This is a genomic window from Pseudomonas sp. 11/12A, from assembly GCF_000800055.1.
Taxonomy (GTDB): Bacteria; Pseudomonadota; Gammaproteobacteria; order Pseudomonadales; family Pseudomonadaceae; genus Aquipseudomonas; species Aquipseudomonas mohnii.
The window spans coordinates 3,957,501-4,015,171 of sequence record NZ_JUGV01000001.1 but is presented as its reverse complement, the minus strand read 5'-3'; the positions used below and the strand labels follow the sequence as shown (position 1 = coordinate 4,015,171).

The window sequence follows — 57,671 nt, the reverse complement described above, 5'->3', positions numbered from 1 at the left end:
TACACCGTGCGCTTCGACACGCCGGCAGTGGCGGCGATCTTGTCCATGCTGGTGATGTCGAAACCGTTGGCACGGAATTCGGCAATCGCCGCCTGGATGATGGCTTCGCGTTTTCGGTCGGTGAGGCGCTGTGGAGCTGTCATAAGTACGCTTCGGCAGAGAGGGGTGAAAATTACACTTGGCAGTTTACTTGTGATCGGCTTTGATGCAACCTAGAAACTACACCGTGCAGTGTAATGTTTTGTTAATCCTGCCCGGTGAACAATAGAACCATCCGGCTGATGCGTGCATGCCTTGGCCATTTATCGTCCAACCTTGAGAAACCGATTGCTTGCGGTTTTTCCGGAGTCATTCAGTCATGGCCAAAACCACTTCCCCCGCGGACATCGTTGCCGCATCTGAAGCGTCCCGTCAGACAGAAGGGCAATACCTCAATCATTCGCCGTTCAAGCGTGAAGGCTTTCGCAAGACCCTGCGCATCCTGTGGAACATGATTTTCCACAAGCAGCGAGACACCCGTCCGAGCGCGCCGGTCCCGGTGCAAACCCTGACCCAGGCGGCGTTGATTGCCGCGCCGAACCACAGCGTCTATCGACTTGGCCATTCCACGGTGCTGCTCAAGTTGCGGGACAAATTCTGGATCACCGACCCGGTCTTCGCCGAACGGGCTTCGCCTGTGCAATGGGCCGGTCCCAAGCGCTTTCACCAGCCTCCGATCAGCCTCGACCAGTTACCACCGATTGAAGCGGTGATCCTGTCCCACGACCACTACGATCACCTGGACTATCAGGCCGTGCTGCAACTCGCCGACAAGGCCAGGTACTTCCTCACGCCGCTGGGCGTGGGCGACACCCTGATCAAATGGGGCATCGACGCCAGCAAGATCCGGCAACTGGACTGGTGGCAGGACACCGAAGTCGATGGCATCCGCTTCGTCGCCACTCCGTCACAACACTTCTCCGGTCGCGGCCTGTTCGATGGCAACAGCACCCTCTGGGCTTCGTGGGTGATGATTGAAGGCAACACACGGATCTTCTTCAGTGGCGACAGCGGCTACTTCGACGGCTTCAAACACATCGGCGAACAATATGGCCCGTTCGACCTGACCCTCATGGAAACCGGCGCCTACAACGTCGAGTGGCCCCACGTACACATGCAACCGGAACAAACCCTGCAAGCCCACATCGACCTCAAGGGTCGCTGGCTCTTGCCGATTCACAACGGCACCTTCGACCTGTCGATGCACGCCTGGTACGAACCCTTCGATCGCATCCTGGCCCTGGCCTGGGAGCGCAGCGTTTCGATTACCACACCGCAGATGGGCGAGGCGTTCAACCTCATGTACCCGCAGCGCGGTGACGCCTGGTGGTTGGCGCTGGAAGGGGAGAGTGATCGGGTGACTGTGCAGAACGCATGAGCTGCGTTGGCTGGTTGGCGTTTCAGTTAAAGACGACGTCAAGCCGGCCCTCTTTTCGTGATCGGGGGGCCGATTTGACGACGATTTGCACATCGCGCCCAAGTAGCAGTAGACACTCCATCATCTTGGCTTCACTGATCCCTCGAAACTTGCCGCGCAGCATCTCGGAAAGTTTGGGCTGCGACAGCCTTAAAATTTCTGACGCCTGAATCTGGGTTAAATGGCGTGCCTTGATGATTTCACCAATTTTTGCGGCCAGCTGGGATTTGACTCGCATTTCATTGGAGTCGGGAGTCCCCAGGTCTGCGTAGACGTTCCCGCTGCTTTCTTCGATTTCAATCATTTTCTGATCCTTTCGCATGATCCTGCGCGGCTTGAAGTCTCATCCTGATCAGATCGATGTCGCACTGCGCGGTTCTGATGCCAGTAGTCGACTTTTTCTGAAAGCAGTGCAGAACATAAATGGCACTACCGAAGCGAACGGTATAAGCGGCGCGGTAGGTATTCGTATTGAAATCCTCAATCAGCTCAAGGATTCCGGCACCTCCAAAGCCCTTGAGGGGTTTGGCGTCGGGATGTTTCTTACCGCTTTGCGCCAGATCGAGAGCGTGCCCAAAAACATCCTGTACATCTGCGGGAAATTGCTTGAGGTCTTTCTGCTGCTACCAACCCACAGGAGTGGCTTCCTTGTACTCATGCGAAAATATACCTATTTGGGAATAATCGTCAACCGATGCCTTTGATTACTCAACCATCGCAAAATCCGCCCGCTCCATTGGATTTGGGGTACAACCTCTCAGGTTCATTCCGCGCCCCGGTGCAAACCCCGGGAAGAACACCATCCCCTCGGCTTCAAATCGATACGCCAGCGTCAGTCGGGTGACATCCAGCACATCCTGCCCCGCTTCGAAGCGCTGAATGGCCTCCACCGAAACCCCGGATTCGCGAGACAGTTCCTCCACACTCCAGCCCAGCATCGCTCGGGCCTGGGCGCAGTGGGCCGGGGTGAATTGGAAGAGGGCGATACGTTCCAGGGTGATTTTCATCGCTTGAGAGGCCATGGTGTTCTCCGGGCTCGAGAGTGTTGATTCAAAAATTACTGTGTTTTTGTACAGTTGTTTTTGGCCCGGATCAAATTGATTTTTCGATTTCTGCTATTTCGCCCCTTCCAACCAGACGGATGGTGGCTGGCCCAAAATGCGTCGAAACATGGTCGAGAATGCCGCCGGGCTGTCGTAACCGAAATCCAGGGCAATGCGCGTCACCGGTTCACCCGCGACCAGCCGCGCAAGTGCCAGCACCACACAGGCGCGTTGCCGCCATTGGCTGAAACTCAACCCGGTCTGTAGCCGAAACAGGCGATTGAACGTGCGCAAACTGATGTGCAATTGATCGGCCCATTGTTGCGGCGACTGATGGGCGTCGGGTCGCTGTAAAAAGGCCTGGCACAACGCGAGCAGGCGCGCATCGAGCGGCAGCGGGATATGCAGCGGCAGGTGAGTGCTGAGCGCCAGTTCGTGCAGCAGCAAGTCGATCAGGGTGGCGTCGCGACTGTTTTCGGCGTACTCCAGCGGAATCTCCACCGCCTCCATCAACAGGTGTCGCATCAACGGCGACACGCTGATGACCTGACAGCGCTGGCCCAAATCCACCGCGCTCGGCTCGATGTACACACTGCGAGTACTCACCCCCAGCATCAAGACCTCATGCGCCACCCCCGCCGGAATCCACACCGCCCGTTGCGGCGGCACCACCCAATTGCCGTCGTGCGTGGTCACCTGCATCACCCCCGTGGCGCCGTACAACAATTGCGCGCGACGGTGTGTATGACGGGGCAACCATTGGCCGTAGGCATAATCCGTACCGATGGCAACGACCGGACGCGGCGTGGCGTCCAGCCGATCAATCGAAATATTGCGCATCCAGGCAAACCCACAGTTGGCGTAAACGCAAACATTATTGGCCGACTTGCTGAAGCAGGCCAAGGCGCAGCGCTTTATCGTCGACCGCTCTCATCCAACGGACGACGTGCAATGTTCTATCTATGGCTGACTCTCTTCGGTTGCATGAGCGGCGTTACCGCCGTGTTGTTTGGTTTTGGCGGTGGCTTCGTCGTGGTGCCGTTGCTGTACCGCATGCTCATGGCCAGGTACGGCGTCGACGATCCCATCGGCCATGCGGCGATGCACATTGCCGTCGCCACCTCGACCTGCGTGATGATCGTCAATGCCCTGATCGCCACCGGAAAACACCACCGCGCCGGTCATCTCATTCGCCATTACCTGTGGCCGTTGGGCGGCTTCATTGGTGTGGGGGCGGCACTCGGCGCCGTGGCCGCGATTCAGGCCAGTGGCCAACTCATTCGTCTGGCCTTCATCGCCTACTTGGGGCTGACCATTCTGGATTGCCTGTTCAGAGACGGTTTTCTCACTCATACCCATCAGCGAAATCCGCGGCGATTGAGTCGGTCAGAGCAGTCTGGCGGCGGTGTGGGAATCGGCGTCATTGCCACCTTTCTCGGCGTGGGCGGCAGCGTCATGACCGTGCCGTTATTGCGCCGATGCGGACTGAGCATGTCCCAGGCGACGTCCATGGCCAATCCACTGAGCGTGCCCGTGGCGCTGGCGGGGACCTTGACCTACATGGCCATGGCCGGCTTCAGTGCGTTTGATCTGGGACCGTGGTTTGTCGGTTATGTGGATCTGCTGGCGTTTGCGGTGTTGACGGTTGGATCGGTGGTGGGGATTCGCCTGGCCACGCCCTGGATCGGGCGCATACCGGATCAGATTCACGCGCGGGTGTACGTCGGGTTGCTGGTGCTGGTCATGATCAGCATGGGCCTGGGCTGAGCGCGGTCATTTTCCCTCCAGCCCCGGCGCCTCCCGCACAATAAAGTGATCCAGATTCTCAATGTTGGCACTGAACACCCCGAACGTCTGCTCGGGGTTTTTCTTGCTCGGCACCTGCTTCAGCTCCGGCGTCACGCCATAAAAGAAGCAATACAACTCGCGCCCGCTTTCGATGGCGTGCTTGATCTCTTCCAGGAACGCCTTGCGCTTGCGATAGGTGTCGATCAGCTTTTTGCTCAGGTAAACATTGACCGAATAGGGCTTCTTCTCGAACCAGACCTTCTTCTCGAAGTCGATGCGAAAACTCTGGGTGTAATCCTTGATCTGCTTGATCTTGCCCCAGTAAATCAGCCCCTTGTTGTCCTGCAGGTACTCGATCTTCTTGAAAAACGCGGCGTACGTTGCGGTGTGCTCGCCGATCTTCAACGGCATGCGCTTGAGCAGGTCCTTATCATCGAAGTTCGACACGAAACACTCCACCGGGTGGGCGAAGACGCTGGTCTTGTCCGGCGTCGAATCGTGGCTCGGCGGCTCGACGCCATGGGCGGTCGAAGGCGTGGCGGGCTCATCCCTCTGAGTGTCGGACGCCACCGCCGGGTTGGATGGCTGACGCACATACTCACGTCGGGTCAGTAACAGTTCCGACGGGAAATGCTCCTCGCGACTGTCATCCGTTTCCGCCCCGTCCGCCTCCACGCCTGATGCTGGCGTCTTCAGGCTGACATAAGGACAACCCTCGACATGCCGCGTACTCGGCAAGTTCTTGAAGTGCGGCGTACGCACGTAATTCACATTCTTGGCGTTGAACGTCCCCAACTCGTTCGCCACGTCGAACGCCAAACGACAGGCATCGTTGGGGCATTGAAAGTGTTCCTTGGCGGAATCGAACGCCATGGTCTCGTCGAAATTCAAATCGCGCACGTCATAGATCGACAGCTTGGCGTCGAGGCTGAGGCAGTAGGCGAGGTTGAATTTCATGGGGGGGCTCGGGTCCGTGAGGGGGAGGGGTATTAATAGCGGGTAGAGGGTGATGGTGCACCTGTTGATTCGTGTTTGTCGTATCGACCAGAACCCAATAGCCTGTGTATCGAAAATTTCAGGCTTCAGCTAGCTTGGCTAACTCTATGGAGGTGCCTTATGACTGAGCGGGTACAAGTAAGCATGCAAGAAGCCAAATCCCGGTTTTTTCAACTTGCTGAACGAGCATGGCAAGGCGATACGGTGGTGATCATCAAGGACGGCAAGCCTTATCTGGATTTGGTGCCTCATGTCGATACGGCAAGGGCACGCAAGCCGGGACGGTTTAAGGGGAAAATTCGGATATCTGCGGATTTAGACAAGACCCCTGAGGACATCATTGTTGTATTCGAAGGCAGTCTGTAACTCCGTAGTAGAAATCCTGTGCGAGCCTGCTCGCGATTTCCAGCATCAACGCAGCACCCATGCCGAGCACCGACTCTGTGGCGAGGGAGCTTGCTCCCGCTAGGCTGCGAAGCGGCCCCCAAAACACAACAACGAAACATCAGCCAAACCGAAGATACGAATTGGCAGTCTGTGTTTAGAAAAAATCCGCTGCCTGTGTTTCAAACAGCGGATTCTGCAAGGGCGGGCAATCAGCATCCACGCATCATTCGCGCAGCTTTCCGCCACCAGGATTCGCGACGATTGAAAGGATCGTCCGCCAGCAAGCAAGGCATATCCCGCAACCGAATCCATGGCTCATCCTGCCAGTGCAACATGCTGAGCGACATCTGCGGCCAACTCAGCACACTCAACGTAGGGCGCTCAACCGAGCGCAACGGACGGGCATCACGCAATGCGGGCACAACCTGATGCGTCAGCCATTCACGAAGCTGTCGGTATTCCGGGCAATAGTGATAGATCAAAAGCGCGTACACGCCGGACTCGCTCACCATCAGGCGTTCTTCGGCGTCACCATAGGTCTCCACGCACATCGTCTGCCACTGATCAGCATCGAGTTTGCGTAACTGGCGCTCATCAAGATATTTGCCCATCAAGCGCCCCAGCTCGTGGGCGCAGAACCACGCCTGGTTCTCCACCAGAAGGGCATGCAGGTTTGTTTTGTGGCGGGTAAAACGAGTCGGTAAAAGTGGTTCAGACATGGCATGCCTCCGGAATCGGAAGCGAGTGGGGCGTTCTGCGGGTACGGTAAATCACCTTCATCGTGAAGGTCGGATAGACAGGCATTTCCTTTACCTCTGGCTGCTTTCTTAGGGCATTCGTTAAGGGTGTCGGGAGCTAAGAAACCCACCAGAGACGGGCCGGACATATTCCCCTTTCGGGTCTTGTATTCGCCCACTCCCGACATAACGGGGATTTTTCGCAGGCGTAGAGAAACCGCAGACGAAAAAAAGCCGCATGACTGTCGGGTGCGGAGGACCGCTCTGGATTGTAGAGTTTCTTAGGCTCGATGCGGAGGTTAGCCTTAGAAAAAAGTGGGGTCAAGCAAGCGACGTTAAGGCGCTGACAGCTATGTTGAAGTTTTGCAATGATGGCACTTCATGTACATTGTGGGGGCGCGACATTAACAATCGTCGGCTGGCTAAATATTGCTCAGCTTATCTAGTAAGCTCATAAGGAGTGAAAATGGCGAAGCTTAGGCCTAGAGCAAGGATTGTAAGAACGATTGGAGACCAACTAATAAGTGGGCCAGAAGCGGCACTCATTGAGTTGGTAAAAAATGCCTTCGATGCTGACTCCCCGTCAGTTCATATAAAAATTACTCCTCCAGAAGATGGTGTTTGGAGTGAAGGCGCTGGTTCGATTTCTGTTGTTGATGCCGGTCATGGTATGAGTGCAACTGATCTTTTGGATAAGTGGTTTGAACCAGCAACCAGCGACAAGGTTTCGAGGCGGTCGAGTCCTGATAAAAAGCGAACCATGCTCGGAGCGAAGGGAGTTGGTAGGTTTGCAACTGCGCGCTTAGGTAAAGAACTACATCTAAAAACCGTTAGTTTTAATTCAATCGGTGCTGTCGAGGTCAGCGAAATATTAGTGAATTGGGATTTATTCGAAAATACAAAATATCTCGATCAGATTGATATTGAGGTAGAAACCAGGCTCGGAAGAAGTGACGAGTCTCCAGGCGTTACTTTAAAAATTAATGGGCTGCGAGATCACTGGACTAAAAAACAGCTTGGGTTGCTTGTAAGAGAGTTGCGCCGACTGGCCTCTCCGGTCAAGGCGCGGGAAGACGAGTTTAAAATTTATCTAGATATTAGCGCCTTCAAGAAAGAGATTCATGGGTTCGACGGTCAAACTATTGTTGCAGGAGCATTTGAGGGGCTTGAAAACTACGATGATGAGGATTTTGATCCTCGGGAAATTAAGCCTTTTGCAATTAATGCAATTTTTCATTATATGGTGGAAGGGGAGTTTGATCGGGAAGGTCAATTCGTTGGCTTTTTTGTTAATCAAAGAGGCGACGGATTACGTCAGGAAATTAGGGTGTCTGCGACTGAGCCTTCTTCTGAGGAGTCGACTTGTGGGCGGGTATCATTAAGGTTAAATATATATGATAGAGAAGGCGATGCTGTTGTAGAGTTATTTGAGAAGTTAGGGTTGGGGGGGATTGGACGCTTAGATGCAAAAAGGGTGCTAGACGAAAATATCGGAATTGGGATTTACCGTGGAGGTTTTCGAATTAGACCATACGGAGACGCTGAAACGGATTGGTTAGAACTTGAGCGGATGAGGGTTCAAAATCCATCCAAGAAATTGGGTTTGAATCAGGTTTGGGGCTTGGTTGAGATCAAAGACGAAAATGAATCAGGATTAGTTGAAAGAAGTAGTCGTGAAGGGCTAGAGCATAATGGGGCCTTCGTACGTTTGAAAAGACTAGTGACTGATCTATTAACTCACGTTGAAGCAATGAGGCAGGATTTTAGACAGTCGGCCGGGTTGAGTCGGAAGTCAGCTACCGATACTGATTCTGTACGTAGTAAAGCAAATTTGAGTGCAACCACACGTGCTGTAGCCAATCTACCCGTTCAATACAGAAATAAGATTGAACGAGCAATGAAAGCAGATAGTTTGGCGTTGAAAACATCTATAGCTGAGTTGGAGACGTATCAGCAGGCTCTATCGTCCAGGTCAACTTTAGGACTTGTTGTTGCACAAATTCTGCATGATGGCAGACGCTTTTTATCTGACATAGCTACACGATCAAAGCGCTTGTCTGACGGCGCCCCCAGATTAGAGGAACAATCAAAGTTTGGTGATCATTTTCGGTCTGTTTTTGGAAAGGAAGCCACTTCAATACACCATTCTTCTGGGCAGTTGAGTAAACTATTTAAAGCGCTTGATCCAATATCTGGAAAGCGTAGAGGAAGAAGTCAAGTCTTTAAAATTAACTCAGTGTTAGATCGGTGTGTCAGTCTTTTCAGTGACAGCATAGCCGATGCATCAATCATACTGGAGATGCCGGATGAGCAATTGGATGCTCATGTTAATGGGTTTGAATCAGATTTAATGGCGGCACTAATAAATATAATCGATAATGCTATTCATTGGTTGAGTGTCAGTCCTGAGCATCCTAGGACGCTCGGATTTTTTGTTAGTGCTTCAAAAAAATATGTGCGAGTTGCAGTTTCTAATAACGGCCCACTCATAGCGGATCGATTTTACGGAAACTTATTTCACCCAGGCTTTTCCCTCAAAGCTGAAGGGTCGGGTATTGGGCTAGCTATCGCTAGGGAGGCCATGAGGGCAAGCAAAGGAGATGTCGCCTTTGATCCATTGGCAGACCAAACGACTTTTGTGATTGAAATGCAGAGAGCGTCTACATAATGACTTCATCGGCCGTTACTTTAAAGATATTAATTGTTGAAGACGAAGATTCTAAAATGAATGAATGGCGGGATGCGATCGATTCGCACAATGCTGATTCAGAAGCTAAAGGATTTTTCATTGAGTTTGAAACATCAAAAACTGTGAATGGTGCCAAGGAGTTATTGGATTTACATAGGTTCGACGCAGCAGTTGTTGACCTTCGCTTGCAAACGGAAGTTGGAGTTGCGGCCAACAACAGTGATGGGAATATTTTTGTTCGCCATTTAGTCGCAGCTCTCCCTATGGGGGTTGCGGTATACACTGGTCAGCGAGTTGATGCAGATACAAAGAGTTATGGCAGTCCTCAAGTTGAAGTTATGGATAAAGGGGATGGTTTTGATCAGGTATTTAGTTGGCTGACAAGGAATAAAGATATATTTCTTAAGCTGCGAGGAGTTAAGGCTGCGTATAATCGTGAAACGGCAAAAATTTTTTATAAATCTATCTGGCCCCGTTGGCAGCACTGGACATCTGACTTGTCGCAAGATCTGACCGAAGTAGTGGCTAGGCATGTTATTGCGCATGTTCATGATGCCTTGCTGGTGGCTGGAGGAGATGCCACGCATCCAGAGGAAACGTACTTTGTTCCGCCAATGAAAGATCGGCTAGATACTGGAGACTTAGTAGACTACGACGGGAGAAAGTGGATCGTGGTGTCTCCTCGCTGCGATTTGGCGAATCAAGGTAAGGTTAAGACAATTCTCTTGGCCGCTTGTGAAGATATCTCAGCGCAATGGAATACTCTGGTCGCAAGTACATCGAACAGCTCTAAGGAAAAAGTAAAGAAACTTATTCAGCATGACGGCTCATTAAAACAACATTTTTTGCTACCGATGCGTGACGTGTCATCTGCCCCTCAAGGACCGTGGATGGTGCAGTTTGATGATATTTGCGCTCTTCCTGCAGCGCAAGCGCTTACTAATTTAGTTCCTTTACGCTTCGCGTCGCTTTCTCCAATGTTCGTACCTTCTTTGGTAGAGCGCTTTGGCGGCTATTTCAGTAGAATTGGTACACCTGGGTTTTCCAGCGATTAGAGTTTTGTATAAGTATCATGAATGCATTCATTTTTGGATGCATTTTTTATGGTTGTTTATTGCTATAGTGGTTGATTGGGTTAATTCTGAGGCCAAGATACGTAGTATTTATCCATATCAGGTATTGCTTCTATTAGCCATTTTAGGTCCGGTGAGGAGCCTCTTGTTCCGCACTCCCAAATGTCAAATACTCTCCAACCTTTTCTTAGTAGGATGTTTCTATTTTTGATGTCGCGCGTTATATTGTCTAAGAATTTTTTCGACCAGAAGTCATTTCTGTTCTGAGGTGTTGATGCAAGTTTACATCTGGGATGACGGTGCCAAAAGCACCCGTTTACAAAAATGCAAAGGTTATAGCGCCGTAGGACAAGATCTGGTTTGCCAGGGAGATCACGTGGATGGAGCCTGTACCTAAAGCCATAAGAGTGAATAAGCTTTCTTATTTTTTTCTCTGGCGACGTATTTTTACTCTTGATGTTAGCCATGATTTTTGATCTGGTTTCATTGCTAACTATATCCATGATCAGCTCCTAGTTATTTTTTATGAGTAGCAAGCTTCTTGAAGGTTCTATGAAGTCATCCGATCCAATTCAAATTGTAGATCTTTTCGCGGGTCCGGGGGGCTTAGGCGAAGGCTTTTCGTCTTCATTCGATGGAAAGCGATTCAATATCATTGTTTCAGCAGAAGCCGACCCAGTTGCAAGACAAACACTAAGGCTTAGAGCATTTTACCGATTATTAAAAAATAAAAAATCTCCTGCATTACAAGATTATTATGACTTTTGTAATGGATACTCCGATAAGCCATGGTCTATGGCTAGTGAACTGGAGTGGGAGAAAGCTGGTGAGGAGGCTAGATGTATTACCCTAGGTACCAATGATGGGGATATTGAGCTTGATGAAATTCTCGATTCTAAATTGGACAAGAGTCGTCCTTGGGTCCTTATAGGAGGACCTCCTTGTCAAGCTTACTCTTTGGCGGGAAGGTCGAGAAATAGGAGTAAGGCAAATTATACTCCTGAAAGCGATCATCGTCATTTTTTGTATAAGGAGTACTTGCGAATTATTCAAGAACGGCAACCCGCAGTGTTTGTTATGGAAAACGTGAAGGGTATCCTTTCTTCAAGAATCGATGGTGAGAGTATATTTCAGAAAATTCTTCAAGATTTATCTGATCCTGATAAGGCTTTAGGTGTTCCGGGTACCGGAAAAAAATACAGAATTTGTTCTTTTGTGAGCGATAGTGCTGCTGGAGCAGGGGTCAGCGGTGAGATTGACCCTCGAGAATATATAATCAGAGCAGAAAAATATGGGATTCCCCAAGCTCGACATCGAGTTATTTTGCTCGGTATAGCAGTAGATTGTGATGGAAATGTTCCTGAATATACGAAGCTGCAAATTTCAGAAAAGCCTGTAAGCATTCACAAAGTTATTGATGGGTTACCAAAGATTCGAAGTCGTCTCACTAAGCAGGCTGATAGTGATCAGGGTTGGCTAAGTGTAGTGTTAAAAGAGTTAGATCACCTTATTGCTAGTGTAGATATAGAGAAGAATTTTAATTTGGTTTCGGAATTTAATTTTGTTCGCAAGAGTTTGTTGGGTAGCGATTTGGGCGTTGGAGCATTGCGTTTTCCCATCAATAACCGCGTTGATGAACCCGTATTTGATAAGTGGTTTCACGATAGTAAGTTGGAGAAATGGCTTAATCATGATGCTCGAGGGCATATGGTTTCAGATCTTCGGCGCTACATTTTTGCTTCCTGTTTTGCTAAGGCGAAAGGTTATTCTCCCAAGGGACATTTAGATTTTAATTTGCCTGGATTGGCTCCAGCTCATAAGAACTGGGAGTCAGGGAAGTTTAGTGACCGTTTTAGAGTTCAATGTGAAAACTCGCCATCAACTACAATTACTAGTCATATCTCGAAAGATGGTCATTACTTCATCCATTATGATCCAGTACAATGTCGCAGTTTGAGTGCTCGAGAGGCAGCCCGGTTGCAAACGTTTCCAGATAATTATTTTTTTCAAGGTAATCGGTCTCAACAATATCATCAGGTAGGCAACGCGGTTCCACCTTTACTTGCTTATAAGATGGCCTCCGTAGTGTCTGATGTATTGGCCAGTAGAGGGTACTGATAGGAGTGTTGATATTTGGTTATTTGAAAATTTAATTTTTTGAAAATCGCTTTTTCGAATTTGAGTGATTTCTATGAATTACTTTGAGGCTATTAAGGCAGGGGCGGAGGCTAAAACCTCTTATACTGAGATTGCGCGTAAAATATTCTTGACGTATCCGACCCATGCCTTTATAGGTAACGAGGGGCGCCAATACGTTGTCTATAATGAAATTGCGATTTTTTTTGATGTTCCTATTGCAGCAATTCATGTAGCCGGTTCTGCAAAAATAGGAAAAAGTATCCACAAGGGAACGGATTTCATACCGGGAACATCGGATTTGGATATCGCCATAATTGATATGCGTCTCTTCACTCGGTATATGGAGTATGTTTGCAGGATTTCAAAAAACTATACGGATTTAACAAGATTTCCTGTCGTAGGTAATTCTTCGACATGTGAGACATATTTGAAATATTTAGCCAAGGGCATGTTTAGGCCTGACTTGATGGTTATTGGTCAGGAACGTGCGAAAATCAATAATTTTTTTGGCACCCTATCCTCAAAATATAGTGATCTTTTTAGCTCGATTAACGCTTCCATATATTTGTCTGAATCATTTTTTGAGAATAAACAAAGATCTGTAATTACAAATATTGTTAAGAGGGAGATGTTCTAAATGGTTGAGTATCGAGTGCGATCAGTATCGCTATTGAATTTAGTAAATGATATTAAATCTGGGCGTTTGATTCCAGATGCTTATTTTCAAAGAAATTTGGTTTGGCGTGATGTTCATAAAAAGGATTTTATCAGAACAATTCTTTTGGGGTTTCCATTTCCGCAAATATTTATATCCAAAGGAAAGGTTAACGTTGAAACTATGTCCACTGTTTCGTGCATCGTTGATGGGCAGCAGAGGAGTGATGCGATAGTTAGCTTTATTTCAGATAATCTTGAAGTCGAAGGGAAAAAATATAGCGACTTGCCAGAAAGTCAGAAGTCGGAATTTTTGAAATACGAAATTGCGGTTATAGAATTAGATCTAGAAAATGACGATCCCAAAGTTCAAGAAATTTTTCAACGTATTAATCGGACCTCTAATTCGCTAACTTCAATTGAGAAACTGGCCTCTCAATATTCAACATCAGATTATATGTTGGTCGCGAAATTCCTATCTGATCATATATCGTTGGACAGAAAGGATGAAGATGACTTTCGGGAGGATCCCAATGTCCCTCAAGAATTTTACGATTGGGCGAACAAAAAAAACATTAAGCACTTCTCTAAGATCGTAAACGATAAGGGCGTTTTCAATAGCCATGAAATAGCAAGAAAAACAAACTTGATGCATGTGTTGAATATTATGTCTGCGGTGATCGGTGGGTTTTCCAATAGGAACGAAAAAGCAATTCAGCATCTCGATGATTATGCGGTTTTTTTTGCTGAGCGAGATAGAGTTGTTGATGCGTTGGAGAAGGCTGCTGAATTTATACTGAAAATTGGGTTTAGAGGGAAATCCTATTGGCTTAATAAAGCAAACTTCTTTTCGCTGATAATTGCAGTCGTAGTTTTGCAGGAACAGGGTATCGCTTTAGATTCATCCAAAGTTAAGTTGATTCTAGATTCATTTGAGCGCGCGCTTCCAGAAGATTACAAGCTAGCAGCAACAGAAGCTGTTAACAGTACGCGAGCAAGGCAGTTAAGGAATAAGTATTTATTGGATCAGCTAAGTCGTGCGGTGAAGTGACTTGCACCTGATGACGTAACTTCACTTTTATAAAAAAAAGGCCTCGATTATCGAAGCCTTTTTTTTAGCCAGATATTAGGATTGATTAATCCCAGCTAAGCGCTCCACCAGTCTGATACTCAATTACCCGAGTCTCAAAGAAGTTCTTCTCTTTCTTCAAGTCCATGATCTCGCTCATCCATGGGAACGGGTTAGTGGTGCCTGGGTACTCTTCTTTCAAACCGATCTGCGACAGGCGACGGTTGGCGATGAACTTGAGGTAGTCCTCCATCATCGCTGCGTTCATGCCCAGTACGCCGCGAGGCATGGTGTCGCGGGCGTATTCGATTTCCAGTTGAGTGCCTTGCAGGATCATCTGGGTTGCTTCTTCCTTCATTTCGGCATCCCACAGGTGTGGGTTTTCGATTTTGATCTGGTTGATCACGTCGATGCCGAAGTTCAGGTGCATGGATTCGTCGCGCAGGATGTATTGGAACTGCTCGGCGACGCCGGTCATTTTGTTGCGACGGCCCATGGACAGGATCTGGGTGAAGCCGCAGTAGAAGAAGATGCCTTCCAGAACGCAGTAGTAGGCAATCAGGTTGCGCAGCAGCTCTTTGTCGGTTTCGACGGTGCCGGTTTCGAACTTCGGATCGGAGATCGAACGGGTGTATTTCAGGCCCCAGGTGGCTTTTTTCGCGACCGACGGGATCTCGTGGTACATGTTGAAGATTTCGCCTTCATCCATGGCCAGCGATTCGATGCAGTACTGGTAGGCGTGGGTGTGGATCGCCTCTTCGAACGCCTGGCGCAGGATGTACTGGCGGCATTCCGGGTTGGTGATCAGGCGGTAGACGGCCAGGACCAGGTTGTTGGCGACCAGGGAGTCGGCGGTGGAGAAGAAGCCGAGGTTGCGCATCACGATGCGGCGCTCGTCGTCGGTCAGGCCTTCTGGGTCTTTCCAGAGGGCGATGTCGGCGGTCATGTTGACTTCTTGCGGCATCCAGTGGTTTGCGCAGCCGTCCAGGTACTTCTGCCAGGCCCAGTCGTACTTGAATGGCACGAGCTGGTTGAGGTCGGCGCGGCAGTTGATCATGCGTTTTTCGTCAACGGCGACACGGGCGGAGGCGCCTTCGAGTTCGGCCAGACCTTCGGCGACGTCGAGAGCGTCCAGGGCAGCCTTGGCGCGGGCGACGGCGGCGGAGTCAGTGGCGGTTACGGCACGGGCTTCCAGGGCGGCGGCACCGCCAGCGCTGTCGAGACGGTCCATATTGGCTTCGGTGGCGTGGCCAGCGTTGGCGCTCTTGACCGCCACTTCCGTGTCTTCTTTGTCGAATTCGTCCCAGCTCAGCATGACGTGTCGTCTCCTGCGTGAGGGCCAGATTGCCCGTGTGAAATTGAGGTTGGTTTTTCACACGGCCGTACTGGCCGCGATGGATCTTAAGGAATCGTTTTTTGCAGCAGCTAAGGCAGGCAATAAAACAGAATTTTGTACGGGGTTCCGAGAGCCACTGACGGGCGCAGAAAGCATTGAGCGCTTCTGCGGGGCTTCAGACTGGCTTTTCATCCCTGTAAGGGAATATTGCAGGCCCGTTTAAGGCCGCATTATAGGGAAGTTTTCGGTGCCGTGGGGCGGCGAAATGGCTCACGGATCGGTCGACAGGGACCGTTTTTCGGTCGGAGCGAGGGTTTACAGGGCTTTGGCCGGTGCAGATTTTTTTTCGTAAATTTTTGCCCTGGGTTATTTTTGCTCAAGAAATAACCAGAAAAGGCTTTTTTCACTACATCTTGTGTTTCGACGGGGGTTTCTCAGGCTTCAGACACAACTAAGCCCGACCGAAGTCGGGCTGGGAACGACCTTCAGTGATCACCTGAAAGTAGCCGACTCGGTGCGCTCATAACCGTCTGCTGCGACAGTCGCCGAACCGGTGCGATCGTAGCCGTCAGCGGCAACGGCGGCAGAACCGTTGCGATCGTAGCCGTCAGCGGCAACGGCGGCAGAACCGGTGCGATCGTAGCCGTCAGCGGCAACGGCGGCAGAACCGGTGCGATCGTAGCCGTCAGCGGCAACGGTGGCCGAACCGGTGCGATCGTAGCCGTCAGCGGCAACGGTGGCAGAGCCGGTGCGATCGTAACCGTCAGCGGCAAAGGTGGCCGAACCGGTGCGGTCATAGCCGTCGGCGGCGAAGGTGTTAGCAGCCAGTACCGAGAGGGTCAGGGCGAGGATCAGTTTGCTTTTCATGGGGGTGACTCCAAATGGGGTGGCGTTATGTGCCTTGGGTATGGAACACATGCTGCATCTGATAAATTGATTAAAATTCGCTATAAAGCGCTTAAAGAAATCGTATTTATAGATGTATCAGGTTCGACGCTTCATCTGCCCGCAACGTCGGGCGGCTGGGTCGAACCTTGGGGAGACGAGGGGCGGATGAATCAGCCGCTGGAGCAGCCGTTACCCATCACGCTGTAGCGCAGGATATGACGTTGACCCTTGGAGTCGTCATATTCCATTTTCACCGGGACAACTTCGCAAACATTGGGAACTTCGCTCATGGATATAACTTTGGCGATGTCCAGGTGCATTGAGTAAGTGTAATCCTCTACTGCGGGTTGTTGCTGCGCGACATCAGCCGGGACCTCGTCTGCCATGGCGGTAGCGCACAGACTGCTGAGGGCCAGAACCAATAAAGCTTTCATTTAAATTTTACCTTTCATAGGTCGAGTGGGGTCACGCAACCTTTTTGGGGTTGCGTGTGGAGCCGAACAACTTGGTTTTTGGGTTAACTGCCTTCGTGGGGGCTGTAACGTGGTTAACTCAGTTTGCCGGGTTGGCGATGCAGATTTTAGAGGGGAGGGGTTTATTCATATAGCCATGCTTTTGATAAACACCTTTGACAGATTTCGTAACAATCCCATGTATGGGCGAACTTGCTCGCGGCAAATCGTGGGGCGCTCCGGGGTGTCAGGTTTGGCGCGTTATTGTTCAGCAGCATCGCAAGCAAGCTCGCTCCTACAAGGGGCGGCGTGATACCGGAACATTCGTTCCAGCCTTGTTTTGCGCTTACCGGGGCATTTTGTATGGGCTTGTTACTACCATCGTCGAATGGTTCTATAGGGCCGGCCCGGCTACAACGGGGTCATACAAAAACAACTATATTCCCCGAGGTAAGAAAGATGAGTGCGGCTTCCCTGTATCCCGTTCGTCCCGAGGTTCTGGCCAACACGCTGACCGACGAGGCGACCTACAAGGCCATGTACCAGCAGTCAGTCGTCAACCCGGACGGCTTCTGGCGCGAGCAAGCCAAGCGTCTCGACTGGATCAAGCCTTTCACCACGGTAAAACAGACGTCCTTCGACGATCACCACGTCGACATCAAGTGGTTCGCCGACGGCACCCTGAACGTCTCCTACAACTGCCTCGACCGTCATCTGGCCGAGCGCGGCGATCAAGTCGCAATCATCTGGGAAGGCGATGACCCGGCCGAAAGCCGCAACATCACCTACCGCGAACTGCACGAGCAAGTGTGCAAATTCGCCAACGCCCTGCGCGGCCAGGATGTACACCGCGGCGACGTGGTGACGATCTATATGCCGATGATCCCCGAGGCCGTGGTCGCCATGCTGGCCTGTGCCCGGATCGGCGCGATTCACTCGGTGGTGTTCGGTGGATTCTCGCCGGAAGCCCTGGCGGGCCGCATCATCGACTGCAAGTCGAAGGTGGTGATCACTGCCGACGAAGGCATTCGTGCCGGCAAGAAGATCCCGCTCAAGGCCAACGTCGACGACGCCTTGACCAACCCGGAAACCAGCAGCATCCAGAAAGTCATCGTGTGCCAGCGCACCGGCGGTGACATCAAGTGGAACCAGCATCGCGACATCTGGTACGAAGATTTGATGAAAGTGGCGGGCACCGTGTGCGCGCCGAAAGAAATGGGCGCCGAAGAAGCGCTGTTCATCCTCTACACCTCCGGCTCCACCGGCAAGCCGAAGGGCGTGCAGCACACCACCGGCGGCTACCTGTTGTACGCGGCCATGACCCACGAGCGCGTATTCGACTACCGCCCGGGTGAGGTCTACTGGTGCACCGCCGACGTCGGTTGGGTCACTGGTCACTCCTATATTGTCTACGGCCCGCTGGCCAACGGTGCGACCACGCTGCTGTTCGAAGGCGTGCCGAACTACCCGGACATCACCCGGGTGGCGAAGATCGTCGACAAGCACAAGGTCAACATCCTCTACACCGCACCAACCGCCATTCGCGCCATGATGGCTTCGGGCACCGCAGCCGTCGAAGGTGCTGACGGCAGCAGCCTGCGCCTGCTCGGTTCGGTGGGCGAGCCGATCAACCCGGAAGCCTGGGAGTGGTACTACAAGAATGTCGGCAAGTCCCGTTGCCCCATCGTCGACACCTGGTGGCAGACCGAAACCGGCGGCAACATGATGAGCCCGCTGCCGGGCGCGCATGCCCTCAAGCCGGGTTCGGCGGCACGTCCGTTCTTCGGCGTGGTACCAGCGCTGGTGGACAACCTGGGCAACATCATCGAAGGCGAGGCCGAGGGCAACCTGGTGATTCTCGATTCGTGGCCAGGCCAGGCACGCACGCTGTACGGCGACCACGACCGTTTCGTCGACACCTACTTCAAGACCTTCCGTGGCATGTACTTCACCGGTGACGGCGCCCGCCGTGACGCCGACGGTTACTACTGGATCACCGGTCGCGTCGACGACGTGCTCAACGTGTCCGGCCACCGCATGGGCACCGCCGAGATCGAAAGCGCGATGGTCGCTCACCCGAAAGTCGCCGAAGCGGCGGTGGTCGGTGTGCCGCATGACATCAAGGGGCAGGGCATTTATGTCTACGTCACCCTGAAAAACGGCGAGGAGCCGAACGAGCAACTGCGCCTGGAACTGAAAAACTGGGTGCGCAAGGAGATCGGCCCAATCGCTTCGCCGGACGTCATCCAGTGGGCGCCAGGCCTGCCGAAAACCCGTTCGGGCAAGATCATGCGCCGGATTCTGCGCAAGATCGCGACCGGCGAATACGATGGCTTGGGGGATATCTCCACACTGGCCGATCCGGGCGTGGTGCAGCATTTGATTGATACGCACAAGACCATGAATGTTGCGTAAGTAGCGTTCGGCGTCATTCAAAGCCCCGCCAGGTGTTGAGCCTGGTGGGGTTTTTTAATGTCGGGTGATTGTGTGGTGGCTGTGCGGGCCTCTTCGCGGGCAAGCCCGCTCCCACAGGTATCGGTCGTGTGGCGTAAATCGCAGTCACTCCATTGATTCTTGTGGGAGCGAGCTTGCTCGCGAAGGCGGCCTGTCGGTCGCCATCTATGCAACAGCCAATAATTATCGGTTTCCCCTGTAGGCTGTTTCCCGCTGTTACCCCTGATCCTTCAAGTTACTAAATGTGTAACCGCCCGCGCCGATACGGGGCATAGGGAAACGCCAAGCCCCGGATGAGGGCACTCAGAACGCCCCTCAAAAATAAGAACCCACGCTGCGCTTGCCGGATTTGAAGGGTTTGCTAATAATAGGCCCGCAATTTGCAATGTATATCGGTTCACTGTCTTTTGCTCTTGCATGATTTTGCGGGGCTGTCAACGTGCCAAACCGGCTTTCTCAGTGCTTCTGTAACTAGTTGTCGCATTGAAGAAATATCGGCTTCGGGCCTGTCGTTAGAATGCCGATCACTCGCTCGTCGTTGCTCGTGTTGAAATTTCGCACGTGCACTGTAGGACGCAGCAAAACTATCCGGTTCCACTCATTCGCATATTGGGCTGTCGCTCACTCTGCCGTTTTAGCCCTTTACCGATGGAGTCCCAAGATGAAGAAACTCGTGCTGCTTGGCGCCCTGGCACTGTCCGTGCTGTCCCTGCCAACCTTCGCCGATGAAAAGCCTCTGAAAATTGGTATCGAAGCGGCTTACCCTCCGTTCGCTTCCAAGGCCCCGGACGGCAGCATCGTTGGTTTCGACTACGACATCGGCAACGCCCTGTGCGAAGAGATGAAGGTCAAGTGCGTGTGGGTCGAGCAAGAGTTCGACGGTCTGATCCCGGCACTCAAAGTGCGCAAGATCGACGCGATTCTGTCGTCCATGTCGATCACTGAAGATCGCAAGAAGTCCGTGGACTTCACCAACAAGTACTACAACACCCCGGCCCGCCTGGTCATGAAGGAAGGCACTCAGGTCAGCGAAGGCCTGACCGAGCTCAAGGGCAAGAACATCGGCGTGCAACGTGGTTCGATCCACGAGCGTTTCGCCCGCGAAGTTCTGGCTCCGCTGGGTGCCGAGATCAAGCCTTACGGTTCGCAGAACGAAATTTACCTCGACGTGGCCGCCGGCCGCCTCGACGGCACCGTGGCAGACGCTACCCTGTTGAATGACGGTTTCCTGAAGACCGACGCCGGTAAAGGTTTCGCGTTCGTCGGCCCTGCGTTCACTGACGTCAAATACTTCGGCGACGGCGTAGGCATCGCGGTTCGCAAGGGCGACAAGGCTGAGCTGGACAAGCTCAACGCCGCCATCGCCGCCATTCGTGAGAACGGCAAGTACAAGCAAATCCAGGACAAGTACTTCGATTTCGACATTTACGGCAAGTAAGTACGTCGCAACGAAAAGTCCGAAATGGCGCAAGCAACAGGATCTCTGAGGTTTGCGCCATTTTTTCATCCCAACTTTCGAGGACCTGAATCATGTTGAAAGGCTACGGGGCTGTCATCCTCGATGGCGCTTGGCTGACGCTTCAGCTCGCCTTGTCGTCCATGGCGCTGGCCATCGTTCTGGGCCTGATCGGCGTGGCGCTGCGCCTTTCGCCGGTGCGCTGGCTGGCCTGGCTGGGCGACCTGTATTCCACTGTGATCCGCGGCATTCCTGATCTGGTGTTGATCCTGCTGATTTTCTACGGGGGTCAGGACCTGCTGAACCGCGTCGCACCGCTGCTCGGCTTTGACGAGTACATCGACCTGAATCCGTTGGCCGCCGGTATCGGCACCCTGGGCTTCATCTTCGGTGCGTACCTGTCGGAGACCTTCCGTGGCGCGTTCATGGCGATCCCCAAAGGTCAGGCCGAAGCCGGCATGGCGTATGGCATGAGCAGTTTCCAGGTGTTCTTCCGCGTGCTGGTGCCGCAGATGATTCGCCTGGCGATTCCGGGCTTCACCAACAACTGGCTGGTACTGACCAAGGCGACCGCACTGATTTCGGTGGTGGGCCTGCAAGACATGATGTTCAAGGCCAAGCAGGCGGCAGACGCCACCCGTGAGCCTTTCACCTTCTTCCTCGCAGTGGCGGCGATGTACCTGGTGATCACCAGTGTCTCGTTGCTGGCACTGCGTCACCTTGAGAAGCGCTACTCGGTAGGCGTAAGGGCGGCTGATCTATGATCTTCGACTACAACGTCATTTGGGAGGCCTTGCCGCTGTACTTCGGCGGCCTGGTGACCACCCTCAAACTGCTCGCGCTGTCACTGTTCTTCGGCCTGTTGTGTGCATTGCCGCTGGGCTTGATGCGCGTCTCGAAAAACGCTGTCGTCAACATGACGGCCTGGCTCTACACCTACGTGATCCGCGGCACGCCGATGCTGGTGCAGTTGTTCCTGATCTACTACGGTCTGGCGCAGTTTGAAGCCGTACGGGAAAGCTTCCTCTGGCCTTGGCTGTCGAGTGCGACCTTCTGTGCGTGCCTGGCGTTCGCCATCAACACCAGTGCGTACACCGCCGAAATCATCGCCGGCAGCCTGCGCGCCACGCCGAACGGTGAGATCGAGGCGGCCAAGGCCATGGGCATGTCGCGCTTCAAGATGTACAAGCGCATCCTGTTGCCATCGGCCCTGCGCCGGGCCCTGCCGCAGTACAGTAACGAAGTGATCATGATGCTGCAGACCACCAGTCTGGCGTCCATCGTGACCCTGATCGACATCACCGGTGCGGCGCGCACGGTCAACGCCCAGTTCTACTTGCCGTTCGAGGCGTACATCACCGCTGGCGTGTTCTACCTGTGCCTGACCTTCATCCTGGTGAAGCTGTTCAAACTGGCCGAGCGCCGCTGGCTGGGCTATCTGGCCCCGCGGAAGCACTGATATGGAACGCATTGATCATTCATTGCCGTGGAGCCATCTGGGCAGCGAACGCCGGATTTCGGTGTTCCGCTTCGGCACCGGCGAGCGCAAGGCTTACATTCAGGCCAGCCTGCACGCCGATGAACTGCCGGGTATGCGCACGGCCTGGGCACTGAAAAAGCGCTTGGCCGAACTGGAAGCCCAAGGCTTGTTGAACGGCGTGATCGAGCTGGTGCCGGTGGCCAATCCACTGGGCCTCGGTCAACTGCTGCAAGGCAATCACCAAGGACGTTTCGAGGCGGGCAGCGGCAAGAACTTCAACCGCGACTTCGTCGAGCTCAGCGCGCCAGTGGCCGCGGGACTCGCCGGGCACCTGGGCGATGACCCGCACGCCAATATCCGTTTGATTCGCCAGGCCATGAGCGATGCGCTCGCCGCATTGCCACCGGCCAGCAGCCAGTTGCAGGGCATGCAGCGCATTTTGCTCAGCCATGCCTGCACCGCCGATGTGGTGCTGGATCTGCATTGCGACGCCGAAGCCGCGCTGCACATGTATGCCTTGCCGCAGCATTGGCCGCAGTGGCGTTCACTGGCCGCGCACCTGAATGTGAAAGTCGGTCTGCTGGCGGAAGATTCCGGCGGCAGTTCCTTTGACGAGGCCTGTTCGCTGCCGTGGTTGCGCTTGTCGCGCCTGTTCCCGGATGCGCAGATTCCGTTGGCCTGCCTGGCGACTACCGTAGAACTGGGTGGTCAGGCCGATACCGGTCGCGCCGAGTCCGAGGCTCACGCCGAAGGCATTCTGGCGTTCCTCGCCGAGCAGGGATTGATCAGCGGTGAGTGGCCGAAACCTGCGCAGGACGCGTGCGAAGGCATGCCCTTCGAAGGCACTGAATTGCTGTTTGCGCCGCACCCCGGTGTGGTGAGTTTCCTGCGCAAGCCCGGTGAATGGGTGGACGCCGGAGACGAGATTTTTGAAGTGATCGATCCGCTGGCGGATCGGGTCAGCACGGTGTGTGCTGGTACGTCCGGGGTGCTGTTTGCCATTGAGCGGCTGCGTTACGCCCAACCCGGTTTCTGGCTGGCCAAGGTGGCGGGGCGCGAAGCGCTGCGTCACGGGCGCTTGCTCAACGACTGACTGACTGTTTTTGTGAGAACCGACCGCATGTACAAACTTGAAGTCCAAGACCTGCATAAACGCTATGGCAGTCACGAAGTGCTCAAGGGCGTGTCCCTGAAAGCGGCGGCGGGTGATGTGATCAGCATCATCGGCTCCAGTGGCTCCGGCAAAAGTACTTTCCTGCGTTGCATCAACCTGCTGGAGCAGCCGCACGCGGGCAAGATTCTACTCAACAACGAAGAACTGAAACTGGTGGCGAACAAGGACGGCGCACTCAAGGCTGCCGACCCGAAACAGCTGCAACGCATGCGTTCGCGTCTGTCGATGGTGTTCCAGCATTTCAACCTGTGGTCGCACATGACTGCGCTGGAAAACATCATGGAAGCGCCGGTGCATGTACTGGGCGTGTCCAAGGCCGAAGCGCGGGAAAAAGCCGAGCACTATTTGAACAAAGTGGGTGTGGCTCACCGTAAGGATGCTTACCCGGGTCATATGTCCGGCGGCGAACAGCAGCGCGTGGCGATTGCCCGTGCGTTGGCGATGGAACCGGAAGTGATGCTGTTCGACGAACCGACCTCGGCCCTCGACCCGGAGTTGGTCGGCGACGTGCTGAAGGTGATGCAGGCCCTGGCCCAGGAAGGCCGGACCATGGTGGTGGTGACTCATGAAATGGGCTTCGCCCGTGAAGTGTCGAACCAGTTGGTGTTCCTGCACAAAGGTGTCGTCGAAGAAAGTGGCAACCCGCGCGAAGTGCTGGTGAATCCGCAGTCCGAACGTCTGCAGCAATTCCTGTCGGGTAGCCTGAAGTAATCGCTCCCGTTACGCACCAAATTAGGTCATGCTGCGCAGCGCGCCAGATGGTCTAATTTGGTTGCAGCCGCTTTTGGCTTTTAACACTGTTTTCGTTTCGGATTGCCCGCCATGACTGCCCATCGAATTGGTTTCCTTGTTTGGCCCAGCACTAAAGCACTGACGCTTGCGCTGGCTGAGGAGGCCTTGCGTGTTGCCCAGCGTGTGCATCCGGAGGTGGTTTACGAATTGTCGTTCCTGCAGGCCGAGCCACCGGCCGAAGGTGCCTGGCAATTGCCCGGCGAGGCGTGGACCGGCAAGCTCGAAAACTTTCAGAAACTGTTCCTGCTGGCAGATGAGCCACCCACCAGCCTTGCCCCGGCGCTCAGCAGTGCGCTGAAGCAACTGGTGCGTGCCGGTTGCGTAATCGGCGGTCTGTCGGCCGGTGTCTACCCGTTGGCGCAACTCGGTTTGCTCGATGGCTATCGCGCGGCCGTGCATTGGCGCTGGCAGGACGATTTCGCTGAACGCTTCCCGAAAGTCATCGCGACCAGCCATCTGTTCGACTGGGATCGTGATCGCCTGACGGCGTGCGGTGGGCTGTCGGTACTCGACTTGCTGCTGGCGGTGCTGGCCCGCGATCACGGCGCCGAGCTGGCCGGTGCGGTCTCTGAAGAACTGGTGGTCGAACGTATCCGCGAGGGGGGGGAGCGCCAGCGCATTCCGTTGCAAAACCGTCTCGGCTCCAGCCATCCAAAGCTCACCCAGGCGGTGTTGCTGATGGAAGCCAACATCGAAGAGCCGTTGACCACCGACGAAATCGCCCAGCACGTGTGCGTGTCCCGTCGGCAGTTGGAGCGGATTTTCAAGCAATACCTCAACCGTGTGCCGAGCCAGTATTACCTGGAATTGCGCCTGAACAAGGCCCGGCAGATGTTGATGCAAACCAGCAAGTCGATCATTCAGATCGGTTTGTCCTGTGGCTTTTCCTCGGGGCCGCATTTCTCCAGCGCCTACCGCAACTTCTTCGGCGCCACGCCGCGGGAAGATCGCAACCAGCGGCGCAGCAGCAGCCCATTCGAGTTGTCCTCGGTGCCGTCGGAGCGCGGTTGATCCGCGCCTGACAGGGCTATTCGTCCGGGTCTGATCCTCCGGAAGACGACACCTCCAGCTCAGCTCGCTGGATCACTTCCTCGACCCCGAAGTCGACGTTGGTCAACTTGAAATACTCAATCAGGATTTTCAAACTGGCTTCGTTAAACGGATTGTCGCGCAGGTTGATGGGTTCGGCATCCTCCATTGGCATCTCGAGAATATCGGTGGGTATCCGGGTGATCTGGTTACCGCTCAGATCGGCTGTGTCCAGACGCTTGAGTTGCAGCAGACCGGCGGGCAGTTCGGTGAGCTGGCAGTTGTCCAGTTGCAGGGTGGCCAGCTCGGTCAGCTGAGTGACATCCGGTGCGAGCTCCAACGGGTTGTTACTCAAGTCCAGAAAGTCCAGTTGGGTCATCTCGGAAAGGTTCAGGACGCTCTGTGCAGTCAGGGTGATGTGGCAGTCCGGGAGGTTCAACGACGTCAGTTCCCCCATGCGGAAAATCGCCTCCGGGATATCGCCCAGGTGAAAGTCGCGGATGCTGAGGGTCTTGAGTTTCGGGAAGCGTTCCAGGAACCGGCTAACGTCCATGGGCAGGCCGCTTTCACTATTGAGATAAACCATCGTGACATGGCTGAAGTCTGCACTCAGTGCCGGCAAGTCACCGGTGATGTGAGTGTCCAGGCTCAAGTCGTAGCTGGGCTGCAGCAAGTCGCTCATGTCTTCGGCCCCGGTCTCCCGACGCCAGCATCGCAGCACGAACTGTTTGAATTCGTCTCGGGCCCAATGCTCGTTCAGCAGTTGCTGCGCGTTGAAAGGTTGTTGGGTGACGGGATGGAGAGCGGGAATGTCGGCGGTCCAGGCAGCCAGCTCGGTTTCCAGGGTGGCAAGTTCGGCTTCCAGGCGACTCAGTTCGGCTCGCCCCTCGCCCAGTGTTCCAGGCAGCGAATTCACGAATTTGCTCGCTTCTTCCTGGTCCATCATCGGATAAAGCGCTTGCGCACGTCGCAGGTCCGACGCCTCGGCATAGATACCGAAGTCCTGGCGTGTGGCCAGGTAGTGTTGCTTGAGGCGTTCGCGGGTGGCGGACGACAGTGGGTTGTTGCCCAGGTCGAATCCTTCCTGACTGTCGGGTGGCAGTGAGAAAAGGGCTGGTGGCAATTCTTCGATCCGGTTGTCATTGAGCAGTGCTGTGCTCAGGCGCGGGCGGGTCAGTAAGTCCTTGGGCAGCTCGGAAATGCCGGTGTGTGAGAGGTCGATGTAATTCAGTTTGGGCATGCCGCCGACGTCCGGTACCAGGCCCAGCGGATTGTTATACATGTCCAGTATGGTCATTTGATCCTGTGCGGCGAGCGTGGCGTGGGCCTCGGGGCTGAGGCTGATCGCGCAATCGCTGAGAATCAGTTCATCAAGTTGTAGCTGCGCGACAACATCCGGAAGGTGACCCAGGTTGAAGTAACGCAGTTTCAGGGCGCGCAATCCGGTAAAACTGCGCAGAAACGCCTGCGTACCCCGCGCGGCGCCACAACCATCCATTGTCAGCGTTTGGACACGGCTGAAGTCGGCGCTCAGGGCTGGCAGCTCGCCAATTATCGGCTGGAAGAAGTTGAAATCGGTCGTGGCGAAGCCAGTCTGCGTGGGTACCCATTGACGCCGCCAGCACTCCATCAGTTCGCTCATGAAATGCCTTCGAGCTTGCATCTGGGTGGAGAGCTGTTCAGGTGTGAGCCTGGTTTGGGTATCAGGCAGGTACTGCGGGATGTCGTTGCACCAGGGAGACAGGGTGTCGTAGAGCCCCGTATGTTCAACCATGAGTCGATTCAGTTCTGCCCGTGGCCCTGCCGGGTGTTGTTGCAGGCGCTCAACAAACGCATCGAGTTCCTCGGCCGACAGTTGCGGGAACAACGACTGGACGCGGGCTTGCAGGGTAGGCGTACGGGTGGGAAGGAGCCGATAACCATCGCCGCCGCCCAACAGTCGCATGACCTTCGGGTCGTAGGCAGGCTTGAGATTAACCTGCCGGCCCAGCAGCGTGCGCAAGGCCTCGCGGCTCAGTGGGTGTTGGCGAATCAACTGTTTGAGCCGGGCCTCGTCGCCAATCTGGACGTTCAGCGCCGTGCGCTCGCTGTCGGGCAATGCCTGCAGCAGGCTGTTAAAAAACGTGGTCGAACCGCTGAGTTCTTCTCCATCCTGATCAAACGGCTGATAGGCGCCATCCTCGCCGAGCACCAGTATTTTGCGCAGGCTGGCGTCAGTGCTGCCAAGGCTGTCGATCAGGCGCCCGTCGGGGCTGTAGTGGCGCATTTCCAGGCGCAGTTGTCCGCTCCAGCCAGGCAGGTTTTCCAGTGAATGCAGAGCCAGGCAATCGGTGTCGATGTTGTCCTTGGTCGACGGCAACTCAAGGCCTTCGTAGGCGCGAGTCACCCGTACCTGCAACCTGGCCTCCTGGCTCAGTTCCGCCAGCCTGGGGGAAACCTTGCCGCTCTTGAGTTGTGCCAGCTCCAGGTCGTTGGCCGTTGCTGCAATCGCGTCTGCGATGGTGGTCGGTAACCCGGGTTCGGCATCGATGAGGATTTGAGTCGTGGACTGAGCGCCCTGTTCGAGTGTGCGGTAACGCTGTTCGAACAGACTCTGTCGCTTGCGTTGGGCGAGTTGGGCCAGCTTCTGGCGCAGGCTGCGCGTACGACTTTCGAGGCGAGGGGAGGGCAGGCCGAACTCTTCGCCCATCAAGGTTCTCGCTTCTTCGTCCGACAGGGCTAGCAGGAAAGTTTTGAGCAGATCGCCGTCGTTGAGTTGCGTGACATCGATGTGCAGGCGCGGCACATCCGGCGCGGGACTTTGCCAAAGTGTGCGCGCCTCGCCATCCGTCAGTTGCAGCCCTTTGGTTTTCGGCCAGTAACCGTTGGCGTTGAGCAATTCGAGCTGGGTGACGGGGTCTGCCTTCAGGTACAGGTCCGGCCGGTCGCTGCCGATTTGCTCGATGAAGGTTTGTATGTCCTGGTCGATCGTGAAGCGCTTGAGCGTGTCGGCCAGAACCGGCGGCAGCGGTCCCGCATCGGTGTGCATCTTGCGCAGGACGTTTTCGTGGGTGCCGCTGATGGTTAGCATGCCTTCGCGTTCGCGCTCGGAAAAGCGCTGCATATCCGGCCCGATACGTCGAAGCAAGGTGGTCTGGTCCCAGCTCAGAGGTTGGTCGACCTCGGTTTGCCAGGTGCCGGCCCTGTTGTGTTTGAGCGTGGGTTTGTAGGCCTCGGGTCGGGTCGGATGGTCGATGCGATGTTCACCCGTCAGCGGATTTTCGCTGACGGCGTAGCGTTTGTTCTCCAGGGGTAACAGGGTTTTGTCCTGATGACGGTGCAACCCGAGCGTATCCGGTTTTGATTCGTCGGGAAGCACTGCGGGATGTTCGTATGCGGTGAGGTCGGGTTGCCAGTAGCGGGTTTCGCCGTTCGGTCGTTTCACCGAGTTGAAGCGGTCGAAGAACTGCACGATTTCCTTGGGCAGAGCCGCGCGTAATTCTCCCGCCGCGATCACGCCACCGGCGGCAAAAGTGCCCAGCTGGACAGCGGACTCAACGACGCCCATCAAATGCCCAAAAGCCTCGCGACCTTGGCCCTCGGCCCAGTCGATCACGCTTTCGAAGGTTTCGTCGAGCAACTGGTAAGCCATATAAGCGAGCATCAGTTCGCCAAGAAACGGTACGAACGGCAAGGCAATGAAGGCGGCGACATTCAACAGTGCTGAAGCGATTTCGGTGAAGGAGTCCCATAGTGCCCAGCGGGCTCTCTGGTCGACCGTTGCCGTGGATACCGCGATGACCCGGGCATCGTTGAGAATCTTGTTGAGCTTCGACTGATACTGGTGAGTCCACAGGTCGCCCTTGATCGGCGTTGAGGCGATGCGCAAATCGACCCGCTGGTTGGGTTGCTCGCGCCAGGTCGGGCGCGGATCACCCGACTGAACCGGTTGCCAGGTAATGGGGGCCAGTTGGCTGTTCAATTGGGCGAAGAAGTGGCCGCGATCCTCGTGGTCGATGAAGCGGCTGAAGAATTGTTGATAGGCGGGCGCGCGCAGGCGTTTGCTCAGTTCTTCGGCAAAGGCGGCGGACGATGAGTATTCCTTGATCGGATGTTCGGGGTCATCAGGGATATAGGCCACGACCCTGGCCACTTCGCGTGCACTTTCAAGGTCCGGGGCAAATAACAGAACACCGGTCAGGCGCGCGTTCATGATGGTCAACTTATGACAGCCCCATGGCTGGCCGCGCAAACGCAGATAAGGCAGGTCGTCCAGCAGGCCAAGAATCAGTTGGTGGACATCACTGCCCAGCCGTTTTTGCATCTGCGCCATATGCAGTGCGGCGATCAGCGCGGTTTTCTGGCTGTCATGGATTTTCGGTTGCAGCAGTGCCGCCGCCACCGGGTTGCTGATCCCCAGGTTGTCCTCCAGATACTCTTTATAGCGCTGGCCGATATCCAGCTCCCGGCACAGGCGGGTGAACGCCGTGATGGGCATTTTTTCCGCAATCTGCGGCAAGGTCTCGAATCGCCCATCGGCCGAGGGCGTCGTGATGTAAGTCGAGGCGGGTTCGAAGGCGTCAGTTTCGGTTTCGGCGCTTTCGAAGTTGTGCAGCGCCGCGTCCAGCAGCGACACCGTCCAGATGCGTGCAGCCCCGGATTTCAACCGTAGCCAGGGTAGGTGGGTGGGGATGTAAAGGCGCAGGAAGGTTTTGCGGACGTTTGGTTCCAGACCGAACTGGCTCTTGAGCGCCGTTTCCAGCAGTGGTCGGGCGAAGTCGCCGGGGCTTTGCAGATTGGCCATCATCTGATCGACCCGATTCTGGCTGGTCACATGACGGGCGATGAGTTTGCCCAGTTCTGCGTGCCGATGTGGCGGGGCGTCCTTGAGACTGGTCGGCAATCCCGGGGTGATATTGCTCAGTGCTTCACGCCGTTGGGGCGTTGCCTGGCGCAGCCAGGACGGGATGACGTTAATCAGGTGCTGAAAGTGGACGTCCGGCTTTAAGGCATCGGTCGCCAGGAGGGTAACTTGGGTAGTCATGGGGTCTAGAGCGCCATCGAAGTTTGATAAGGCCCTTAGGAAACCGCGCGAAGGCGGACGACGTGCGGTACATATTTACCTCACTCACCCAATCGCTATCGGTTACAACGGAGCAAGCCTGCCGCAAACGCTCGCCGCCAGTTAAACTGCGCCTTTGCGACCCTATATGTCGCATTGCCGTAAACCCGGGGAAATCCGGGGTTTGCGCTATAAGAAGTTGTCGCTTGGCGGCAAGGCCGGGCTGAAAACTGTCCTTACAATCCCCCCCATCGCTCGCCAGTTTCAGGCGAGTGTTCGTCTTCAGGAGACTCCGATGTCCGTTGAGCACGCTGCGGTACAACGCGCCGATTTCGACCAGGTAATGGTTCCCAACTACGCGCCTGCCGCTTTCATTCCAGTGCGTGGCGCCGGTTCCCGCGTATGGGACCAGTCCGGCCGCGAGTTGATCGACTTCGCCGGCGGGATTGCGGTAAACGTATTGGGCCATGCGCATCCGGCGCTGGTCGGTGCGTTGACCGAGCAAGCCAACAAGCTGTGGCATGTGTCCAACGTGTTCACCAATGAGCCGGCCTTGCGCCTGGCCCATAAACTGATCGATGCCACTTTTGCCGAGCGCGTGTTCTTCTGCAACTCCGGTGCTGAAGCCAACGAGGCTGCCTTCAAGCTGGCCCGTCGCGTCGCGTTCGATCGCTTTGGCAGCGAAAAATACGAAATCATTGCCGCGCTGAACAGCTTCCACGGTCGTACCCTGTTCACCGTGAACGTGGGTGGCCAGTCGAAGTACTCCGACGGCTTCGGTCCAAAAATCACCGGTATCACTCACGTCCCTTACAACGATCTGGCTGCTCTGAAAGCCGCCGTTTCCGACAAGACCTGTGCCGTGGTGCTGGAGCCGATCCAGGGTGAGGGCGGCGTACTGCCGGCCGAACTGGCCTACCTGCAAGGCGCCCGCGAGCTGTGCACCGAGCACAACGCGCTGCTGGTGTTCGACGAAGTGCAAACCGGCATGGGCCGCAGCGGCAAGCTGTTCGCCTACCAACACTACGGCGTGACCCCGGACATCCTGACCAGCGCCAAGAGCCTGGGCGGCGGTTTCCCGATCGCGGCGATGTTGACCACCGAAGACCTGGCCAAACACCTGGTCGTCGGCACCCACGGCACCACCTACGGCGGCAACCCGCTGGCGTGCGCAGTCGCGGAAGCCGTGATCGACGTGATCAACACCCCTGAAGTGCTGAACGGCGTCAACGCCAAGCACGACAAGTTCAAGGCCCGCCTGGAGCAAATCGGCGAGAAGTACGGCCTGTTTACCCAGGTGCGTGGCCTGGGGCTGTTGATCGGTTGTGTACTGAGCGATGCCTGGAAAGGCAAGGCCAAGGACATCTTCAACGCTGCTGAAAAAGAAGGCCTGATGATTCTGCAAGCCGGTCCGGACGTGATTCGCTTCGCCCCGAGCCTGGTGGTTGAAGACGCTGATATCGATGCCGGCCTGGACCGCTTCGAACGCGCCGCAGCCAAGCTGACACAAGCCTGATAGACCTTTCGACGCCTGACATTTCAGGCGTCGATCCAAATTTTTGTTTCGGGCTGGATCAAAAGTGTGGGAGCTAGCCTGCTAGCGATGAGGGCCTGATAGCCAGCATCATTGTTGCCTGACAGGACGATATCGCTAGCAGGCTAGCTCCCACAGTTGACTCTGAGTTGTTTCAGGGATGGCCCGGGATTTTTTCTTTTGTAAGTTCTGAGATTAAGGAGTGACACCATGCTGGTGATGCGCCCCGCGCAAATGGCTGATCTGGGCGAGGTACAGCGTCTGGCTGCGGACAGCCCTATTGGTGTCACTTCCCTGCCGGATGACGTTGAACGCCTGAGCGACAAGATCGCGGCAAGCGAAGCCTCATTCGCCGCCGAAGTCAGCTTCAACGGTGAAGAGAGCTATTTCTTCGTCCTCGAAGACACCGCGACCGGCAAACTGGTCGGTTGCTCGGCGATCGTCGCGTCGGCCGGCTATTCCGAGCCGTTCTACAGTTTCCGTAATGAAACCTTCGTGCACGCTTCCCGCGAGCTGAAGATTCATAACAAGATTCACGTGCTTTCTCAGTGCCACGACCTGACCGGCAACAGCTTGCTGACCAGTTTCTACGTACAGCGCGAGCTGGTGGGTTCGCCTTGGGCGGAGCTCAATTCCCGTGGTCGCCTGCTGTTCGTGGCCAGCCATCCGGAGCGCTTTGCCGATTCGGTGGTGACCGAGATCGTCGGTTACAGCGATGAAAATGGTGATTCGCCGTTCTGGGACGCCATCGGTCGCAACTTCTTCGACCTCAACTACGCCGAAGCCGAGCGTCTGTGTGGCCTCAAGAGCCGGACGTTCCTCGCCGAGCTGATGCCGCATTACCCGATCTATGTGCCGTTGCTGCCGGATTCGGCGCAAGAAGCGATGGGGCAGGTGCACCCGCGGGCGCAGATCACGTTCGACATCCTGATGCGCGAAGGCTTCGAGACCGATCACTACATCGATATTTTCGACGGCGGCCCGACCTTGCACGCCCGTGTCTCGGGGATCCGTTCGATTGCCCAGAGCCGTGTGGTGCCGGTGAAAATCGGTGAGCCGGTCAAAGGCGCCGGTCGTCAGTACCTGGTGGCCAACGCCCAGTTGCAGGATTACCGCGCGGTATTGCTCGAGCTTGATTACGCGCCGGGCAAACCCGTCACCCTGGATCTGGAAGCAGCCGAAGCCCTGGGCGTCGGTGAAGGTGCCAGCGTGCGCCTGGTGGCGGTTTAACGCCTGCTTCAAAGAATGCTTAGAAAGCAGCGAGTTTCGCGGGTGGCGCAAGCGACCCGATTGAGGAGATAGCATGATCGTTCGTCCCGTACGCAGCAGCGATTTACCCGCTCTGATCGACCTGGCCCGCAGCACCGGCACCGGCCTGACTACCTTGCCAGCCAACGAAGAGCGCCTGGCCCATCGGGTCGGCTGGGCCGAGAAGACTTTCCGTGGCGAAGCCGGGCGGGGCGATGCGGACTACCTGTTCGTACTCGAAGACGACGACGGTCGCGTGGTGGGCATTTCCGCCATCGCCGGTGCCGTAGGCCTGCGTGAGCCTTGGTACAACTTCCGCGTGGGGCTGACGGTCAGTGCCTCGCAGGAGCTGAAAATCTATCGCGAAATCCCGACGCTGTTCCTGGCCAACGACCTGACCGGTAACTCGGAACTGTGCTCGTTGTTCCTGCACGCCGACTACCGCAGTGGCCTCAATGGCCGCATGCTGTCCAAGGCGCGGATGCTGTTCATCGCCGAATTCCCGCACCTGTTCGGCAACAAGATCATCGCCGAGATGCGCGGCGTGTCCGACGAAGCCGGGCGTTCGCCATTCTGGGAAAGCCTGGGCCGGCACTTCTTCAAAATGGAATTCAGCCAGGCCGACTACCTGACCGGCGTTGGTAACAAGGCGTTCATCGCCGAGCTGATGCCAAAATTCCCGTTGTACACCTGCTTCCTCTCTCCAGAGGCGCGCAACGTGATCGGTCAGGTTCATCCGGACACCGAGCCGGCGCTGTCGATGCTCAAGAGCGAAGGTTTCAGCTATCAAGGCTACGTCGACATCTTCGACGCCGGCCCGGCCATCGAGTGCGAAACCGGCAAGATCCGTGCGGTGCGCGACAGCCAGGCCCTGGTACTGGCCATCGGCACGCCGGGTGACGACGCCACGCCATTCATTATTCACAACCGCAAGCGCGAAGACTGCCGGATCACTGCCGCACCCGCACGCTTCGCCGCCGGTACGCTGGTGGTCGATCCGCTGACTGCCAAACGTCTTCAACTCAACGCCGGCGATCAAGTGCGCGCCGTTCCGTTGTCCGCTGCTCGGGAGTCGAAATAATGAAGTCGCTTTACATCGCAGGTGAATGGCTGGCCGGTCAGGGCGAAGCCTTCGAGTCGCTGAACCCGGTGACCCAACAGGTGGTTTGGTCCGGCGAAGGCGCCACCGCTGCTCAAGTTGAATCGGCCGTACAAGCGGCGCGCCAGGCGTTCCCGGGCTGGGCCCGCCGCACGCTGGAAGAACGTATCTCGGTGCTGGAGGCTTTCGCCGCCGCATTGAAGAACAACGCTGACGAACTGGCCCGCACCATCGGTGAAGAAACCGGCAAACCCCTGTGGGAAGCGGCGACCGAAGTCACCAGCATGGTCAACAAGATTGCGATCTCGGTGCAGAGTTACCGCGAACGTACCGGCGAGAAGAGCGGCCCGCTGGGCGACGCCACCGCCGTTCTGCGTCACAAGCCACATGGCGTGGTGGCCGTGTTCGGTCCCTACAACTTCCCTGGCCACTTGCCAAACGGTCACATCGTGCCGGCGCTGCTGGCCGGTAACACGGTGCTGTTCAAGCCGAGCGAGCTGACGCCGAAAGTCGCCGAGCTGACGGTCAAGTGCTGGATCGAAGCCGGCTTGCCAGCCGGCGTGTTGAACCTGCTGCAAGGCGCTCGCGAAACCGGTATAGCCCTGGCGGCGAACCCTGGCATCGACGGTCTGTTCTTCACCGGTTCCAGCCGTACCGGCAATCATCTGCACCAGCAGTTCGCCGGTCGTCCGGACAAGATCCTGGCGCTGGAAATGGGTGGCAACAACCCGCTGGTGGTCGATCAGGTCGCCGACCTCGATGCCGCTGTGTACACCATCATCCAGTCGGCATTCATTTCTGCCGGTCAGCGTTGCACCTGCGCGCGCCGCCTGCTGGTGCCGCAAGGCGCCTGGGGCGACACCCTGCTGGCGCGTCTGGTGGCGGTCAGCTCGACGCTTTCAGTCGGGGCCTTCGATCAGCAGCCGGCGCCGTTCATGGGCTCGGTGATTTCCCTGGGCGCCGCTAAAGCGCTGATGGGCGCCCAGGCGCATTTGCTGGCCAACGGCGCCGTGTCGTTGCTGGAGATGACTCAGCCTCAGGCGCAATCCGCATTGCTGACCCCTGGCATTCTGGATGTGACCGCCGTGGCGGATCGTCCGGACGAAGAGTTGTTCGGCCCGCTGCTGCAAGTGATCCGCTACGCTGATTTTGAATCGGCGATTGCTGAGGCCAACGACACGGCCTACGGCCTGGCTGCGGGTCTGTTGTCGGATTCCGAAGCGCGTTACCAGCAATTCTGGCTGGAGAGCCGTGCCGGTATCGTCAACTGGAACAAGCAGTTGACCGGTGCTGCCAGCAGCGCGCCATTCGGCGGCGTCGGCGCCTCGGGCAACCACCGCGCCAGCGCCTACTACGCGGCGGATTACTGCGCGTATCCGGTGGCCTCGCTGGAAACCCCGAGCCTGGCCTTGCCGTCGGCCCTGACCCCCGGCGTGAAAATGGCCTGACGCCCATTCGCGAGCAAGCTCGCTCCCACAGGGAAATGCACTCCAATGTGTGAGCGAGCTTGCTCGCGAAGGCCGCGCCCCGGTCTTACTGAATTGTTATCTGATGCCTATAAAAACAGATTCGTGGAGCCTCGCTGATGAAATCCTATGAAGTCAATTTTGACGGTCTAGTGGGGCCTACCCATAACTACGGTGGCCTGTCCTACGGCAACGTGGCGTCCCAGAGCAACAGTCAGCAGTCTTCGAACCCGAAGGAAGCCGCGCTGCAAGGCCTGGCAAAAATGAAAGCGCTGATGGAAATGGGCTTTCAGCAAGGCGTGCTGGCGCCACAAGAGCGCCCGGACGTGGCGGCACTGCGTCGCCTGGGCTTCAGTGGCACCGACGCTCAAGTCATTGAGCGCGCCGCCAAAGACGCCATGCCCCTGCTGGTCGCCAGTTGCTCGGCTTCGAGCATGTGGGTGGCCAACGCCGCTACCGTCAGCCCAAGTGCCGACACGGCGGATGGCCGCGTGCATTTCACCGCCGCCAACCTGAATTGCAAATATCACCGCAGCATCGAACACCCGACCACCAGCCGCGTGCTGGGGGCGATGTTCGCCGACCAGAAGCACTTCGCGCACCACGCGGCCCTGCCGGCCGTGGCGCAGTTCGGTGACGAAGGCGCTGCCAACCACACCCGTTTCTGCCGTGAGTACGGTGAAGCCGGCGTTGAATTCTTCGTCTTCGGTCGCAGCGCGTTCGATACCCGCTACCCGGCACCGCAGAAGTACCCGGCGCGCCAGACCCTCGAAGCGTCACAGGCCGTGGCCCGGTTGCACGGCCTGAGCGATGACGGCGTGGTCTACGGCCAGCAGAACCCGTCGGTGATCGATCAGGGCGTATTCCACAATGACGTGATCGCCGTGGGTAATGGCGAAGTGCTGTTCTATCACGAGGACGCATTCCTCGAGACCGAGCAGATGCTGGCCGAGTTGCAGAGCAAGCTCGCCAGGGTCGGCGGGGCATTTCAGTCGATCTGCGTACCGCGTTCGGCTGTAACCGTTGAGGACGCGGTTCGCTCCTACTTGTTCAATAGCCAGCTGCTGTCCCGTCCGGACGGTTCCATGCTGTTGATCGTGCCGGAAGAGTGCCGTGGCAATGAGCGTGTCTGGCAATACCTGCAGGGTTTGACCAGCTCCGGCGGCCTGATCCGCGAAGTCAAAGTCTTCGATCTCAAGCAGAGCATGCAGAACGGCGGTGGCCCGGCTTGCCTGCGTTTGCGCGTCGCTCTCAACGAAACCGAGCTGGCGGCGGTCAATCCAGGGGTTATCATGACGGCACCGTTGTATGGCACGTTGACCGAATGGGTCGACAAGCACTACCGCGACCGCATGACCGAAAACGATCTGGCGGACCCGCAATTGTTGCTTGAGTGCCGGACGGCACTGGATGAACTGACACAAATCCTTAAACTGGGCTCGGTTTATCCATTCCAGATCAATTGATCGACGGCGCGCGCTCGGGCACGACAGCGCGCCGCTTCATCTCCAATGAGAGCGTAATTACATGAGCGACAAACTGCAGCTGATCCTTGAAGACACTGACGGCACGCAACTGGAAACCTCCTGCACCCGCGTCGCGGTCATGTGGCAAGGCAAGGAGCTGTGGATCCAGCACGATGGCCGTGGTCAGTTGCTGATTGGCGTGGACGTCGAAGAAGGTGACGCCGAATACGCCAACCTGCTGCTGCGCCCATTGGCGACTAATCTGGTAAGTCTGCAACTGGAAATGGAACCGGCTGAAGTCGGCGACGAAGACCACGTTCACGGCCCGGATTGCAATCACGATCACTAAGGAAACCGCTCTATGCTCGCCCTCGGCAAACTGCTTGAACTGACCCTCGCCGGCCGTGAACCGGCGGAGAAGACTCAACTGACTGTCGAAGGCGTGCGCATGCGCTGGTTGAGCGAAGGTGCGCTGGAAGTCCGGCCACCTGAAGCTCGCGACAATGGCCTGGACCTGCTGCTGTCGGCGGGTATCCACGGTAACGAAACAGCGCCGATCGAACTGCTCGATCGCCTGTTGCATGACATCGCCCGCGGTGATCTGAAACCGCGTGCACGTATTCTGTTCCTGTTCGGCAACCCCGAGGCGATTCGCAAAGGCGAGCGTTTCGTCGAACAGGACGTCAATCGGCTGTTCAACGGCCGTCACGAACAAAGCAGCGGCTCCGAAGCGTTGCGCGCTTGTGAGCTGGAGCGACTGGCGGCGAGCTTTTTCAGCCTGCCGGACCGCGACCGCCTGCACTATGACCTGCACACCGCCATTCGCGGCTCGAAAATCGAGCAGTTCGCGTTGTATCCGTGGAAGGAAGGTCGTCAGCATTCACGCCAGGAGCTGGCCCGCCTGCGCGCCGCTGGCATGGAGGCGGTGCTGTTGCAGAACAAGCCGTCCATCGTTTTCAGTTCCTACACCTACGACAAGCTCGGTGCCGAGTCCTTCACGCTGGAGTTGGGCAAGGCGCGGCCATTCGGGCAGAACGACGGGGTGAACGTGTCCAGGCTGGAAACACGCCTCAAACAGATTATCGAAGGCTCCGAGCCGGCGCTGAATGAAGTGGCGCTGGATGGCTTGAAGCTGTTCAGCGTTGCGCGGGAAATCATCAAGCACAGCGACAACTTCCGCCTGAACTTGCCAGCGGACATCGAAAACTTTTCGGAGCTGGAAGTGGGTTATCTGCTGGCCGAAGACATCGCCCAGACCCGTTGGATCATCGAGGAGGAAGGCGCCCGGATCATCTTCCCGAACCCCAAGGTGAAGAATGGCCTGCGTGCCGGCATCCTGATCGTGCCGACCACCGACGAAAATCTGGCCTGACCGGATAACCCCTGTAGGAGCGAGCCTGCTCGCGATGGACTTGAGAACGCAGCGGGGTATCAGATACACAGCGTTTTCGTTGAAGACCATCGCGAGCAGGCTCGCTCCTACGGTCCTGTGTTAAACAGCGACTGCGCGCGGTTCAGTACGACGTAGCGCACGGATCTTGTGCAGCGTATCCGCGCACGTCTTCGCCGCTTCCTGGCCTTTATGCACGAAATGCTCGAAGAAGAACTTCTGGTGTTCTTCACCGGCATGGAAGTGGTGCGGGGTCAGGGACACCGAGAACACCGGCACTTCGGTTTCCAGCTGAACCTGCATCAGACCACTGACCACTGACTGGGCGACGAACTCGTGACGGTAGATGCCGCCGTCCACCACGAGGGCGGCCGCTACGATGCCGGCATACCGGCCGGTCTTGGCCAGCAGCTTGGCGTGCAGGGGCATTTCAAAGGCGCCGCCGACTTCGAAGAAGTCGATGTCGGATTCCTGATAACCCTGGGCAATCATTTCGCTGACGAAGCCTTTACGGCTCTGGTCAACAATATCCTTGTGCCAGCAGGCCTGGATGAACGCAACGCGTTCGCCGTGATGGTTTTTGCTTTTGCTGTCGATTGCGGTGGGTTGCATGTTCTGACTCCTGTTTGTGTGAAAAACAGGGCGTTATGAATCGAATGGGATTTAAGGGTACGCACGCTCACACGAGTGCCTGCGGACGGCCCTTTGGCGCCAATCCCGTTCTCTCTTCATCCGGACTATGACCGTCGGCCCCGGGATCACACCGGGTCTGCTGACCTTGCCGCCAGTCACCGCCGAAGCCGTACTGTCGCCAAGCGCTCGCGGGCTATGCGCGTTGCGCGCAATTACCGCCGGTGGGGAGTTGCACCCCGCCCTGAGAACGTTTTGCCGCCAGATTTTCTGGCGGCGCAGCGTTTTTAACACATATTTCCTACGTACGCATCGATGCTTTCAGATCAATTCCATCGAATTTTTCACTGGGTTACCCCGACTTTTCCTTCATCAAGGGTTGAATATTCATCGGCATGACCGTAGTAATTCTTTTCTGAAAGGGATTTCCCCTGTTTACCGAGGCCAGATTCATGAGTGTTATCGATCTTCGCAGCGACACCGTCACCCAACCCACGGCCGGCATGCTCGATGCGATGACCAGCGCCGCCACCGGCGACGACGTTTTTGGGGAGGATCCGACGGTCAATCGACTGGAAGCCGAATTGGCCCGGCGCCTGGGTTTTGCGGCGGCGCTGTTCGTACCGACCGGCACGATGAGTAATTTGCTGGGGCTGATGGCTCACTGCGAACGCGGTGACGAGTACATCGTCGGTCAGCAAGCGCACACCTATAAATACGAAGGTGGCGGCGCGGCAGTGCTCGGTTCAATCCAGCCGCAGCCACTGGAAGTGCAAGCAGATGGTTCGTTGGACTTGGCGCAGGTCGCTGCCGCGATCAAGCCGGATGACTTCCACTTCGCCCGGACCCGATTGCTGGCGCTGGAAAACACTATGCAGGGCAAGGTCTTGCCGCTGGAGTATCTGGCAAAGGCGCGCCGTTTTACCCGTGAGCATGGTCTGCAACTGCACCTGGACGGCGCGCGGCTGTACAACGCAGCGGTCAAGCTCGGGATCGACGCCTGGGAAATCACCCAGCATTTCGACTCTGTCTCGGTTTGTCTGTCCAAAGGCCTGGGCGCGCCGGTGGGTTCGGTGTTGTGCGGCTCGGTCGAATTGATCGGCAAGGCTCGGCGCCTGCGCAAGATGGTCGGCGGCGGCATGCGGCAGGCCGGGATTCTGGCGGCGGCAGGCCTGTATGCGCTGGACAACAACGTTCAGCGGCTGGCTGATGACCACGCCAATGCACAATTGCTGGCCGAGGGCCTGCGCGCGGCAGGTTTTGAGGTCGAGCCGGTGCAGACCAATATGGTCTACGTGCAGATGGGCGACCAGGCCGAAGCGCTCAAGGCGTTCGCGGACGCGCGCGGGATCAAGTTGAGCGCGGCCGCACGCCTGCGAATGGTCACGCACATGGATGTCAGTGCGGCGCAAATCGAGCAGGTCGTCGCGACATTCGTCGACTTTTCGCGCAAGTGATAGCGTTAGCGTTCCAATTGACTGTTTCTATCGTATAAACACGCTGTACCCCGCGCGCAGGGCCGATATAATGCGGCCCTTTGCCGTCGCTTCGTCTGTTGACGTTTCGAACAGGCCTTTGGCCGCAGCCTCCGTGGAAGAACCTAATGAAAAGCGCAGAAATCCGTGAAGCCTTCCTTCGCTTCTTCGAAGAGCAAGGCCACACCCGTGTAGCCTCCAGCTCTTTGATTCCGGGCAACGACCCAACCCTGCTGTTCACCAACGCGGGGATGAACCAGTTCAAGGACTGTTTCCTGGGCCAGGAAAAGCGCGCGTACACACGCGCCGTCAGCAGCCAGAAATGCGTGCGCGCTGGTGGCAAGCACAACGACCTGGAAAACGTCGGCTATACCGCCCGTCACCATACTTTCTTCGAAATGCTGGGTAACTTCAGCTTCGGTGACTATTTCAAGCGTGATGCCATCACCTACGCCTGGACCTTCCTGACTTCCGACAAATGGCTGAACCTGCCAAAGGAAAAGCTCTGGGTCACGGTCTATGCCAGTGATGACGAGGCGTACGACATCTGGACCAAGGAAATCGGCGTTCCCGCCGAACGCATGGTTCGTATCGGCGACAACAAAGGCGCTCCTTACGCTTCCGACAACTTCTGGACCATGGGCGATACCGGCCCGTGCGGTCCTTGCACCGAGATTTTCTACGATCACGGCGCCGACATCTGGGGTGGCCCACCGGGCTCGCCGGAAGAAGACGGCGACCGCTACATCGAAATCTGGAACAACGTGTTCATGCAGTTCAACCGCACCGCCGATGGCGTGTTGCACCCGCTGCCAGCACCGTCGGTAGACACCGGCATGGGCCTGGAGCGGATCAGTGCCGTGCTGCAGCACGTGCATTCGAACTATGAAATCGACCTGTTCCAGAGCCTGCTGAGCGCATCGGCCAAGGCCATCGGTTGCACCAACGACGCACAGGCTTCCCTGAAAGTCGTGGCTGACCACATCCGTTCTTGCGGTTTCCTGATCGCTGACGGCGTGCTGCCATCCAACGAAGGCCGTGGCTATGTGCTGCGCCGGATCATTCGTCGCGCCTGCCGTCACGGCAACAAGCTCGGGGCCAAGGGCAGCTTCTTCTACCAGATCGTTGCGGCACTGGTTGCCGAGATGGGCGAAGCCTTCCCTGAACTGAAATCCCAACAGGCGCACATCGAACGCGTTCTGAAGGCCGAAGAAGAGCAATTCGCCAAGACCCTGGAGCAGGGCCTGAAAATCCTCGAGCAGGATCTCGCCGAACTCAAGGGCGACGTGGTGCCCGGCGATGTCGTATTCAAGCTCTACGACACCTACGGTTTCCCGATGGACCTGACCGGCGACATCGCTCGCGAACGCAACCTGACCATCGACGAAGAAGGTTTCGAGCGCGAAATGGAAGCCCAGCGCGTCCGTGCCCGTTCGGCCAGCTCTTTCGGCATGGACTACAACAGCCTGGTCAAGGTGGATGTCGATACCGAGTTCACCGGTTACCACGCCACCAGCGGTTCGGCGAAAGTCGTTGCCCTCTATAAGGACGGGCAATCGGTCGATGTATTGAGCGAAGGTGAAGAAGGCGTGGTCGTTCTGAACCAGACCCCGTTCTACGCGGAGTCCGGCGGCCAGGTCGGCGATTGCGGCTACTTGCAGGCCGGTGCTTCGCGCTTCGATGTGCGCGACACCACCAAGACCGGTGGCGCGTTCCTGCATCACGGTGTGCTGGCGTCGGGTAGCCTGTTGATCGGTGCGCCGGTGGAAACCCACGTCGAGGCTGACGTGCGTCACGCCACCTCGCTGAACCACTCGGCCACTCACTTGCTGCACGCCGCCTTGCGCCAGGTGCTGGGCGATCACGTTCAGCAGAAAGGCTCGTTGGTCGACAGTCAGCGCCTGCGTTTCGACTTCAGTCACTTCGAAGCGATCAAGCCGGAACAGCTCAAAGCGCTGGAAGAGATCGTCAACGCCGAAATTCGCAAGAACTCCGCGGTTGAAACCGAAGAGACCGATATCGAAACCGCCAAGAAGAAAGGCGCCATGGCGCTGTTCGGCGAGAAGTATGGCGACAATGTTCGCGTGCTGAGCATGGGCGGTGATTTCTCCGTTGAGCTGTGCGGCGGTATTCACGCCAACCGTACCGGCGACATCGGCCTGCTGAAAATCATCAGTGAGGGTGGTGTGGCGTCTGGTGTGCGTCGTATCGAAGCGGTCACCGGTGCTGCGGCCCTGGCCTACTTGAATGCGGCCGAAGAACAACTCAAGGAAGCGGCCAACCTGGTCAAGGGCAGCCGCGACAACCTGATCGACAAGTTGTCGGCTGTGCTGGAGCGCAACCGTCTGCTGGAGAAACAACTCGAGCAATTGCAAGCCAAGGCTGCCAGCGCCGCGGGCGACGATCTGTCGGCTTCGGCATTGGACGTCAAGGGTGTGAAAGTGCTGGCTGTTCGTCTGGACGGTCAGGATGGCAAGGCGCTGCTGGCGCTGGTCGATCAGCTGAAAAACAAACTCGGCCGCGCAGTGATCCTGCTCGGCAGTGTCCATGAGGAAAAGGTCGTACTGGTTGCAGGCGTAACCAAAGACCTGACTGGCCAACTCAAAGCCGGTGATTTGATGAAGCAAGCCGCTGCGGCAGTGGGCGGGAAGGGCGGTGGTCGTCCAGACATGGCGCAAGGCGGCGGTACCGACGCTGGCGCACTGGATGCAGCACTGGCGCTGACCGTTCCATTTGTAGAGCAGGGTTTATAAGGCAGTGCTCTCGGCCCGCAGTCTAGTGGCGGGCCGGAACGCTGTTTGAGTGATTATTTGGGCGCCCTTCATGGGCAGAGGCGGCTTTGAAATGGCTTTGATCGTACAGAAATTTGGAGGCACCTCGGTCGGCACTGTCGAGAGAATCGAGCAAGTCGCCGACAAGGTTAAGAAATTCCGCGATGCCGGCGATGACCTGGTGGTTGTGCTGTCTGCAATGAGCGGCGAAACCAACCGTCTGATCGATCTGGCCAAGCAAATCAGTGGCGACGGGCAACCGGTTCCGCGTGAACTGGACGTGATCGTTTCCACCGGCGAGCAGGTGACGATTGCCCTGTTGGCCATGGCGCTGATCAAGCGCGGTGTGCCGGCGGTTTCGTACACCGGTAATCAGGTCCGGATTCTGACGGATAGCGCGCACAATAAAGCGCGTATCTTGCAGATTGATGACCAGAAGATTCGCGGCGACCTGAAGGCTGGTCGTGTGGTCGTTGTCGCTGGTTTCCAGGGTGTCGACGAGCACGGCAATATCACGACCCTCGGTCGTGGCGGTTCTGACACCACGGGTGTGGCCCTGGCAGCAGCCCTGAAGGCTGATGAATGCCAGATCTACACCGATGTCGATGGCGTCTACACCACGGACCCGCGCGTCGTGTCCGTGGCCCAGCGCCTGGACAAGATCACCTTCGAAGAGATGCTGGAAATGGCCAGCCTCGGTTCCAAGGTGTTGCAGATCCGTGCGGTCGAGTTCGCCGGCAAGTACAACGTTCCGCTGCGCGTACTGCACAGCTTCAAGGAGGGTCCGGGCACCCTCATTACTATTGATGAAGAGGAAACCATGGAACAGCCGATCATTTCCGGCATCGCTTTCAACCGCGATGAAGCCAAGCTGACCATCCGTGGCGTGCCAGACACCCCGGGCGTGGCGTTCAAGATTCTCGGTCCTATCAGTGCCGCGAACATCGAAGTCGACATGATCGTGCAGAACGTTGCGCACGATAACACCACCGACTTCACCTTTACCGTGCACCGCAACGACTATCAGGCGGCACAATCTGTGCTGGAAAACACCGCTCGCGAGATCGGTGCCCGTGAAGTCGTGGGTGACACCAAGATCGCCAAGGTTTCGATCGTCGGCGTTGGCATGCGCTCCCACGCAGGCGTAGCCAGCCGCATGTTCGAATCCCTGGCCAAGGAAAGCATCAACATCCAGATGATCTCGACATCGGAAATCAAAGTCTCCGTAGTGATCGAAGAGAAGTACCTGGAACTGGCTGTGCGCGCCCTGCACACGGCTTTCGAACTGGACGCACCGGCCCGCCAGGGCGAGTGATGCGTTTGCCAAGGAGCGCGGTCTGACCGCGCTCTTTGTTTTTTGAACGGCGCGACCCGAAGCTGTTCTTTTGCTCGTGCTGGTCAATACTCAGGCATGCAGGCCGCGACCGTTTTGGTTGTAGGTCGAGTGCCTCTTTTTTTGCAGACTGTTGTCCCTGAAATGTAATGCGTGAGGAGAAAGGTATGCTGATTCTGACTCGTCGGTGCGCAGAAAGCCTGATTATTGGTGATGGCGAAATCACCGTGACCGTGCTCGGCGTCAAAGGAAATCAAGTGCGTATTGGTGTGAACGCCCCTAAAGAGGTGGCTGTCCATCGTGAGGAAATCTACCTGCGTATCAAGAAAGAGAAGGACGAAGAACCAAGCCATTAATTTTTATCGTTTTTATGTTTGCAAACGGGGAAGAAGCTGGTTAATATACGCCCCGTGTTGCGGAGAGCTGGCCGAGTGGCCGAAGGCGCTCCCCTGCTAAGGGAGTACACCTCAAAAGGGTGTCGGGGGTTCGAATCCCCCGTTCTCCGCCATTATTTTCGTAGTACGTTGTAATCTGGCTTATTCGGTAAGTTGTTGAAATTACTAGAAAAAAGCGCTTTACAAACAGATTGAACGGCCTATAATGCGCGGCAACAAATGCACTCGTAGCTCAGCTGGATAGAGTACTCGGCTACGAACCGAGCGGTCACAGGTTCGAATCCTGTCGAGTGCACCATTTAAGAGTTGTTTGCAGTGATGTGAATGACTTGGCTTCAACCAGTTGTGATCTGGTATAAAAACACAAAATGCACTCGTAGCTCAGCTGGATAGAGTACTCGGCTACGAACCGAGCGGTCACAGGTTCGAATCCTGTCGAGTGCACCATACAACAGAAAGCCCGCATTTAATGCGGGCTTTTTGCCGTCTGGGATTTGGCTTTTCCTTTCGTACATCCTCTCGCATCGAACTCTACGTTTGCGCTTCGACCTCGCTTGGTGTCGTAGCGATAACTCGTGGTCGAATTCCGAATGTTGATCTTGTCTGGTTTACCCAGGGCGCTTTCGACGTCTTGTTGGCTCATGCCAGCAACAATTCGCTGATTGATGATTGCTTCTCGGCGCTCCCTGGCGCTGATCAGGTTTCCACATTTGTCCTCTGGCTGGCCGACGACAGTCATATCGCGGTTTGTGAATGTCCTTCCCGGTGTTGCTCGAGGGTTGGCGTCCGGCATGAGCGCGACAGCCGTGCCGGGCGAGTAGGCTTGTACTTCGTGGGTCGAAAGGTGCTCGCCGGCTGCGCAGCCCATTGTCGTGAAGGTGATGCGTCCGTCAGGCGCTTCGCAGCGATGGACGGTTGTGGCGCGTACGATGAGTGGCAGGCAAAGAAGGGGGATCAGTAGAAGGCAGGATGATTTTGGTGGCATTCGACGTCCTCCGTGACGGTGCTCGTTCAAAGGTAGCTGCTACATTTTCATTTGTTGGTGTGTTTTCTTTTCGGGATGAGTCGTCGCAGTTTGAAGGATCAGGATGGCGCTCAAGATTGTTTCGCAAGCGCTTGTTTCAGCCACGATTTTTTAACGTTTAAAACCGTCGGGCGGTGTTATCATTGCGCCCGTCAGCCCCGCCGGGGCTTGTGGAATACCTCCATGGACTTACCCAGTAGTTACTTAATTTCCCGTTTTTCCAATCATGAATTGACTGATTGATACTTCCGGCGTGCCCCGCTGCTGGGAGTGGAGTTCGCCTATGTCTGAAGTTGAAGTAAAGAAAACGCAAGAAAGCTTGCAGGACCGCCTCGCTCAAGTTGTTGAGCTGTTGCAGCGCCAGCGAGTAGTAGAAGACCTGACTCATCGCCAGGAAGGCCCGCATCACGATCGGGTTGAGAACCTGGTCCACCGGCAGAATCTCGTCGAGTTGCAGCGCAAGCTCGATGATCTGCACTCCGCCGACGTCGCCTATATCCTTGAAGCCTTGCCACTGGACGATCGTCTAGCGCTTTGGCAATTGGTCAAGGCTGATCGCGACGGCGACATCCTTCTCGAAGTATCCGACTCGGTTCGTGAAACCCTGATCGCCGACATGGACGATCATGAGCTCCTGGCTGCAGCCAAGGACATGGATGCCGACGAACTTGCTGACCTGGCCTCAGAGCTGCCGCGAGATGTTGTCCATGAGCTGATGGAAACTCTCGATGGTCAGCAGCGTGAGCGTGTTCGCTCCGCATTGTCCTATGACGAGGATCAGGTCGGTGCATTGATGGACTTCGAGATGGTGACCATCCGTGAGGATGTCAGTCTCGAAGTGGTTTTGCGCTACCTGCGGCGCCTCAAGGAGCTGCCCGGCCATACCGACAAACTGTTTGTGGTTGATTACGACGGCGTCCTCAAGGGGGTGTTGCCGATCAAGCGTTTGCTGGTTAACGATCCGGACAAGCAGGTTTCTGAAGTGATGGCCAGCGATCCGGTGAGCTTTCATCCGGATGAAGAGGCCTACGACGCAGCTCAGGCGTTTGAGCGATACGATCTTATTTCGGCACCTGTCGTAGACAAAAACGGCAAGTTGATCGGTCGACTGACCATTGATGAAATGGTCGACCTGATTCGTGAAGAGAGCGAGAACGAAGTTCTCAATATGGCGGGTCTGCGCGAAGAAGAAGATATTTTCGCGTCCGTCTGGAAGTCCCTGCGTAACCGTTGGGCCTGGCTGGCGGTGAATCTGATCACTGCATTCGTTGCATCGCGGGTGATTGGTCTTTTCGAGGGCTCAATCGAGAAGCTGGTAGCGCTTGCGGCGCTTATGCCGATCGTGGCGGGTATCGGGGGCAATTCCGGTAATCAGACCATTACTATGATTGTTCGGGCGATGGCGTTGGATCAAGTGAGCACTGGCAATACTTCGCGACTGATGCGCAAAGAGTTGGCAGTTGCACTGATCAATGGCGTGATCTGGGGTGGTGTGATCGGCGTTGTTGCCTATCTTCTATACGGCAGTTGGTCGTTGGGTGTGGTGATGACCGCTGCCATGACACTCAATTTGTTGCTTGCAGCACTGATGGGAGTGCTGATCCCGATGACGCTGGCGCGGCTTGGGCGCGATCCTGCCATGGGGGCCAGTGTCATGATTACGGCCATGACTGATAGCGGAGGGTTCTTTATCTTCCTTGGTCTGGCAACGATCTTCCTGCTCTGAGATGTTTGTCCTAAAGCCCGCCTTCCGGCGGGCTTTTTTATGCGGTGCGTCAGGCATGATGTGTTACGCGCTGGTGTAACCAGCCTGGGGCGGTTCGCTTGCGCGGGGTCACAAAGGCCCGTGGTCGAGCTCTCGAGCGCCAGTTTTGAATCAGGCGTTGCCGAAAAGCAGGCGAAAAAAAGCCAGCGATTAGGCTGGCTTGAGATTTTCTGTGTGAGTCAGGAGGCGTCTGCGGCCATTTCCGCATCATGGGCAATCAACGAAACGAGAGCGTTTTGCTGGCGGTGGGATAGCTGTCGGAAGCGCTGCAGCAATTCACGTTCGTGCAATGAGAGCTCTGGACTGTCCAGGCGCATGCTTAGTTCTTCGCCCAGTGCGCCTTCCTGAATAAGGCTCTGTTCAAGGCGCGCGATGATTTCGGAGTTCATGCTGCGATGATGATTGCGAGCCACTTCGGCAATGCGTTCACGCATTCCGTCTGGCAGACGTACGACGAACTTGTCAGCCGTACGGCTGGAATAAATTGCCTGTTTCAATGGGCGCATATATTTAACCGGTTAGTTCAGGGGAGCGGTTTTCGGGATTGACCGCAGGATGTCTGATAGGACAAGCGCTCTGGTCAAATGTTCAACCTGAATTGATAGAGGCTCGCATCATGCCTCACTGAGCCAGATCATTGGCGTCAATTCTGTGACAAATATTGAACTGGATAAAGGCATTATGCCAGCACCAATTATCAGAAATACGGACGGGTCTGGAAAGTGGTCTGGGTCCGTATTGCTGGCCGCGTCCTTTGCCCGACTGAGAGTGTCGATAATATCTGAAGGGCCTTTCGTGCGAATTCAATCGCTGTTCCTTGCTCCTACAGGATAGTGGCAAATGGCCGATTTACTAGGGCCAAGTGCATACTCAGAGCGATTTAGGATGGATGGCGACCAGATTTGTCTGATGTAGCATCCTCGAGCTGTCTGGGTGAAAGGAGCGTCAAGGGATCTTTTTTGGCTTCCTCAGCAAATTTCGCGATCCTGCGTGGCGTATGCCTACACTTAAAATGCCTAAGGACGACATGACAAAGCCATGCTTGCCCGTTAACATGCACGCCGTCCATTGCTCCGCAAATTCTTGCGGGCAGTTTGTGTCTCAGTAGCTCAATTGGATAGAGCATCCCCCTCCTAAGGGGAAGGTTGGCAGTTCGAACCTGCCCTGGGACACCATATATCCAGCCACTCTCTCATTTTTCAGCTATTGCAGTTGACCGCTCTCGGTGTCTGCTTCGGTCACTACGCCCATCGCACTGCTTATCCCTCCTTATAGCTACCAGTCCTGGATTGACGGATATTTGCATTAATGCGCGTCGACCAGCGCCCCGGTGGTGTGTCTGGACGCCTGAATTGATACCGGATTACCCCATATCAGGACCTGTTGCGGGGGCCGAGGCTGGCTCCGCCAAATCGGCGCCGGTAAAGCGTGACGTTCAGCGCAGGTCGTTCAACGTTGCATCCAGTCGTTCGACCAGCAGGTCCGCATGCTCGCGGGCAAATACCAAGGGTGGGCGAATCTTGAGGATGTTGGCCATGGGGCCGGTCGAGCTGATCAGCACCTGACGGCGGCGCATGCCGTTGACGACCGCCGCCGCGGCAGCTGTTGCCGGGGCTTGCGTCTCGCGGTCTGCAACCAGTTCGACACCAATGAACAGCCCCTCGCCGCGTACATCGCCAATGACTTCATGGCGCTCGGCCAGTTTGCGCAACCCCTCCTTGAGATAGCTGCCGACATCGCGGGCATTGGCTTGCAGGTTTTCTTCGCGCAGTACCCGCAGTACCGCGTGCGCAGCCTTGCAGGACACCGGGTTACCCCCGTACGTATTGAAATAACGTTGTTGGTGACCGAATTGATCGAACAGCGCCGAGCGCCCGACCACCGCGGCAACTGGATGGCCGTTGCCCATGGGTTTGCCCAGCGTGACCAGATCCGGAATCACTGATTCACGGGCAAACCCCCAGCGCTGCCCACCGGTGCGGCCGAACCCAGGCTGCACCTCATCGGCGATATACAGTCCGCCGGCGTCTCGCACGCATTGCGCGGCAGCGGCCAGTTCGCCGTTCGCGGGGCTGAACACACCATCGCTGGAGAAAATGCTGTCGACCAGCAACGCCGCGGGTTTGATGCCTTGCGCCTGCATGTCTTGCACGGCCGCTTTGACGCTGGCAACGAAATCGGCGGTTCGGCGGTAGGAATCCGGGGCCTCCACCAGGCGCACATGGCTGGCGGTGGGGAGGCCCGTGGCCAGCGATGGCGATACCTCGGCCAATGCGCTGGTCACGCCGTGGTAGGCCCAGCGGGTGACAATGATGCCCGTTCCGCCGCTGTGGCATCGTGCGATGCGCAACGCCAGATCGTTGGCCTCGCTGCCGGTGCAGGTCATGGTCATGTTATCGAGCTGCGGGGGAAACTCGCTGAGCAGGTCTTCTGCGTATTCCACGATCGATGGGTGCAGATAGCGCGTGTGGGTATTGAGCAGGGCGCTTTGCTCGGAAATGGCTGCGACCACGGCGGGGTGGCAGTGACCGATGGACGCCACGTTGTTATAGGCATCCAGGTAGGCGGTATTGTTTTTGTCGTACAGCCACACGCCTTCACCCCGCACCGGCGCGAAGGGTTCCTCGTAAAACAATCGATAGCTGGCGCCCAGTGCGCGTTGGCGACGGGCGATCAGTTCAGCGGCGGTGGATGAACTCATGGAGCCTCCGGTGTGCAGGCGTTGATCAGGCTTTGGGTCAGCAACCCCTCGGGCAAGGCGGTGAGGCATTGCAGATTGCGCCAGGTGGTGCGCAGGTTACGCAGGACGTAGGTGCGGTTTTCCGGATACAGGCTGGCGCGCCACTGGGCGATGGTAATGGCCATGGCCATGCGCACGGCGATGAGTTCGCCGAGTACAGCCAGCTCCTCGCGCTGCAACGGGATCTTTGCGTGGTAGGCGGCGACAAAGGCCTTGATCTGCCAGAGTGGGTCGGTGGCGTCGGCGTCGAACTGATATGAGAGAGCCGTTCCCAATTCGTTGATTAGCGGGGCGTGGAGGGCATCGCCGAAGTCGATGATGGCCGCAACGCGGCTGGCGGTTTCGCAGTCGAGCATGACGTTGTGCGGGTTTAGATCGTTATGAATCACCTGCGCACGCAGTTTGGCCAGACGCGGTTTTACCGAAGTTTCGTAGCTGTCCAGCAGGGCGCAAACCAATGGCAGTTGATCGACGTCCAGGTTATCCAGATACGGCCTGATTCGCTCCGCGTGGCCGACATCCCAGAGCAGATCGCGATGAGCGGCAGGGTGCTGGAAGTCATTGAGGGCCAGGTTGATTTCGGCCAGGGAGGTACCGAGTTCGCGCATCAGCGCAACGCTGGGCTTGCCCAGATTCTGCGAAATACCGTCCAGGTAGCTGACGGTGCGCAGTGTCAGTGTTTGCTCGCTCACCAGCACTTTCGGTTCAAACTCCCCACTGAGTGCAGGCAGCACACGCGGAACCGGCAGGTGCGCACCGTGCCGCTCGATGTGCAGCAACGCCTGGGTCTGGAAGCTGATGACGCCGGGATCTTCGGCTGGGTTGATGAATTTCAGGACGAAGGCGCCGCGGTTGGACCGGATGAGAAAGTTGGCATCGCGTTCGCCATTGAGCAGCTTCAGCGTGCCTTTGAGGCCGTATACCCGATCAGCGATTTCCAGTGCTTCGGCAGGCGACACGTTAGGCGCCTGGGTGGTCATCAATTCGGTGCAACACCCCTTGACCATGATGGCATCAGACATGCTGGCCACCATTGACGTGAATTTCCGCTCCGTTCACGTAAGAAGCGCCGCTGGTGCAGAGGAAGTAGATCAGCGAGGCGACTTCCTCCGGTTTGCCCAAGCGATTCATGGGTACCAGTCGCTCGACGATGTCGGTGGTGCCCGGAGACAGGATGGCGGTGTCGATTTCGCCGGGGGCAATGGCGTTGACCCGCACCCCGTGCGGGCCGAAATCATAGGCCATTTCCCGAGTCAGAGCCGAGAGCGCCGCCTTGGAAGTGGCGTAGGCAACGCCAGCAAAAGGGTGCACCTTGGAACCCGCAATGGACGTGACATTGATGATGCTGCCCTGGGCGGCTTTCAGTTCATCGAACAGGCCGCGAGCGAGGAGGGCAGTAGAGAACAGGTTGACGTTGAACACCTTCAACCACGTGGCGTAATCGGTTTCCAGCACGCCAAGTCGACCACCTTCCGGACTTTTTGGTGACACGCCAGCGTTGTCTACCAGCGCATCAAGCCGTCCCCCGAGTTTTTCCTTAATGGTCGCCAGGCTGGCGCTGACACTGTCGATGTCCTCAAGATCCAGATGGATATGGTTGAGCAAGCCTTCCGCCCAAGGGCATTCAGCGACCCAGCTTTGTCGGGAGGCGGTGAATACTTCCCAGCCAGCCGCATTGAAATGCTTGACCGTCGCATGGCCAATGCCGCGGCTGGCGCCGGTTAACAGTAGCTTTTTTTTCTCGCTCATGAGCACGGCTCTTCGTAATTGAAGTTTGATGCATCATGTTTTCAGGCGTGCAAGTAGTCAATAGGGGCATCAGGGATCGTTTCGTCAGGAAGCCGCTTCCTGACTGACGGCTATGAACTCCAGCATTTTTTGATTGCCGTCGAGAATGTCCGCCTGGATTGCGTGTTTGGCGGCTGCCGCATCCTGCTGACGCAGGGCATTGAGTACTTCGATATGGTGTTCAATGGCCATGGTCAGGGAGAAATGCGCATACGCCTGTGCGATCAGCGGTCCTGCGCGCATCCACAGACTGTCCAGATAGCTGCGCAGCAAAGGCATGCGTGCAGCTTCCGCGATCAAAAAGTGAAACTCGCTATTCAGGCGTAACGCTTCAGGAAGGTCTCTATTGTTGATGGCTTCGAGGTTGAGCTGAATGTTGGCGTCGATGCGTTTAAGGTCGTTTGAGGTTGCAAGCCGCGCGGCGGTTTCGGCACCAAGGCCTTCAAGATTCAACCTTAGCGTGCGGATTTCCAGATAGGCCGCACTGTCGAGCACCGGTACTCGAATGTCCTTGGGGGTCTTGAGCACCAGCGCTTTCTCTTTCGCCAGTTGCAGAATGGCGTCTCGCACGGGGGTGACGCTTGTTCCCAGCTGGCTGGCCAGCTCCCGGATGCGCAGTCGATCATCAGGCTTGAGGCTGCCCGTGATCAAGGCGTTGCGCAGTTGGGAGTAAACGTTGCTGCCCAGATAGGTGTGAGTGATCGCGTCGAAGGGGTAAGGCATGAATCACCGGATGCAGTTTGGCCAAAGACTATACAACATGATGCATTAAGTCTTTTGCGGAAACCGGCGTAGCAATATGGATAAGAGGCTGGGCCGGGGGGAGGGCGGTGCTTGGTGGCGGCGATAACGGGGCAGCGATTGATTCAGACCAGCAGAGCTCACTGAACCGTCCGAAAAGAGACTGAGGGCTATTTCTATTGGCGCGCCACGTCTCGGTAGTTCTTGGGTAGCTCGCCGGTCCATTGCCGAAACGCTCGGGTGAACGCGGACGGCTCGGAAAAACCCAGCATTTGGGAAATGAGGCTGATCGACATCGACGTCTGGCTCAGGTAGTGGATCGCCATGTCGCGACGCACTCCGTCCTTGAGTCGTTGAAATTGGCTGCCTTCGGCCGCGAGTTTTCGCCTGAGCGTTCTCTCGGTGAGGTGCAATTCAAGGGCGGCACTCTGAATGGTTGTTTCAGCCAGGTCCTCGGAACGCTCCAGATGATCCAGTACCCGCCGTGTATAAACCGGGTAATAGGCAGGGCGAGTGAACCAGTCGAATGGTGCCCGCTTCAAGTGATGGCCGAGGGTCTCGGGCGTTTGCACCAACGGTGCCGTGAGTATCGCGGCATCGAACACCAGGCAGGTCACGGCCTGGTCAAACTTCGCCGGGCAAGGAAACATCAAGCGGTATTCGGTCAGGTGTTTGGGTGCAGGATGGTCAAACGCGACATGTTTCAGGGGGATTCGCTGGCCAATCAACCAGCTGGGAAATCGATGCCACAGCAGCAACAGGAAACCTCTCAACAAGTAATCCTGGTCTTTGGCCGGGTCCTTGAGCGCCATCGAAAAAAACGCCTCATCGCCAACGATGTCGAGTGACAGATGCAGGGAGTCATTGATCACGTTGTAGAAGTGGCTGAGCTTGTAATACACCGAATGCAGGTTGTGCGAATGAATGACCTGTTTGGCCATGATGGCAAAGACACCCTGTGGACAGCGTTGCGAGCCCATGCCAAGAAACTCGTCGTCAGCCAGGCGCCAGACGGCCCGCATCAGGCGGCTGAATTGGTCAGGCGTGATCCGCAGATGGGCATTTTCCAGCATGCGCTGGTTAAGGCCTGCTTCCTTGAGCAGCACCGCTTCGTCGAGCTGAAGACGGTGGCCGGCATTCATCAGCATTCGGGCGAAATGGATAGAGATTGAATAGCGTTCGATGCCCATCGGAGGCAGATTCCTGCTGTGTGTACGTTCAGTTTATCGCCTAAGTGCTGTCCGATAATGTCTATTTTTAGACTGGTTTCGTTATTGTCGTCGAGGGGCCTCCCGATAGAAGCTAGCCGCCACCTGTAGACGCCTGTCTGACCCGGTCAGAGCGCTGTTATTGCCTCCAAGGAAGCCCGTCCGTGCACGTGCAAGTAGTCGACGCGGTTACCGTCCGCCAGAACGTGACGGCATCCGAAACAGATGCATCCCGCCTGAAAAACCGCACGCTAGACAAGTCGGCGCGCCACCGTTGCAGTGTGTACGTACGCCGCTGCGACGCACAGCCTTCCCGATACGCGCCAATTGCCGCGCCGGTTCCCGGGCCGGGCACGGCACCAATGAACGTCTTTGCATCTGCGACGCCGTGGTCATTACCGGCGCCACCTGGTGCGTAACGTTTGAAGCAAGAGGTCCGTGAACATGGCCAATTTAGTCGATTACCGAGTGCTATCAGCCAAGGCCTGACGTGACTCAGGTCGACACTGAAGCACGCCCGTTATTACCCAGTCGTTTGCCCCGCTGTGGCTGACACAGGCGGTCTGCCTAACGCATCGTTTTAGTGAGGAAACAAAAATGAGTGATTACACCCACCCCTACCGCGACACCACGTTCGTGCTCAAAGAACTGGTCGAGTTTGAAGCCTTGTGCGCGTCGGCCCATCTGGACGACGTCAACGATGAGCTGGTTTCCGCGATTCTGGCCGAAGCCGGTCGACTGGGCTCCGGGGTATTGGCACCACTCAATCGGATTGGCGACACCCAAGGCTCGCGCCTGAATGAGCAAGGCGTGCAGGAAGCTCCCGGGTTCGCCGACGCCTACCACCAATTCCAGGCTGGCGGCTGGCCTTCATTGACCGCCGCTGAAGCCTGGGGCGGCCAAAACCTCCCCAACGTGATTGGCACCGCTGTCAGTGAGATCTGGCACTCGGCCAATATGGCCTTCGCCCTCTGTCCGATGCTGACTCAAGGCTCGATTGAAGCGATCGCGCACCATGGCTCGCCCGCCCTGCGCGAGGCTTACCTGTCCAAACTGGTCAGCGGCGAATGGACTGGCACCATGAACCTCACCGAACCCGATGCCGGTTCGGATTTGGCCGCCATCAAGAGCCGAGCCATTCCTCAGGGTGACCACTACCTCATCAGCGGGCAAAAAATCTTTATCACCTGGGGCGACCACCAGATGACGGACAACGTTGTCCATCTGGTACTGGCCCGGCTGCCGGATGCATCGGCCGGCGTCAAAGGGATTTCCCTGTTCCTGGTGCCTAAATTCTTGCTGGATGCCAAAGGCGAGCCCGGCGCACGTAACGATGCCCGCTGCATCTCCCTGGAACATAAACTGGGCATCCACGGCAGCCCGACCTGCGTCATGAGCTTTGGCGACAACGGCGGAGCCATCGGTTATCTGGTGGGCGAACCGCACCAAGGGTTGGCCTGCATGTTCACCATGATGAACCACGCCCGGCAAAGCGTTGGCCTGCAAGGGCTGGCCATCTCGGAGCGGGCTTATCAGCAGGCGCGTCAGTACGCAAAAGATCGCCTGCAAGGCACTCGCAAGGATGGCAGCCGTTTCTCTATCATCCATTTCCCCGATGTCCGTCGCATGCTGCTTCAGATGAAGTCGTCCATCGAAGCGATGCGGGCCCTGGCGTTGGTGGCCGCTGCCGAAGTGGACCGCACTGCTCACGCGCCTGACGCCGACACGGCGAAGGTCCATCAAGGTCGCGTCGACCTGCTCACACCTATCGTTAAAGGGTGGCTGACAGAAATGGCGCAAGAGGTGACCTCGCTCGGTGTGCAGATTCACGGCGGCATGGGGTTTATCGAAGAAACCGGCGCAGCCCAGCACTACCGTGATGCCCGTATCCTGACCATTTATGAAGGCACCACCGGCATCCAGGCACTGGACTTGGTCGGGCGCAAGACCCTGCTCAACCAAGGCGAACTGCTCACCCGTTTACTGGACGAAATCGGTGAAACCGTCGCCCAGCTACAAGGTTCGGCCACATTGGTCCATCAGGCCAAGGCACTGGACGATGCCTTGTGCGCAGGTCGCGCCGCTCTGCGCGTGCTCCTCGACAATGCCCAAAACGACGCCCACCTGGCGGGCAGCATCAGCGTCAATTTCATGATGCTGTTCGGCTACCTGAGTGGCGGCTGGTTGATGGCCTGCTCGGCACTCAGTGCTCAAGCTCTGCTGGACTCGGGCAATGGTGATCCGCAGTTCCTGGGTGCCAAGCTGATTACTGCCAATTTCTATGCCGAGCAACTGCTGCCTCGCGTACACGCGCTGCTGGCGGCGATTGGCGGTGGCAGTAAAAGCATCATGGCGCTGGACGATGAGCAGTTCTGACCCTGCGCGGACCTGAGCGATCCAGGTGATGGCCTTCGCCACACGCCTTGGCGACGCCTGCCTTAATCGTCTCGGCCTTCGCTTGTGCCCAGGCTAACGAACAATCCGACGAGCAGTGCCTCTCAGTGGCACTGCCCGGAATGGGCGTGATTACCGGTTGAGTGGCAGATGTCCGGTGACCCGCCTGCTATTCCCTACCTTCGAGGTTTTTCCATGCACGCTGCGCGTATCCGGCTGGCTTCCCTGCACGACAAAATCATGAGTGCACCACAGGCCGCCCTGCTCATTAAAGACGGCATGACCATCGGCATCAGTGGTTTTGGCGGTGCCGGAGACGCCACGGCAGTCTCCCTGGCCTTGATCGAACAGGCCAGGCGCGACCCGCTGAAAATCAACCTGATCACCGGCGCCAGCCTTGGCCATGGTCTGGACGGGTTGATGGCCGAAGCGGGTCTGTTAGCCCGGCGCATGCCTTTTCAGGGCGACCCTGTGTTGCGCAAGGCAATCAACGAAGGGAGGGTGATGTTTATCGACCAGCACCTCTCGGAAGTGGTCGAGCAGTTGCGCGGTGGCTACCTGCCGACCCCGGATATCGCGGTTATCGAGGCAGTGTGCATCACTGAGCAGGGGCATATCGTGCCCACCTCGTCGGTGGGCAACTCGGCCAGCCTGGCACTGGCCGCCAAGCAGGTCATCGTTGAACTCAACCTAGCGAGCAGTCCTCATTTTGAAGGGCTGCATGACATCTACCAACCCCAGAACCGTCCACACCGTGGCGCGATTCCTGTTCTCCAGTCAAACAGCCGCATTGGCAGCCATGCCATCGAGATCGACCCGTCACGCATCGCCGCCATCGTTATCAGCAACACAGCTGAGGCGGCCGTTCCCATGTTGCCGCCTGACAACGACACTCAGGCCATTGCCAATCATCTGGTCCGGTTTTTCGAGAATGAGGTGGAAATGGGGCGCCTGCCGAGAAACTTGGCGCCGCTGCAAGTGGGGGTGGGTTCCATCGCCAACGCAGTGATGTGCGGCTTGATCGACGCCCCGTTCAACGACCTGGTTCAGTATTCCGAGGTATTGCAGGAT

Annotated in this window: 49 protein-coding genes, 4 tRNA genes and 1 riboswitch (2 of these 54 cut by a window edge); of the genes, 33 read left to right on the top strand and 20 right to left on the bottom strand. The window is 56.5% G+C overall.

Going from position 1 to position 57,671, the window contains the following annotated elements:
• On the bottom strand, window positions 1-143 hold the 5' end (the start) of the coding sequence (locus GQ39_RS18435) for a TetR/AcrR family transcriptional regulator (RefSeq protein ID WP_047532395.1). The gene continues 469 nt to the left of window position 1, outside the view; only the first 143 of its 612 coding nucleotides appear in the window; it begins with the start codon at window positions 141-143; its stop codon lies off the left edge, out of view.
• Between the two features lie 215 nt (window positions 144-358).
• On the opposite strand from GQ39_RS18435, the gene GQ39_RS18430 reads away from it, so the two are divergent.
• Window positions 359-1,417 (top strand): MBL fold metallo-hydrolase, encoded by a 1,059-nt coding sequence (locus GQ39_RS18430; RefSeq protein WP_047532394.1) that lies wholly within the window; start codon window positions 359-361, stop codon window positions 1,415-1,417.
• Between the two features lie 22 nt (window positions 1,418-1,439).
• Here GQ39_RS18430 and GQ39_RS18425 read toward each other — a convergent pair whose 3' ends face one another.
• The 4 genes from GQ39_RS18425 to GQ39_RS18410 form a co-directional block, all read right to left on the bottom strand.
• Complete coding sequence (locus tag GQ39_RS18425; protein ID WP_047539006.1) at window positions 1,440-1,760, bottom strand: helix-turn-helix domain-containing protein; 321 nt, start codon at window positions 1,758-1,760, stop codon at window positions 1,440-1,442.
• Window positions 1,753-2,016, bottom strand: a complete 264-nt coding sequence (locus tag GQ39_RS31660; RefSeq protein WP_269082073.1) for a type II toxin-antitoxin system RelE/ParE family toxin — start codon at window positions 2,014-2,016, stop codon at window positions 1,753-1,755. The genes GQ39_RS18425 and GQ39_RS31660 overlap by 8 nt, the downstream gene beginning before the upstream one ends.
• Window positions 2,017-2,160: 144 nt before the next feature.
• Window positions 2,161-2,478: a helix-turn-helix domain-containing protein gene (locus GQ39_RS18415; protein ID WP_047532392.1), complete on the bottom strand. Its 318-nt coding sequence runs from the start codon at window positions 2,476-2,478 to the stop codon at window positions 2,161-2,163.
• A 93-nt stretch (window positions 2,479-2,571) separates the two neighbouring features.
• Entirely contained in the window at window positions 2,572-3,339 is a 768-nt protein-coding gene (locus GQ39_RS18410) for an AraC family transcriptional regulator (RefSeq protein WP_047539003.1), read from the bottom strand.
• Between the two features lie 111 nt (window positions 3,340-3,450).
• Between GQ39_RS18410 and GQ39_RS18405 the strand changes: the two genes are divergently transcribed.
• A complete protein-coding gene (locus GQ39_RS18405) occupies window positions 3,451-4,266 on the top strand; it encodes a sulfite exporter TauE/SafE family protein (protein WP_047532391.1) in 816 nt (271 codons plus the stop codon).
• Between the two features lie 6 nt (window positions 4,267-4,272).
• On the opposite strand, the gene GQ39_RS18400 is transcribed toward GQ39_RS18405, so the two are convergent.
• Window positions 4,273-5,244 (bottom strand): hypothetical protein, encoded by a 972-nt coding sequence (locus tag GQ39_RS18400; RefSeq protein ID WP_047532390.1) that lies wholly within the window; start codon window positions 5,242-5,244, stop codon window positions 4,273-4,275.
• Window positions 5,245-5,403: 159 nt separating this feature from the next.
• On the opposite strand from GQ39_RS18400, the gene GQ39_RS18395 reads away from it, so the two are divergent.
• Entirely contained in the window at window positions 5,404-5,649 is a 246-nt protein-coding gene (locus GQ39_RS18395; RefSeq protein WP_047532389.1) for a type II toxin-antitoxin system Phd/YefM family antitoxin, read from the top strand.
• 230 nt (window positions 5,650-5,879) lie between these two features.
• Here the strand turns inward: GQ39_RS18395 and GQ39_RS18390 are convergent, their stop codons facing one another.
• Window positions 5,880-6,389 carry a BRO-N domain-containing protein gene (locus GQ39_RS18390; RefSeq protein WP_047532388.1) on the bottom strand — a complete coding sequence of 170 codons (510 nt, stop codon included), beginning with the start codon at window positions 6,387-6,389 and terminating at the stop codon, window positions 5,880-5,882.
• A 484-nt stretch (window positions 6,390-6,873) separates the two neighbouring features.
• Between GQ39_RS18390 and GQ39_RS31655 the strand changes: the two genes are divergently transcribed.
• Together GQ39_RS31655 and GQ39_RS31650 are read left to right on the top strand one after the other, a co-directional pair.
• Window positions 6,874-9,075, top strand: coding sequence for a sensor histidine kinase (locus GQ39_RS31655; RefSeq protein ID WP_081997941.1), 2,202 nt, complete (start codon window positions 6,874-6,876; stop codon window positions 9,073-9,075).
• Complete coding sequence (locus GQ39_RS31650) at window positions 9,075-10,151, top strand: histidine kinase (RefSeq protein WP_081997940.1); 1,077 nt, start codon at window positions 9,075-9,077, stop codon at window positions 10,149-10,151. Before GQ39_RS31655 ends, GQ39_RS31650 begins: the two co-directional genes overlap by 1 nt.
• An 80-nt stretch (window positions 10,152-10,231) precedes the next feature.
• Here the strand turns inward: GQ39_RS31650 and GQ39_RS31645 are convergent, their stop codons facing one another.
• A complete protein-coding gene (locus tag GQ39_RS31645; protein WP_081997939.1) occupies window positions 10,232-10,672 on the bottom strand; it encodes a very short patch repair endonuclease in 441 nt (146 codons plus the stop codon).
• Between the two features lie 22 nt (window positions 10,673-10,694).
• Between GQ39_RS31645 and GQ39_RS31640 the strand changes: the two genes are divergently transcribed.
• The 3 genes from GQ39_RS31640 to GQ39_RS18370 all read left to right on the top strand — a co-directional run bounded on the left by GQ39_RS31640 (window position 10,695) and on the right by GQ39_RS18370 (window position 14,013).
• Entirely contained in the window at window positions 10,695-12,287 is a 1,593-nt protein-coding gene (locus GQ39_RS31640; protein ID WP_236693114.1) for a DNA cytosine methyltransferase, read from the top strand.
• Between the two features lie 73 nt (window positions 12,288-12,360).
• The gene (locus GQ39_RS18375; RefSeq protein ID WP_052193615.1) at window positions 12,361-12,945 is read left to right on the top strand and encodes a hypothetical protein; all 585 of its coding nucleotides are present in this window, start codon (window positions 12,361-12,363) and stop codon (window positions 12,943-12,945) included.
• Entirely contained in the window at window positions 12,946-14,013 is a 1,068-nt protein-coding gene (locus GQ39_RS18370; RefSeq protein WP_047532385.1) for a DUF262 domain-containing protein, read from the top strand. It begins immediately after the preceding gene.
• Window positions 14,014-14,098: 85 nt separating this feature from the next.
• Here GQ39_RS18370 and GQ39_RS18365 read toward each other — a convergent pair whose 3' ends face one another.
• The 3 genes from GQ39_RS18365 to GQ39_RS18355 all read right to left on the bottom strand — a co-directional run bounded on the left by GQ39_RS18365 (window position 14,099) and on the right by GQ39_RS18355 (window position 16,689).
• Window positions 14,099-15,346, bottom strand: coding sequence for a ribonucleotide-diphosphate reductase subunit beta (locus GQ39_RS18365; protein WP_047532384.1), 1,248 nt, complete (start codon window positions 15,344-15,346; stop codon window positions 14,099-14,101).
• A gap of 513 nt (window positions 15,347-15,859) precedes the next feature.
• A complete protein-coding gene (locus GQ39_RS18360) occupies window positions 15,860-16,234 on the bottom strand; it encodes a hypothetical protein (RefSeq protein ID WP_047532383.1) in 375 nt (124 codons plus the stop codon).
• Between the two features lie 191 nt (window positions 16,235-16,425).
• Complete coding sequence (locus GQ39_RS18355) at window positions 16,426-16,689, bottom strand: DUF2790 domain-containing protein (RefSeq protein WP_047532382.1); 264 nt, start codon at window positions 16,687-16,689, stop codon at window positions 16,426-16,428.
• Between the two features lie 477 nt (window positions 16,690-17,166).
• On the opposite strand from GQ39_RS18355, the gene acs reads away from it, so the two are divergent.
• The 7 genes from acs (at window position 17,167) to argR (ending at window position 25,074) form a co-directional block, all read left to right on the top strand.
• Complete coding sequence (gene acs, locus GQ39_RS18350) at window positions 17,167-19,122, top strand: acetate--CoA ligase (protein WP_047532381.1); 1,956 nt, start codon at window positions 17,167-17,169, stop codon at window positions 19,120-19,122.
• A 700-nt stretch (window positions 19,123-19,822) separates the two neighbouring features.
• Window positions 19,823-20,599: an ABC transporter substrate-binding protein gene (locus tag GQ39_RS18345; RefSeq protein WP_047532380.1), complete on the top strand. Its 777-nt coding sequence runs from the start codon at window positions 19,823-19,825 to the stop codon at window positions 20,597-20,599.
• 92 nt (window positions 20,600-20,691) lie between these two features.
• Window positions 20,692-21,381: an ABC transporter permease gene (locus GQ39_RS18340; RefSeq protein WP_047532379.1), complete on the top strand. Its 690-nt coding sequence runs from the start codon at window positions 20,692-20,694 to the stop codon at window positions 21,379-21,381.
• A complete protein-coding gene (locus tag GQ39_RS18335) occupies window positions 21,378-22,076 on the top strand; it encodes an ABC transporter permease (protein WP_047532378.1) in 699 nt (232 codons plus the stop codon). The genes GQ39_RS18340 and GQ39_RS18335 overlap by 4 nt, the downstream gene beginning before the upstream one ends.
• A 1-nt stretch (window position 22,077) precedes the next feature.
• Window positions 22,078-23,190, top strand: coding sequence for a M14 family metallopeptidase (locus GQ39_RS18330; RefSeq protein WP_047532377.1), 1,113 nt, complete (start codon window positions 22,078-22,080; stop codon window positions 23,188-23,190).
• Between the two features lie 27 nt (window positions 23,191-23,217).
• Window positions 23,218-23,982, top strand: a complete 765-nt coding sequence (locus GQ39_RS18325; protein ID WP_007971015.1) for an ABC transporter ATP-binding protein — start codon at window positions 23,218-23,220, stop codon at window positions 23,980-23,982.
• Between the two features lie 111 nt (window positions 23,983-24,093).
• Entirely contained in the window at window positions 24,094-25,074 is a 981-nt protein-coding gene (argR, locus tag GQ39_RS18320; RefSeq protein ID WP_047532376.1) for a transcriptional regulator ArgR, read from the top strand.
• A 16-nt stretch (window positions 25,075-25,090) separates the two neighbouring features.
• Here argR and GQ39_RS18315 read toward each other — a convergent pair whose 3' ends face one another.
• A complete protein-coding gene (locus tag GQ39_RS18315; protein WP_047532375.1) occupies window positions 25,091-30,115 on the bottom strand; it encodes a leucine-rich repeat domain-containing protein in 5,025 nt (1,674 codons plus the stop codon).
• A gap of 313 nt (window positions 30,116-30,428) precedes the next feature.
• Here GQ39_RS18315 and GQ39_RS18310 point away from each other — a divergent pair, with 313 nt between their 5' ends.
• The 7 genes from GQ39_RS18310 to astE all read left to right on the top strand — a co-directional run bounded on the left by GQ39_RS18310 (window position 30,429) and on the right by astE (window position 38,318).
• Window positions 30,429-31,649, top strand: a complete 1,221-nt coding sequence (locus tag GQ39_RS18310; protein WP_047532374.1) for an aspartate aminotransferase family protein — start codon at window positions 30,429-30,431, stop codon at window positions 31,647-31,649.
• 228 nt (window positions 31,650-31,877) lie between these two features.
• Entirely contained in the window at window positions 31,878-32,897 is a 1,020-nt protein-coding gene (gene aruF, locus GQ39_RS18305; protein ID WP_025112905.1) for an arginine/ornithine succinyltransferase subunit alpha, read from the top strand.
• 73 nt (window positions 32,898-32,970) lie between these two features.
• Window positions 32,971-33,996: an arginine N-succinyltransferase gene (astA, locus tag GQ39_RS18300; protein ID WP_047532373.1), complete on the top strand. Its 1,026-nt coding sequence runs from the start codon at window positions 32,971-32,973 to the stop codon at window positions 33,994-33,996.
• Window positions 33,993-35,462 (top strand): succinylglutamate-semialdehyde dehydrogenase, encoded by a 1,470-nt coding sequence (gene astD, locus GQ39_RS18295; protein ID WP_177329357.1) that lies wholly within the window; start codon window positions 33,993-33,995, stop codon window positions 35,460-35,462. Before astA ends, astD begins: the two co-directional genes overlap by 4 nt.
• A 137-nt stretch (window positions 35,463-35,599) precedes the next feature.
• Window positions 35,600-36,946 (top strand): N-succinylarginine dihydrolase, encoded by a 1,347-nt coding sequence (gene astB, locus GQ39_RS18290; RefSeq protein ID WP_047532371.1) that lies wholly within the window; start codon window positions 35,600-35,602, stop codon window positions 36,944-36,946.
• Window positions 36,947-37,007: 61 nt separating this feature from the next.
• Complete coding sequence (locus GQ39_RS18285) at window positions 37,008-37,295, top strand: hypothetical protein (RefSeq protein WP_047532370.1); 288 nt, start codon at window positions 37,008-37,010, stop codon at window positions 37,293-37,295.
• 12 nt (window positions 37,296-37,307) lie between these two features.
• A complete protein-coding gene (gene astE, locus GQ39_RS18280) occupies window positions 37,308-38,318 on the top strand; it encodes a succinylglutamate desuccinylase (protein WP_047532369.1) in 1,011 nt (336 codons plus the stop codon).
• Between the two features lie 120 nt (window positions 38,319-38,438).
• Here astE and GQ39_RS18275 read toward each other — a convergent pair whose 3' ends face one another.
• The gene (locus tag GQ39_RS18275; RefSeq protein ID WP_047532368.1) at window positions 38,439-38,948 is read right to left on the bottom strand and encodes a 6,7-dimethyl-8-ribityllumazine synthase; all 510 of its coding nucleotides are present in this window, start codon (window positions 38,946-38,948) and stop codon (window positions 38,439-38,441) included.
• 103 nt (window positions 38,949-39,051) lie between these two features.
• Window positions 39,052-39,222, bottom strand: a riboswitch (FMN riboswitch).
• 196 nt (window positions 39,223-39,418) lie between these two features.
• Here GQ39_RS18275 and ltaE point away from each other — a divergent pair.
• The 7 genes from ltaE (at window position 39,419) to GQ39_RS18240 (ending at window position 45,387) form a co-directional block, all read left to right on the top strand.
• Window positions 39,419-40,423, top strand: coding sequence for a low-specificity L-threonine aldolase (gene ltaE, locus GQ39_RS18270; protein WP_047532367.1), 1,005 nt, complete (start codon window positions 39,419-39,421; stop codon window positions 40,421-40,423).
• A 146-nt stretch (window positions 40,424-40,569) separates the two neighbouring features.
• Window positions 40,570-43,194 carry an alanine--tRNA ligase gene (gene alaS / locus GQ39_RS18265; RefSeq protein ID WP_047532366.1) on the top strand — a complete coding sequence of 875 codons (2,625 nt, stop codon included), beginning with the start codon at window positions 40,570-40,572 and terminating at the stop codon, window positions 43,192-43,194.
• 91 nt (window positions 43,195-43,285) lie between these two features.
• On the top strand, window positions 43,286-44,527 hold the full coding sequence (locus GQ39_RS18260) for an aspartate kinase (protein ID WP_007934911.1): 1,242 nt from the start codon (window positions 43,286-43,288) through the stop codon (window positions 44,525-44,527).
• Between the two features lie 185 nt (window positions 44,528-44,712).
• Window positions 44,713-44,901 (top strand): carbon storage regulator CsrA, encoded by a 189-nt coding sequence (gene csrA, locus GQ39_RS18255; RefSeq protein WP_002554426.1) that lies wholly within the window; start codon window positions 44,713-44,715, stop codon window positions 44,899-44,901.
• 61 nt (window positions 44,902-44,962) lie between these two features.
• Window positions 44,963-45,053, top strand: a tRNA-Ser gene (locus GQ39_RS18250).
• Between the two features lie 108 nt (window positions 45,054-45,161).
• Window positions 45,162-45,238, top strand: a tRNA-Arg gene (locus GQ39_RS18245).
• Between the two features lie 72 nt (window positions 45,239-45,310).
• A tRNA-Arg gene (locus GQ39_RS18240) sits at window positions 45,311-45,387 on the top strand.
• A 19-nt stretch (window positions 45,388-45,406) separates the two neighbouring features.
• On the opposite strand, the gene GQ39_RS18235 is transcribed toward GQ39_RS18240, so the two are convergent.
• Window positions 45,407-45,925 (bottom strand): SmpA/OmlA family outer membrane lipoprotein, encoded by a 519-nt coding sequence (locus GQ39_RS18235; RefSeq protein ID WP_047532346.1) that lies wholly within the window; start codon window positions 45,923-45,925, stop codon window positions 45,407-45,409.
• Window positions 45,926-46,247: 322 nt separating this feature from the next.
• On the opposite strand from GQ39_RS18235, the gene mgtE reads away from it, so the two are divergent.
• The gene (gene mgtE, locus GQ39_RS18230; protein WP_047532344.1) at window positions 46,248-47,690 is read left to right on the top strand and encodes a magnesium transporter; all 1,443 of its coding nucleotides are present in this window, start codon (window positions 46,248-46,250) and stop codon (window positions 47,688-47,690) included.
• Window positions 47,691-47,908: 218 nt separating this feature from the next.
• Here the strand turns inward: mgtE and GQ39_RS18225 are convergent, their stop codons facing one another.
• A complete protein-coding gene (locus GQ39_RS18225) occupies window positions 47,909-48,235 on the bottom strand; it encodes an Arc family DNA-binding protein (RefSeq protein WP_003178899.1) in 327 nt (108 codons plus the stop codon).
• Window positions 48,236-48,827: 592 nt separating this feature from the next.
• Between GQ39_RS18225 and GQ39_RS18220 the strand changes: the two genes are divergently transcribed.
• A tRNA-Arg gene (locus GQ39_RS18220) sits at window positions 48,828-48,904 on the top strand.
• Between the two features lie 260 nt (window positions 48,905-49,164).
• Here GQ39_RS18220 and GQ39_RS18215 read toward each other — a convergent pair.
• From GQ39_RS18215 to GQ39_RS18195, 5 genes are all read right to left on the bottom strand, one after another.
• Window positions 49,165-50,430 carry an aspartate aminotransferase family protein gene (locus GQ39_RS18215; protein ID WP_047532317.1) on the bottom strand — a complete coding sequence of 422 codons (1,266 nt, stop codon included), beginning with the start codon at window positions 50,428-50,430 and terminating at the stop codon, window positions 49,165-49,167.
• The gene (locus GQ39_RS18210) at window positions 50,427-51,491 is read right to left on the bottom strand and encodes a phosphotransferase (RefSeq protein ID WP_236693113.1); all 1,065 of its coding nucleotides are present in this window, start codon (window positions 51,489-51,491) and stop codon (window positions 50,427-50,429) included. Before GQ39_RS18210 ends, GQ39_RS18215 begins: the two co-directional genes overlap by 4 nt.
• A complete protein-coding gene (locus GQ39_RS18205) occupies window positions 51,484-52,218 on the bottom strand; it encodes an SDR family NAD(P)-dependent oxidoreductase (protein WP_047532313.1) in 735 nt (244 codons plus the stop codon). Before GQ39_RS18205 ends, GQ39_RS18210 begins: the two co-directional genes overlap by 8 nt.
• An 84-nt stretch (window positions 52,219-52,302) precedes the next feature.
• The gene (locus GQ39_RS18200) at window positions 52,303-52,980 is read right to left on the bottom strand and encodes a GntR family transcriptional regulator (protein WP_047532311.1); all 678 of its coding nucleotides are present in this window, start codon (window positions 52,978-52,980) and stop codon (window positions 52,303-52,305) included.
• A 194-nt stretch (window positions 52,981-53,174) separates the two neighbouring features.
• On the bottom strand, window positions 53,175-54,188 hold the full coding sequence (locus GQ39_RS18195) for an AraC family transcriptional regulator (protein ID WP_047532309.1): 1,014 nt from the start codon (window positions 54,186-54,188) through the stop codon (window positions 53,175-53,177).
• 615 nt (window positions 54,189-54,803) lie between these two features.
• Between GQ39_RS18195 and GQ39_RS18190 the strand changes: the two genes are divergently transcribed.
• Window positions 54,804-56,582, top strand: coding sequence for an acyl-CoA dehydrogenase (locus GQ39_RS18190; RefSeq protein WP_047532308.1), 1,779 nt, complete (start codon window positions 54,804-54,806; stop codon window positions 56,580-56,582).
• 213 nt (window positions 56,583-56,795) lie between these two features.
• Window positions 56,796-57,671 carry the 5' portion of a succinate CoA transferase gene (locus GQ39_RS18185; RefSeq protein WP_047532305.1) on the top strand. The gene runs 621 nt beyond the window's last position, so the window shows 876 of its 1,497 coding nt (coding positions 1-876); its start codon is at window positions 56,796-56,798; the stop codon falls past the right edge of the window.

Coding starts and splice junctions, on each gene's coding strand:
- acs (WP_047532381.1), top strand. CDS start 17,167: ATGAGTGCGGCTTCCCTGTATCCCGTTCGTCCCGAGGTTCTGGCCAAC.
- GQ39_RS31640 (WP_236693114.1), top strand. CDS start 10,695: ATGAGTAGCAAGCTTCTTGAAGGTTCTATGAAGTCATCCGATCCAATT.
- GQ39_RS31655 (WP_081997941.1), top strand. CDS start 6,874: ATGGCGAAGCTTAGGCCTAGAGCAAGGATTGTAAGAACGATTGGAGAC.
- mgtE (WP_047532344.1), top strand. CDS start 46,248: ATGTCTGAAGTTGAAGTAAAGAAAACGCAAGAAAGCTTGCAGGACCGC.
- GQ39_RS18275 (WP_047532368.1), bottom strand. CDS start 38,948: ATGCAACCCACCGCAATCGACAGCAAAAGCAAAAACCATCACGGCGAA.
- GQ39_RS18285 (WP_047532370.1), top strand. CDS start 37,008: ATGAGCGACAAACTGCAGCTGATCCTTGAAGACACTGACGGCACGCAA.
- GQ39_RS18335 (WP_047532378.1), top strand. CDS start 21,378: ATGATCTTCGACTACAACGTCATTTGGGAGGCCTTGCCGCTGTACTTC.
- GQ39_RS18430 (WP_047532394.1), top strand. CDS start 359: ATGGCCAAAACCACTTCCCCCGCGGACATCGTTGCCGCATCTGAAGCG.
- alaS (WP_047532366.1), top strand. CDS start 40,570: ATGAAAAGCGCAGAAATCCGTGAAGCCTTCCTTCGCTTCTTCGAAGAG.
- GQ39_RS18375 (WP_052193615.1), top strand. CDS start 12,361: ATGAATTACTTTGAGGCTATTAAGGCAGGGGCGGAGGCTAAAACCTCT.
- GQ39_RS31650 (WP_081997940.1), top strand. CDS start 9,075: ATGACTTCATCGGCCGTTACTTTAAAGATATTAATTGTTGAAGACGAA.
- GQ39_RS18340 (WP_047532379.1), top strand. CDS start 20,692: ATGTTGAAAGGCTACGGGGCTGTCATCCTCGATGGCGCTTGGCTGACG.
- GQ39_RS18365 (WP_047532384.1), bottom strand. CDS start 15,346: ATGCTGAGCTGGGACGAATTCGACAAAGAAGACACGGAAGTGGCGGTC.
- astE (WP_047532369.1), top strand. CDS start 37,308: ATGCTCGCCCTCGGCAAACTGCTTGAACTGACCCTCGCCGGCCGTGAA.
- GQ39_RS18210 (WP_236693113.1), bottom strand. CDS start 51,491: ATGTCTGATGCCATCATGGTCAAGGGGTGTTGCACCGAATTGATGACC.
- GQ39_RS18410 (WP_047539003.1), bottom strand. CDS start 3,339: ATGCGCAATATTTCGATTGATCGGCTGGACGCCACGCCGCGTCCGGTC.
- GQ39_RS18390 (WP_047532388.1), bottom strand. CDS start 6,389: ATGTCTGAACCACTTTTACCGACTCGTTTTACCCGCCACAAAACAAAC.
- GQ39_RS18395 (WP_047532389.1), top strand. CDS start 5,404: ATGACTGAGCGGGTACAAGTAAGCATGCAAGAAGCCAAATCCCGGTTT.
- GQ39_RS18370 (WP_047532385.1), top strand. CDS start 12,946: ATGGTTGAGTATCGAGTGCGATCAGTATCGCTATTGAATTTAGTAAAT.
- GQ39_RS18315 (WP_047532375.1), bottom strand. CDS start 30,115: ATGACTACCCAAGTTACCCTCCTGGCGACCGATGCCTTAAAGCCGGAC.
- GQ39_RS18215 (WP_047532317.1), bottom strand. CDS start 50,430: ATGAGTTCATCCACCGCCGCTGAACTGATCGCCCGTCGCCAACGCGCA.
- GQ39_RS18415 (WP_047532392.1), bottom strand. CDS start 2,478: ATGGCCTCTCAAGCGATGAAAATCACCCTGGAACGTATCGCCCTCTTC.
- ltaE (WP_047532367.1), top strand. CDS start 39,419: ATGAGTGTTATCGATCTTCGCAGCGACACCGTCACCCAACCCACGGCC.
- GQ39_RS31645 (WP_081997939.1), bottom strand. CDS start 10,672: ATGGATATAGTTAGCAATGAAACCAGATCAAAAATCATGGCTAACATC.
- GQ39_RS18345 (WP_047532380.1), top strand. CDS start 19,823: ATGAAGAAACTCGTGCTGCTTGGCGCCCTGGCACTGTCCGTGCTGTCC.
- astB (WP_047532371.1), top strand. CDS start 35,600: ATGAAATCCTATGAAGTCAATTTTGACGGTCTAGTGGGGCCTACCCAT.
- GQ39_RS18405 (WP_047532391.1), top strand. CDS start 3,451: ATGTTCTATCTATGGCTGACTCTCTTCGGTTGCATGAGCGGCGTTACC.
- GQ39_RS18425 (WP_047539006.1), bottom strand. CDS start 1,760: ATGATTGAAATCGAAGAAAGCAGCGGGAACGTCTACGCAGACCTGGGG.
- argR (WP_047532376.1), top strand. CDS start 24,094: ATGACTGCCCATCGAATTGGTTTCCTTGTTTGGCCCAGCACTAAAGCA.
- GQ39_RS18200 (WP_047532311.1), bottom strand. CDS start 52,980: ATGCCTTACCCCTTCGACGCGATCACTCACACCTATCTGGGCAGCAAC.
- aruF (WP_025112905.1), top strand. CDS start 31,878: ATGCTGGTGATGCGCCCCGCGCAAATGGCTGATCTGGGCGAGGTACAG.
- GQ39_RS18330 (WP_047532377.1), top strand. CDS start 22,078: ATGGAACGCATTGATCATTCATTGCCGTGGAGCCATCTGGGCAGCGAA.
- GQ39_RS18260 (WP_007934911.1), top strand. CDS start 43,286: ATGGCTTTGATCGTACAGAAATTTGGAGGCACCTCGGTCGGCACTGTC.
- csrA (WP_002554426.1), top strand. CDS start 44,713: ATGCTGATTCTGACTCGTCGGTGCGCAGAAAGCCTGATTATTGGTGAT.
- GQ39_RS18235 (WP_047532346.1), bottom strand. CDS start 45,925: ATGCCACCAAAATCATCCTGCCTTCTACTGATCCCCCTTCTTTGCCTG.
- GQ39_RS18205 (WP_047532313.1), bottom strand. CDS start 52,218: ATGAGCGAGAAAAAAAAGCTACTGTTAACCGGCGCCAGCCGCGGCATT.
- GQ39_RS18325 (WP_007971015.1), top strand. CDS start 23,218: ATGTACAAACTTGAAGTCCAAGACCTGCATAAACGCTATGGCAGTCAC.
- GQ39_RS18310 (WP_047532374.1), top strand. CDS start 30,429: ATGTCCGTTGAGCACGCTGCGGTACAACGCGCCGATTTCGACCAGGTA.
- GQ39_RS18355 (WP_047532382.1), bottom strand. CDS start 16,689: ATGAAAGCTTTATTGGTTCTGGCCCTCAGCAGTCTGTGCGCTACCGCC.
- GQ39_RS18195 (WP_047532309.1), bottom strand. CDS start 54,188: ATGGGCATCGAACGCTATTCAATCTCTATCCATTTCGCCCGAATGCTG.
- astA (WP_047532373.1), top strand. CDS start 32,971: ATGATCGTTCGTCCCGTACGCAGCAGCGATTTACCCGCTCTGATCGAC.
- GQ39_RS18400 (WP_047532390.1), bottom strand. CDS start 5,244: ATGAAATTCAACCTCGCCTACTGCCTCAGCCTCGACGCCAAGCTGTCG.
- GQ39_RS18225 (WP_003178899.1), bottom strand. CDS start 48,235: ATGCGCCCATTGAAACAGGCAATTTATTCCAGCCGTACGGCTGACAAG.
- GQ39_RS18190 (WP_047532308.1), top strand. CDS start 54,804: ATGAGTGATTACACCCACCCCTACCGCGACACCACGTTCGTGCTCAAA.
- GQ39_RS18360 (WP_047532383.1), bottom strand. CDS start 16,234: ATGAAAAGCAAACTGATCCTCGCCCTGACCCTCTCGGTACTGGCTGCT.